Origin of the sequence: Paenibacillus sp. FSL H8-0537 (genome assembly GCF_038051995.1) — a bacterium.
In the GTDB taxonomy this organism is placed as follows: domain Bacteria; phylum Bacillota; class Bacilli; order Paenibacillales; family Paenibacillaceae; genus Pristimantibacillus.
In genome coordinates this window covers 5,157,007-5,214,677 of sequence record NZ_CP150290.1, presented here as the reverse complement: position 1 = coordinate 5,214,677, position 57,671 = coordinate 5,157,007, and the positions used below count along the sequence as shown (strand labels likewise).

Genomic DNA, 57,671 nt, shown 5'->3' with positions numbered 1-57,671 from the left:
TACCGTTACGGCACAAGGGAAAACGACATCCTACAGCTACGATGAGAACGGGAACCGTACGTCCATTGCTTACGCGGGTGGCGTGAAGGAAAGCTACACGTTCGACCGCAACAGCCAGCTGTTGAAGTTGGTCAATACGAAAGCGGACGGTGCTGTATTATCTGAATACAGCTACACGTATGACTTATCGGGCAACCAGCTAACGAAAACGGACAGCTACGGAGCGACGAATTATGGGTATGATGAGGTTGGCCGTATCGTAAAAGCGGAAGCGCCGGGCAAAACGACGGTCTTCACGTATGACCGCAGCGGGAATCGGGAGTCGATGCTGGAGACGTATACGTCGGAGCAGCCGACTGGCTATACCGATCCGATCAGCAAAACCGAGCTGACGTATATCGTGAAGCGCAGCGAATATCTATATTCGAATGCGAATGAGCTGCTGCAGCTGACAGAGCAAATGAAGAATGCAGCAGGAGAAGAAGTGCTGGAGAAGAAGGTCATTTCCCTATTCGACAACAACGGGAATGAAGTGCGCCAGCAGACGAGCTATTTGCGTCCGCACAGCCGAGGGATGAATCAGGTAACGGGAGCGAATCCCTACGGAGATGAACAGACCGAAGAAATTAGCAGCCTGCTAGAAAAAGTGAACAACACCTTTGACGGCTTCAACCGTCTGACACAAGCGATTAATGTGCAGGGCGGAGAGCGCTCGACCGTTGAATACGCGTATGACGGGGACGATCTTCGGACGCAGAAAACGGTACGCAGCTTAGCCGACGGCTACGCAGAGCAAGTAACGAACTACTTGTATGACCGTCAATACGTCATTCTGGAGACGGACAAAGCGGACGCGGTCAGTGTGCGCTATGTGAAGGGCATTAACTATATTGCCCGAATTGACCAGGCGGACAAGCTGTCGTATTTCCTATTCAACGGCCATGGTGACGTTGTGCAGACAGTAGATGAGCAGGGAACGATTGAGAACCAGTATGACTATGATGTATTTGGTAGTCCGACGCTGACGATTGAGCTGTATGAAAGCACGATTCGCTACTCGGGAGAGTTTTACGATGCGGAAGTAGGCTTGTACTACCTGCGGGCGCGTTATTACGATCCGTATGTAGGGCGGTTTATATCTGAGGATACGTATAAAGGGCGAGCGAATGAGCCGTTGTCGCTGAATCGGTATACGTATGTGCTTAATAATCCGTTGATTTATTTAGACCCAACAGGGATGGTTGAAGTGGCTTTACGGGACTTGGTGAAGGCGACGGATGCCCAGTTATCGTATGATTCCAAAACAGGGATAACGACAGTTAGATTGGTGACAGGTATCTCTATTCAATTAGATACCAAGAACGCAGACAAGTCGAAAGAGAAGGCGAAGGGCTATTCCGTTGTAAACGGAAGAATTATGGTTGATAACGAGACTTACGATAAATGGATGACACAGTCCATATCGAAAAGTGTAAGTTCTGTAACGGGCGGACCAGTAAGGACCACAGCTACGGTTAAAACATTCGTGGGAGACGGAATAATCGGAGCGTCTGTCTATATTGAGAAAACATATGGAAGTCAACAACCGCAAGTAATAAGAAACAAAGTGTCTGTACTGGATTTATCTACAGATAAGAGAGATAGTATTAATTTATTGACGGGTAAAGGAATGACTGGAAAAGATGAGCTCTTTGTCAAGAATTTAGATACCCAAATGGGATCAGCGATGAGTGAATCTGATGCAGCAATGGCTTTATTGATTAATCGAAGGGAAGACAGTTCATTTAATATCGATGATGATTATTATTTCTATTACAACACGCGTAGAGAAGGCGCACTAGCGGCAGATATGTATTCCAGCGAAGTGATGACAAGAGGAGCTGGAGCTTTAACGAAGCAAGAGACTGACTCGTTAAGAAAAGTATATATGAGCACCTATAAGGGAGCGACAGAAGCAGATTTTCAGGCCTATTTGCAGACAATTGGCAATACAGGAGGCTTGCAGCAAGGGATAGAGGCATTTTTCTCAAGGGAAGCATTACTATACGCAGATATAGAAAACCATGGGAATATAGCGGCAACAGCAAATATATCCATGGAAATCATGGAATCCAGTATGCCGGGAATGGGAATGGCGATATCCAAAGGAAAAGCAAAATTCAAGCCGGGGAGAACCAATGCAGGAGGCTGTAATTGCTTTACAGCAGGAACAAAGGTGTTAACAGACGAAGGAGAGAAGAATATCGAAGACATTGAAGTCGGAGATAAGGTTCTTTCGAAGAATGAAGAGACTGGTGAGGTAGCGTACAGAGAGGTCACCGCTACGTTCAATCATGAGACGGATGAGATTTATAAGATTCATGTGGGCGGACAGACGATTGAATCTACCTTTAACCACCCGTTCTATGTGGAGGGTAAAGGATGGACGTTTGTTAAAGACCTCAAGGTTGGAGACTTGCTTGTTCAGAGCGATGGTATTACACTCAAAATAGACAGCATCGAACTGTTGCACAAGCAGGTAACTGTTTACAACATGACGGTCGATGAATTCCATACCTACTTCGTCAGTGACCTTGGGATTTGGGTGCATAATACCAATTTTTGTTTTAGTGCGAATTTCGATACAAAACTGAAAAAGCACGCTCAAGATATCTATGAAACTTCAAGAGATTTAGGTACTCCAGTTAAAAAAGGAGACAAAGAAGGAATGAAAAATTTCATTGTTTCAATTGTAGAACCACAAAATCTCGCTAATTCGAAGCCTTTTACATGGAATACAATCGAATCTGTAGATGCTTATGTTAAGGGAGATGCAGTTGTTCTTGTTAATAGGGCTACAAACGAAATATTGACCTTCTTAAACAAAAAAGGCGGTCGTTTATCAAGTAAGTTACAATCAGAATTAGATTTAATTAAATAGTGAGGGTGACCATGAATAATTATATTTTATCGATGACAAAAAAGTTTGATTATTTTTTTCAACAAGAAGAAATTTCGAATATTATTTATTTGCATGATGAGGAGGATAATGAAAGATTAGATCATGTTATTTTTCTTGAAAAGATTAATGGTGATGTAACAGGTATCTTTATAAGAGGCATGAATCCGTTAATTACACCGAATAGAATTTTTGATTTGGATGATTTCAATTTATTTGCTAGTTATGATGGATTGATCGAACGCAAAGATAATATACTAATCAAAGTAGAGCATTTATGTTTGTTTTTTAGTGCTGAATACAATGAACTTTTAGGTGTATATTTATCGGATGTTGATGATTTGACCTCCTTATTTATTTTATTTCTACATGATCAAATTGATGTGAAAAAGGGATGTAATATGTCAGATGTAACTAAGATAATTACAGATATTCATTCGAATAATAGTTTTATAACATACGAAAAAAAGAGCGGGGGGTGGAGAGAAATAAAAATGGAAGACGGACAATAGACTGCCTAAAGTGTCTATTATGTAGTCTTGATTTTTTGATGGAGCAACCGAACTCTTTATAATATAATTTAAAAAAAGAAAAGAGTTTTATGAGGTTTATGGTCAAGCACCCATTTAGTAGACATTGAAAAAGCACCTAAACAAGCTGGCTCCGGTAAGCAACTGGAGTCAGCTTGTTTACTTGTACTGCTTTTTATTCAGTAACGAGTGATAATGATTTATAGACTTATTGTAGGCGGTGAACCCATCTCCGATTAACAAAGCGATGACGTATATCGTGAAGCGCAGCGAATATCTATTCGAATTCGATCGAGCTGCTGCAGCTGACGGAGCAAATGAAGGATGCAGCGGGCGAAGAGGTGCTGGAGAAGAAGGTCATTTCGCTGTTTGACAACAACGGGAATGAAGTGCGCCAGCAGACCAGCTATTTGCGTCCGAATAGCCAAGGGATGAATCAGGTAACGGGAGCGAATCCATATGGAGATGCGCAGACCGAGGAAATAAGCAGCCTGCTGGAGAAGGTGAACAATACCTTTGACGGGTTCAACCGTCTGACGCAAGCGATTAATGTTCAGGGCGGAGAGCGCTCGACGGTGGAATACACCTATGACGGGGACGATCTTCGGACGCAGAAAACGGTTCGCAGCTCGGCCGACGGCTACTCAGAGCAGGTAACGAACTACTTGTATGACCGTCAATACGTCATTTTGGAGACGGATAAAGCGGATGCGGTCAGTGTGCGCTATGTGAAGGGCATAAACTATATCGCCCGAATCGACCAAGCGGACAAGCTGTCGTATTTCCTGTTCAACGGCCATGGGGACGTTGTGCAGACAGTGGATGAGCAGGGAACGATCGAGAACCAATATGACTACGATGTATTCGGCAGTCCGACGCTGACGATTGAGTTGTATGAAAGCACCATTCGCTACTCGGGAGAGTTTTACGATGCGGAAGTAGGCTTGTATTACCTGCGGGCGCGTTATTATGATCCGTATGTAGGACGGTTTATATCTGAGGATACGTATAAAGGGCGGGCGAATGAGCCGTTGTCGCTGAATCGGTATACGTATGTGCTTAATAATCCGTTGATTTATTGGGACCCGACGGGTCAGTATGTTGCCACTGATGCTACTCTCAATGTAGTAGCACAGGGACAAATTATAGCATTAACGAATCAGTATTATGCCACTACATCAAAAGAAGAAAAGAAAGCCATTACAGATGAAGCAGAGCGAATTAGAAGACTTCCCGTTTCGAGCGATAAAACGGTGATAAGTCCCTTAGCATTTCAAAGTAGTGCTATTTCAACGGTTCTTTCAGCAGCAGCAGAAAGTGCTAAAGGTAAAACAGGACTAGGGGGAATGAGCGCCACGCAGTGGGCCACTCTCATTAATAGTGTGGGGATTACAGCAGGCAAACCAAGCACCGTTGCAATTACAAATATGGATAGCGGGACAAAGACGAGTGTCACAACAACGATTGGTCGGACGGAAATTACGACCTCTATAACCAAATCTATAACGAAAAATGGTCATAAATCGTCGATAACAGTCTTTACTCCATCAAGTAATCAATTTTCTTACAAGCTCTCAGAGCAAGAATCAATCGTCGTACAAGATATAATTAAAAATAGTGGAGAGCCAACAAGTAAAAATGCAAAGGATAGGCCATACACGACAACAGAAGCTATTTTCATATTGGATACCATGTATAAGAATCAAGCTGATGAAGAAAAAGGGTATCTCTTGAGCAAAGCGGATTTGAAGAAAATTGACAGTTCACACTATGTAACTGATAGTATGGTAGCTGTTTTTCAAATCTCGTTCCAATCTAGTAAATTAAATATGTCAGTTTCTGACGCGAATGCTCAATATAATGCAGAGCATGATCCGATAGCAGCAGCAATAAGTTTGATTACAATTGGAGGAACCAAAATCGGAGTAACTAAAACCTCTCCGATATATGTAAATAAGAAAGGAGAAATCGTACAAAAAGGCAAGATCTGCAACTGCTTCACAGCGGGGACGAAGGTTTTGACAGACGAAGGGGAGAAGAATATTGAAGACATTGAAGTTGGAGATATGGTTCTTTCTAAGAATGAAGAGACAGGTGAACAAGTTTATAAGGAAGTCTTGAACCTGTTTAGGAACCAACGGGATGAGATTTATAAGTTGTCAGTTAGCGGTCAAATTATTGAAACGACATTCAATCATCCGTTTTGGGTAGAAGGAAAGGGTTGGGTGCTTGCAGAAGATCTAGAGGAAGGAGACAAGCTTCAAAAAAGTAATGGAGACCTTTTAACCATTGATAACATTGAAATTGTTAGTTTGAAGGAAAAGGTAACCGTATATAATTTTGAAGTAGAAGATTTCCATACCTACTTTGTTAGTGATCTTGGTATTTGGGTGCATAATACAAATACGGATAAATGTAAGTCTGAGGGGACGGGTAAATTTAATGAAGTTGAAGTTGTCGGTCCCAACAATAAGTTAACGGAATTAGATGAAATTGATTTAAATAGTAAGACTATTTTTGAGGATAAGAATGCTTCTGGTTTATACATGTCGAATCCGACGGTTCCACAAACAGAACAACAATGGGCTAAAAAACAGATTTATAATAAAACGGTGAATAGAATTGATACCATTCAGAACGCTTCTTCAACAAGACCTACAACAAATGGGAGTAAAAGTGTCCCATCGGTCAGCGATATTCAGAGCATAAATAACTATGTTTTTAGGATAAATGCTGATACTCCTGCTTTAAGAAAAGCGGTTCAAAATGAGATCGATCAATTAAAAATCAAATATCCGAGCTATAATTTTACAGCTCAGTTTGGAGGCTCATAATGTCTGTTAGTGTGTTTAGAATGAATCAAGAGGATGATTCATTTGAACTAGGTTTTGAAATTCCAATATCCCGTGAAGAATTCTTTACAAAGTTTTGGCAACCTGCTATTGAGGAGTTGGGTATTTTTTGGATTCAGAACGGAATAGAATTAAGAAAAGAGCAGTTGGAGCCAACACTTCTGGAGCTAGAAAAGTTGAGAGTATGGGCTCAATCTAATCTTCAGAATAATGATTTAGAGTATATGGTCTCTAGGATTAATTTGCTTATTAAAGAATTGCCTGTAGCATTTAAAACAGATGATACCGTTTTATGGTTAGGGTAGCTTTGTATTTAAGTGTAAAACCTTGATTGGCCTTGTGCCTTTCAAGGTTTCTTTTTTCGGTAAGGGGCTACCCAGTGCCGAATTAGTTCATCATTCAACCAATGACACAAATAACGTATATAGCGGATTAACCCCTTAAATTTGGACACATGGTCTCTCTATCTCTTTCTTTCATAGCTTTTCAAACTACAATCTGACGGATTTAATTGGAATGGGTTGAATCAGGTTCTGCTTGTAAAAATCAGCAGGAGCCCGATCTTTAATACTCGAATGAATTCTTCGTTCATTATAGAAGATCATGAATTTGGTAACCGCCTCATAGGCCTCCGAAACGAATTGTGACTCATTATCTGAGCGCACGACTGGCTTTTGTAGGCGCATCAAATAGCTGCCGTTTCAGCAGAGCTTGCTGCAGCGTCCGAACCACATCTTTAGCCACACAGCTGCGCCCAATATGATAGGAAACAATGGAACGATCGTACACATCGATGAAAGACTGAATGAAGAAAAAGCGATCTTCACCTGCGATAATGATCTACTGCAAAGGTTGGAGATGGTGGAACTGCTGCTATACTTACAAAGGAGTTTTACGAGGGTTCTTCAAAACATCTACAAAAAGCTCAGAACCAGTTAAGTGGATTAAATAAGCTATCGAAATCCGGGAAACTTAGCCTTAATGACTTAGATATACTTGATGCTTTAGCAGATGATTTAGAAATGGCAATAAGACTGTTTAAATAGAGGAGTTGGTGGATATGAGTAAAAAATCGGAAGAATTCTTTAGAATAATGTTAAATTTCTTACCGTCGGCTGAAGATGAGTATAGAGAATCAATCGAGTATTACGGTGAGGTACTAGAAACTATCATAATTGAGAGAGTATTCATGCCGAAAATAATTAAATTATTAAGCGAGGAAAGGAACGTCAATCTGCTAGAAAGTATATTTAATTATTTTGAAGAAGTATCTAATAGCGAAGATACTCAATTAAAGAACAATTTTTCAGTCACGGTGTTGGAAATACTCGGAAATGACAGATCGATTCTAGAGACTGCACGTAAATACATGGGATCTAAAACGATACAACTTCAAATAGAAGCTGATAGAGCACTAGGTAGGAGCGTCTAGTCAGCACAGACCCATAAGATATTGACGGTTTTCCATACCTTGGGAGATCATGCTATAGCTTATTGATTGTGAGGAGCAGTATAAAATGGGATGGAAACATATTGTTATTGAGGCGAACTGTTTCTATGAAGACAACGATGAACATATTGATACAAAATGTTGTAAGGGAAACATAGGTATGCATTGTTTAACCTACAACCAAGAAGGCAATCAAATTTGTCCCAATTTAGTTTTTGGAAAAAGTAGGACATCTGTAATTGCTACAGACAAAGATGGTCATGCAATTGATTCCTCGGTATTCTGGACCGATGAAAAATTAGGCCCGGAAGAATGGGTGAAGAGAGAAGAAGCGTGGTTGCATGAACAGAGAAGGCTAATGAATATGAATAATAATTAGCATTGGTTAAGTCCTTGAGAATGTGAAAGCCTGCTACTAACTCTTCTAAGTGGAATTGCAAATACTACACAATAAGCTGGCTTCGGTAATTAACGGGAGTCAGCTTGTTTGCTTCGACTGCTTTTTATACCGTAACGAGTGAAAATGATTTACAAACTTACTGTAGGCGGTAAACTCAACGTAAGTGACCTGAAAGAAATATATGAAAATGGGGCTGAAAATGCTTATATTAATGTTACTGGTGCAAAAAATACACACATAGACTTACCAGAGGAGATGATGTGGTGTTTGTAATGAATTTAGAGGATGTTAATTTAGAAGTGGAAAAGATTAATGCGTATTTAAAGCGATGTTTATGGATGGACTTTGAGTTTTGTATGATGAGTGCAGGGCAAATTGTTTTATCAGGAAGTATAGATCAAAGTAATGAGTATGCGATTGATATTGTATTTGACCAACCCTATTTTGTTTCTACTTTATTTTTATGGCACACGGATACGTCCAAAGTGTTTATTGAATTAGCAAGTAAAGATGAAGAAATAGAAGTTAACAAAAAATACAGAACAGAAATTGGAAATTATATTTTCAAAATAAATGTTGAGTATTTTGATAGCCCACCTATTTTCATAGCAGCAAAAAAAATATCATGCATCATCTTGGATGAAAATCCTTTTCAAAAAAAGTAGAGTTATCTTTTGATGAGCTTAATCATGTAGGGCAGTTACGGTTGGAGAAGGCCCGCAAGTAATGTAAAAGGGACTTCATTTCTGAATCAGGAGAAAAGCTTATTGTAGATAAAGTATGTATCTTTTTATAAAATGTAATAGTATTACAGGTTCATATATCATTCTATAGTAGCAGAAAGGTGATCAAATGAATAATTATCCTTGGAGTCACTCCTGAGGCAAGACTTAAACTTATTGAAAAATTTGATTTATCAGATACTCATCACATTGATTGGGAATATATAATTGCAGATCACTCTAGGCTTCAAGAATTTATTCAAAGCTATAAATCATTTAACTGGAATGTAGATGAAAAATACGCTCTTATGGCTATTATTGTGGCTTCATACGAAGATGAGCTTCAAGTATGTAAGGAAGAAGAAACGATTTGGAATGAGATTCGAAGTATTCTTATAACTGATCTGGAAATTCATGTGGACACCATAATTTATTGGTCATCAAAGGAGACTGATTTAACGGCAGAAGAAATTGAGGAAGACGGCTTTTTGATAACAAAAAGAATGATAGAAGTTTATGAATTTTGTAATATTCTAAATCTTGTAGGGGAAGATCGATGGGAGTCATATAACCGTTAGTTAAGAAATGATTTATGTGTCACATATTGAAACGTGAAGAAGCAATTCTCCATATTATCAAAAATACGATTTAAACTATGAACAATACAATGAGGTATGAAGTATTGTTAAACTGGTGGGGAATAGCTCAAGAAGAAGCTATTTTCAATCATTTACCAGATTCGCTTAAGCATGAAATATTGAATTCTGATGAACCGCCTGAGTATGTAATGGATGACAAATACAATGTACTTATTATGAAAACATAGATCCACAATACTATAGTTCACCGAACGGCATGACCCTTGTCCAAGCCCGTGAGAATTTTATTTATTTTGGTGCAGTTGACAAATCGTCGGTACAATTCCTTGAAGCGAATAGACTTGAGTTGTATAGCAAACCGAATGAATCAAGCGGATAAGTTCAACCAATTTGTGACGGTCAAAGAAACGTACAGCACCATTTTTAAGAGTAATATAATAATTGCAATATCAAATTCAAAGGAGGTAAGTAATGGAATTCGAAATAAAGTATGTTAAGTTAATACTTAATAGAGAAACGGAAACTACTGAAGAATTAATGTTATATGAAGAAGCGCCTGATGATGAGGATATGGTCCTCGTTAAGATGAAAATTAATGGTCGTATAGTTAACATTAAAGGTGAAAATTTCTTTTCCGCACTTTTAGCACTAAGAGAAGTTTTAGAAATAGAAAACATTCAAATCGTATGCAATGGTGCTGCTAAAAATGTTTATCCATCAACAATGCAGTTTTCCATGGGATATGGAAGAAAAGCCTATAAGTTAATTTGGGGTCAAAAAGCTAAAATTGCAGATGTAGTCGATATTTTTGACTGTGAAGAGGAATTGGAGTTTGTTGGTATAGAAGCACAGTCAAAATACTATTCTGACTGGTTGAGAAGTGTAATGGGGTAGGAGAGAATACAAAAAATCTATTAAACGTATGCTTAGTTATGATAATTGGGTTTTTAGGGAAATATGTCAATTTGAATACTCGAATAAAGGAGTACTACATTGAAATTAAAAATTGAACTGGAGCATTCAGAAGAAATTCAAAAGTTTTTATGTATATTAAATCTTGGTATGCTTAATTCCTTGATTGAAGGTGCATTAACGTTTGAAGATGCATATGCCTATCTTTACCGACCATATGTAGCAGAACTTCTAAAACAAAATGATGCGAACAAGACGATAACTGAGTTATTCGAGGAATGCTGTATGTTGGAAGATATACGAGATGTAGCTCCCGGAAAGCTGAAAGAAGCAATTAAACTGAAAAAGAAAGAAACATTAGACTTACTTAAATCCATGACTAGTACAGAGAAACCGATGTATTGGCTCAATAAATTTGACGAATAATGCAATTACTATGGGAATGGTATGCTGCTCATGATGAAGCTTGAAGTAAAGCAAATTAATAATCTTATCGTTGGTAATAGCCTTGCTGACGTGGAGGGGATATCTATGGCTTCAGAAAAACAGGCGTTAGAACAATTTATAAGTCTATCGAAGGCCCTATTTTCTGCTGAAGAGTTAGAAGCTGTGAAACATTATTTTGAGCATGATGAATATGAAATGGCCTTTGAAGGCTTAGTTATTGAACTTTATTCGTCGGGAAAATATCCAGAGGAATTTAATTTTGCAAAGTGGAAAGAGCTAGGTATAGCATTTGGGCTGGACAAGGAAACTATTTTTGATGAGAAGTTTTGGGTAAAGTTTAATGAATGGGGACAGGCGCATCGTAACGATGTAAACATAATTGCATTTTTAGAAGCAATCCATTTAGAGAATGACAATGAAGATGATCAATTAATCGGAACGATTAATCTATTACTTGCAAAAATGGATCTAGATGAGCAGCTTGAGCTTCATGGAAGGCTTTCACCTAAAGCCTTGAGTAACATTTACAATGCTAGGGATAAGGTTGAAATGCATCCTCAAGTGAAGGAGCATATTGTTTTCGCCTTTTTTGGTGGAAAAATAGTGGAGCAGGGGCAAATAGCTAAGCCGCTTTTTAATGAAATGCTGTATGAATATAAAGCGAATGGGTTCATTAGCTTAGAGAGTATTCTAATTACTGCGATGAAAAAAGACAGCTTAAGTCTGGCTCAAGTGATGGAACTGGAGCAATTTTTAAGCGGGAGTGCTTTTCTTAAAGAAGCAGAAGCTTTCAAATGTAGAGGAAAGGTGAGGTCTGGGGAGAAGCTGGACGCCGATCAAGTCGTGAATCTACTCCATTTACGAGCATACCATGCTTTAGATTTTGCACTGGATCATGGAGCAATATCTGAAAATGGGCTAAAGGCACTCGAAGAGCCTACGGCATCTGAAAGTGACAGAAAAATAAAGCTAGCCCTATTTCAGAAAGCAAGAGCAATGAGCTAACGGTTTGCTTATATGAAAAAAACTAGTGGCCAGTGTGTTAGTGAGGCTAATTTTTTTGGAAAGGATGGGTAGGATGTCCATATACATAACGGGTGATATTCACGGATCAATCAGCGTTGGAAAACGTTTTAACTCTAAAAATTTTCCTGTTGGAAAAACACTGACCAAAAACGATTATGTCATTATAGCTGGCGATTTTGGTTTGCTATGGGCGGGGGATCGGGAAGACAGGTATTGGCTCAATTGGCTAACGAATAAACCTTGGACTACTTTATTTATCGATGGGAACCACGAAAATTTCAATCTTCTTGAAGCCTATCCGGTCGAGGAGTGGAAGGGCGGCAAGATTCATAAAATTACGCCAAGCATTATTCATTTAATGAGAGGACAGATTTTTGAGCTCGAAGAGAAAAAGCTTTTTACATTTGGCGGAGCAGCTTCCCATGACAAACCATATCGCAAGGTTGACATCTCTTGGTGGCCGAGAGAAATGCCATCTTTTGCAGAATATGAAGAGGGGCTCCATAACCTGGAGCAATGCTCATGGAAGGTGGACTATGTTATTACCCATACATGTTCAGCTGATGCTTTGAAGTGGCTATCCTTGAACTTCGAGAAGTTAAATCACGTAGACAAGGATCAGATGCATGACTATTTCAATGAAATCAAAGGTAAGCTTGAGTATGAAAAATGGTTTTTTGGTCATTTTCATCATAATCAAGAGCTGCCAGAGCATCAACATTTGTTGTATGACGATATGATTAAATTAACGTAGTTTGACACAATTGATGTGGAATAGGATTGATGATTGGATGATAAATTATCGAATTTCAAAGTATGATCCAAAGCTAAGGGATCGTGCAGGAAGGTATATGCCAGAGGACTGGATTGCAATTAGTGATATAGGGAAAGCGTTTAATGGTGAAATTTTAACTAATGAACGTTACACGTCAGTGGAAGATAGTTACGTGAATGCCGTACTGATGATCATGGACTATACACAAATACCGTACCTTACAGTTAATAATATTAGGAAAAATTTTAATGATAATGTCTTTGAACATACGGCAAACAGATTTAGTAAGCATTATAGCAGTAAAGATATTAAAGACGTCTATTATAATTTAAAAAACGGAAAGAAGTATACGGCTCAACAAATTGAATCTATTATTAGACTTTTGTTGAGGGAAGATGTAGGTATGGAAGTTTTTTATGAGAATGAACTCAAAGTATTTATTGGATATGATTTTTTAATGGGAGTTCACACATTAAAATCGATAGAATCCATTATTCCCTCAATTGAAAATATGGGTTTGTTTGTAGAGGTGAAATGATAATAATATCTCTACCCATAAAGGAGACAAATTAAATCAAGAGAACGAAGCTGCTTTTTGATATTTCATTCGTATTTAGTCAGGAATGAATGTTAAGATATAATAATTATTTTTCAGAGTTTAGTTATAAATAAAAGGGGTATATACCATGGGGAATCAAGAGATATTTATGAAGGGGTATCTAAATCGAGGTATAAAAATAACTTTTCTCGATAACTTATATGTAATAGGGATATATCTTAATTATTATTACTTTAACAATGTCTTAGTCATATTACCTTCTGACGCTGAAGATGATACAAGGTTATTAATTCCATTGAGTGCAGTAAAAACGATAGAGCCTTGGGATTTAGAAGAACGTGATAGACTGGATGGAGTAGGATATTTAATAGACAAATAATTAAATATATAGGTGGAAGTCCTAGGACAGGGAATTTGCGTGTGTAACAACTCCATACGTTTAGCCCATTTACTTTTTTAAATGTCATTTCCCTCAAATTTGGATAGGTCAATTTATCTGCTGCTAGGTTCTCTGTGTCTAAGGCTTTGGTGAAGGAGAGTAGATAAAACTTTGAACAAGTATCATTTTCAGCTCTCAATTAATGCTGAACAGTACTGTGATGAAGTAACTAATGAAATGGTAAAACTATTTAACAATTCATATAATGAGGCCTTGGGTCGGGTAAATAGACATTGGTTCGGGAATAGTTTTGATGATGAGAGCTTGTTGTTTCATATGCTGCCTGAAGAATGGGCAAATGATATTTATTATGGGGTAACTCATTTTGGTGGAAAAAAGAGAAGAAGGACTTGATACCGCTGCCATTTAGTGAAGAGATATAATTTTAAGTTGTTCAATCAAGCAAATATGAGTTTTAAAACACTCAAGGAGGATCAGAAATATTAATGAGCTAGAAAAGAGATAAGACGAAGGCTTGCCTTCAGTAGCAGAATTCAAGGAAATTGAGGAGAGATTGAACAGGATATGTTGCGATTGAAAATATTATTTGGTTTATTTTTAATTATACTTTCAATGGGGTGTTCATCATCTAATGAAACTTATAAAAACGAAATTACTTTTCTCGACGATGTATATCAATTAATTAAAGCAGAGAATTTTCACACTGCTGAAATCAGCGATCATCTAGTTATATTAGAGGATTCTGATTTCAAGACTATTAAAGAGCTTGAATTAGAAACGAATAATAAAACAGTGAAAATTAAATCAATATTAAAGGAAGATGATCACATTTTTTTTATGCTTGGTGGAAGTGTAGATGATCATTATGGAATTTTGTACACATCATCTAATTCGGTAAACATGGAAGGTATATCAGTATTAAAAAGACTATCAGGAAATGCATACTATTACTCAACATCATTTGAATGATTCAGAGTTAGAATGCTATTATTACGGTTTAATTTTCATAGAGGTTGAGTGTCTACAAGCAAGAGATAAAATAAGAGGTGAGGCTTGTTGCAACTGCATAACTTGCATCCATTTATTACAGAGGCAGAAATAGAAGAGGCTATTCCATTCATAGAGCATATAGGCGCAACAAAAAATAGGGCGTATTTGCCCGTATTGTTAAAACAGTTAGAGCAAACAGAGAGCAATAAATTAAGAAATGTCATTGCGATTGCCCTTTCAGATATTGCTGATAATGTGGCTGTTAAACCTCTAATTGAAATGCTACAGCATCCTAAAACGATAAAGAGTAGAGGAACACTCCTTTATGCATTAGAAAACCTTGATTATCGTCCATATATTGAAGTCATTACGGGGCTCCTAGACAGTCCTGCCATAGAAGTTAGATTTCAATCCTTCACGCTATTAGAATCTATAGCCGATAGCCTTACCGAAAGCGAGAAAAAGGCATGCAGCAGCATCATAATCCAAAAGCTAGAAGCGAATCAGGACGAAATTCTTATTGAAGCACAGCAGTTGTTCAATATGTAGAGGTGAACCAGTTGGATAGATTTTTTAAAGAAATATATGATTTTTTCCTCAATATCCTGCTATCAATTACACTAATTTAGATGAATATAACTGTATTCAATTCAAAATATTAATTTCGAAAAATCAAAATATACTTGATGATGATATCATTTTAATAAAATCTTTAGGGGGTAAAAGAATTGATTTGGACCTATATGTGAGTGCGTTGACAGAAGTTTATTTTTGCTGTTTTCGTGAAACGAGTATAGTCGATGGTAAATGGATTTTTTCTAACGAAGTTATAAAAATGGAAGAGATGGTTTATGTAGAAAGCATACTTGATGGTCTGATGAAAAGGCTAAACAAAAAGAAGCTTTCGCATGAACTTTGCAATAGAATTGTTCCAGATGTTGAAACCGAATTATTGCCGTTTGGCCAAGCCAAGTTATTTAATTGTTTGTTTACAGAGCTAGAGACGATTTGAATTAATATGTGATTCATTCGTATAATACCATTTTCGATGGAAGATTTAGGGTGATAAATCAATGAACTATCGAAGCTCTATTGTACTTTTACTTGTTTGTTTGTTGACATCCTGTGGAAGAGCAAATTATCAATTAAATTCAGAGTTACCGGGGGGATTAAACACCGCCTTCCAATTGAAAAATTACTCTGATTCTCAAATTATTACACTAGGCGAAAACTATCAAGTGGGTAAAATATTCATGATATTAGACAAAAATATGGTTGGTGAAGTCAACTTAACATACTCTAATAGAGAAACAGGTGATGATCCTACTGTTGCACAAATTCAGATTAATACAAAAGAGAAAAAAATAAAGGATATGAGGGTTTTAGGAGATGACAGTAAGCTAGATCCCGGAGAGCTTGACATAGATAGTTGGACAGTAGATAGTAATGTCGCTATCGATAACGCCTTGAAAGCTGGTAATAATATTAAGAATTTAAATTATGATACAATTATTTGCCAAACTTATAATTTCTATTTAGGTAAGTACCAAGTTTGGAGTGTCCAATTCATTGATTCAAGTAATAATAAAAAATACTGGGCAATAGTTGATCCTAAGACTGGTGAAATTATAGATAACGGTAATAAAAATTGAACTAAGGAATTGCCACATGTGAATGTGCACTCTATTAAGTAATAGAAAGGATAAGGTAAGGTAAATGCAGAAGAATATTTTTAGCATAATTACGTTAGCAGTATTGTTGATTTTTTCATTTTCGAGTATTACCTCATGTTCAGAATATAAGGAACAGACCCAGGAAAGTACAGGGATAGGGACTCCCAAATTTAATGATACTGCATATAAATTATTTTATGGTGAATGGGAAATTCGTAAAGTTGCAGCTACAAATGAAAGATTTCCTCCTGACCTAGATGTGGTACAACAAGAGGTTGGAAAAAAAATAATTTATTCCGAGGATAAAGTAATATTAGATGGTAAGGAAATAATAGAAAATCCTAATTACTCAATAGCCATTATTCCGATTCGCGATCCTAGTATGCAATACATCGCATATATGCCGCCACTAAACGAAATAGGGATAAACGGCGATTATTTTGTCTTTGTTCACGTTCTAAATAGCGTCGGTAATTATGTTACAGATATTGGAACATTGTTTTATATAAAAGATGATAATACTTTAATCATGTATGATGATGGTGGAACATTGTTTTATATAAAAGATGATAATACTTTAATCATGTATGATGATGGTGGAACATATTTCGAAATGAAGAGGATAGCCCATATAAAAGATGCTGAGCTGGGTGAAAGGTATTTTTGATATTTAATTGAATTTGTTTCACCACATGCGAGTGTAACAATTTATTTGATAAAAGCGTTTTATTATCCTTAAATTTAGTAGAGCCAAGCACGCCTTTGTATTATCTCTAAGGAGCGAATAAATGACAGATCGAATAGTTATGAGTATATTTTTTTTGTTGGTATTTGGTGGGTTTGGTGTGCTAAATATACTTTATACTGAGTTTATGATTAGAACAACATCAAGTTTCAAGAATCAAAAGAAAGCAACAAAAGCAATGATAAAGCGATTTAAAATAAGCGGATATATGACAGTAGTATTTTCTATAATAATGGTAATAATTACGTTGATAGGAGGACTTAAAGGAATCTAAAACATATAATGATACTACTTGTGGGTGTGAAAACTCCAAGTGGTTTCTTTTTGTGTAGAAAGCTTTTTCTAAGGATTGGGGATACCCTGAAGCTGCAAGTGGAGCGGAATTGTTGAAGTTTACAAGATAAGGATGATGTAAATGATGCTGAATAAGGTTGGTAGTGTGAAGAAAATAGTAATCTCTTTTTCGTTATTTGTAGTAATAACTCCAATGTTGCTGAACTTTATTCCTATAAAATTTGCGGTTAAACTCGTCGAAGCACAACAAAAGCTAAACCAAGGAGAATATATTTCTGTTACGGAATCTAAATATGTACTTGATACAGGTTGGATTGCAAAAACAAACATTAATTCACATTTAGAAGAGAACCTTGCTATGAGAGTGTCTAGGAATAGCCCAAACAAATTTTTATCCGAAAAGGAGTTTGATTTTAGATGGTATGAATTAGAAAATAGATTTTTATTAATAGGTAACGTCGAAAGTTTTGAAAAAGATAAGGAAACCAAAGTTCGATATGCCAATCTAAATGTAGATGAATGGGAAATCGTATATCCTCTAAAAAGAGCATCCTTTAGAAAATACTTTACGCCCAAAAGCTATTTCAATATTTATGATTATGACTTGATAAAAGTAATCACTAGTGTTGCATAAATCTTCGGACACATTTAGTTGGAAAATACAAAAATTATTTTTTGTTTCGAATTCAAAAGATTGAACAGTCCTTTCAGTATCCATATAATGATTGCTAAACCAGATAAAATCATGTGGAGGGAATGTATAATTCATGAAAATTTCAGACTTTAATCTGAGACAAGCTGCATTTCGCTATTTACAATCATTTCATTTAGCACGGAATTTCAATGTGGGTAAGGACGAAGAGGATATTTTGATAATTACTTTATGTGACTACCCATTTTACGAGGGTGATCAAAAGTTAGTAATTACTTTTACTAATATAAAGGATTTAAAAGTAGGTGATGTTTGGGGGATAGTTGATTTAGAAATAAATATACTTGATATTTCGGATCATCAATTAGAAGGTTTAAAATACAGAGTAAAAGAAGAAGAATATGAATTATTTTCGTTTCACTGTAAATCCTTTGATTTTGAAATTCTTTAGTATTGATTAAATATTTTTAAAGTGTCCATCTTACGGGTTACAGTTCAGAATATACATGTGGTTTCTTGCTTACTTCGGAGACTTAAACTAGCTTCATTTAAGAAAGGAGATCCATGAAAAAATTAAGATTGAAATGGATGAGAATCTTAGTTTTCTGCGTTGTTATCATTATGATTAGTATAATCTTTCTAATGTACGATAGATTTGAGCGAAATATCATGAGTTTCAAGATAGCAACTCACTTTGTGGGCTGCTATATATTATTTTTTGAACTTTTTTTTGCAATGTGGAAAGAGATTAAATCTAACTTAATTAAACTGAGAAATATAATATTTGTTGGAATTTACGTCTGTGGATTTTGGTTTGGATTACTAACTGCTATACAATTTTCTAATCTTTTTGTAGATTCGTTTATAATTGGTTATCAAAGTAAAGAAATCGTAATTTTAAGTAGTGAAAAAATTTATAATGATAGTGATAGGATACTAGTGATAATGGATGAAGAAAGAAAAGTATTTTCTTTAGCTCCAGGATATGTACAAATAGAGGACAACTCAAAATATCTCGTCCATGTATTTGTAAAAAGTAAAATAGTTATTCCTATAGAAGTGTCAAGCTAAGTACGATGCCTCAACCATAAAAGCTTCGCGTGCGGTTTTCCATCCTAGACACTTTCGAGGACAGTTTAATTCACGAGGCTTATTAAAATTAGAACTTAACTAAGGTAGGGTATATATGAGATATTTCAAAGACAGCTTATGGACAGCGATTAATTCAGGTAATATCGAAGCAAAAAAACTTGCGAAAATAGAGTGGAAAGACAACACTAGACAGTATCTTTTTGAATACATGAAACTAGAAAAAAGACTGCCTAGGGAAGTGTTTGAGCATTTTCTAACCATTGATTTTCATGACTATAGGTTGAAAGAGTATAAAATCATTCACAATCATTATGGAGATCCCAATCCCATTCAATTATTTATTACCGTAACAAAAGATACTGAACTATGGACCATTGAATATAATCAAATTAAGAAATTGAATATAGATGTTGTTGTAGAGGAAATCGGAAATAGAGGCATGGATGACTGGGGATACCACGAGTTGCTCATTGTGGATGAAAAGACAATATCTCATGAAATTTTATTTGCTTCGGGCTCAACCATCCTCATTTATTTCTTAGATAATGGAATTTCGGTTAGAAAAGAACCTTAAAAATAAAGGTCCTACATGATCGTGAGGCTACTAAAGCCTGGGAGATCAGAAAAATTTGGTGAATACGGCGTTCCTGCTTTTTACGACTTTTCTCAAGTCTGCTGACCATACGTTTAGCCCATTTACTTTTTTAAATGTCGTTTCCCTCAAATTTGGTTAGGTCAATTTATCTGCTGCTAGGTTCTCTGTGTCTAAGGCTTTGGTGAAGGAGAGTGGATAGAACTTTGAACAAGTATCATTTTCAGGTTTCAAATAATGCTGAACAGTACTGTGATGAAGTCATTAATGAAATGGTAAAACTATTTAATATTTCATATAATGAGGCCTTGGGTCGGGTAAATAGACATTGGGTAGGGAATAGGTTCGATGATGATAGCTTGTTGTTTCATATGCTGCCTGAAGAATGGGCGAATGATATTTATTATGGGGTAAACTCATTTTGGTGGAAAAAAGAGAAGAAGGACTTGATACCTCTGCCATTTAGTGAAGAGATATAATTTGAAGTTGTTCAATCAACCACTATATGAGGTTTGGAAATGGACCTAGGTACACACTCTTAGAGGATGAACGTTTGCAAAATCGACTGCGTAAGGATTTAAGCCGTTTTGGCAAAAGATTTGGTCCTGCTATTTATTTGCCATCCGATTGTAAAGTTGAACCTTTATATAATATGAGGATGGAACGAACTTGGGAGGAAACGGTGAATAAATTGAATCATGAATTGGGCAGCCCGAAAAATCGCTGAAAGAGTTATTAGCATGTGTTGAAGGAAGAAGGGAACGCTGCGGTTATTACGTCGAGTTATTCTAATATGAAGTTATGAGCCGATTTTAGAAGTGAATCTTTATAATTGAGGGGTTAGCTATGGCTCTTCTGTTCCTTGACGTTTGAGCTTGCGGGATAGGTTGGAGTGATGACGCCCAAGCTTACGTGTAATCGCTCTAGCGAACCATCCCAATTGATGGAGTACTTCTAGCTGACTTCTCTCTCTTGTAGTAAAATATTGGTAACTCATGGCTGATTCTCCTGTGTAGGAGGAGTGTGGAACTTCATTTTACACTCGAATCGGTCATGGGCCATTTTTATGTGTCGCACTTCATATAACAATCCGTCATCTACCTATGTAGCTATAATAATTTATTAGAAAGTTGGGGACTTTTCGCATTAACTCTTAAATCATTTAATAATATTGTGTAATTAAATTGTTTTTTTGTTTTAGTTGACAATATAGGTCAATAATCGACAAATAAACTTATTAATCGACAAAATACCACCGTTTCAAAAGATGAGATGGTGACTTATGATTGTTGAGGAAGTTATTGTTTCCATAAGTTAGGGCGCTTATATATGGCACCCCAAAGAGTTTGAAATTCAAAACAGTAATAATGTGGTATCTGCTAATTGTCCTCAGATTACCTAAATAACCTCAGGAGTGTGAACGTATTGAAAAGAACTAAAATACTAATTTATTTGCTACAGACCGTTTTTTTTATTTTTATGCTTAGTATTAGTCATAGTAAAGCATTTGCAGCAGAAAATATTATCACGCCTAAAGAAACATTCGAAAGTGGGGCTTATGCTGGCACCAGCTACATTCCGATTAATGGAACGATTACCAGTGACCCACAAAAAGTAGTGAATGGAAGATATTCAGCGTTATTAAGTTCTCCTCCGTCAGAAGTCTGGAAAGAATTTAATTATACAAATTCCGGTAAAATTAAATTTGAAAAGAATACAGCCTATTCTGTTACTTTCTCCTATAAATCAATCGAGATGAACCCCTCCGATGCTAATCGCTTTTTCTACTTTCTAGCTCGAAGCACTGATAATGATACTCAGGAGGACAAAGGATATATCGCTTGGACGGATGAAGTCGGGAATAGCGGGATCAGAACGATGACTTTTACAACAGGAAATAAAGAGAATTACTATTTAATATGGGGGATCCACGCTGGAGGAGCAATTTCCATTGATGATATTCAGATTGTAAAAACCACTTCTGCCGGCAGTGAATCTTTCGAAAACGGTTCTTTTGCCTCCACTAATTTTTTGGCAGGCGATGGTGTGATTACAAATGATCCAGCCCAAGTAGTGAGTGGACAATACTCAGCGTATCTCAGTTCAAAGCGGACGGAAGACTGGAAGGAGTTCTCATACACAGACACGAATAAAGTCAAATTTGAAAAAAACACTAAATATACAATCACCTTTTCTTATAAGTCGATTGATATGGAGGCAACAGGAGCAGAGCGCAGTTTTTATTTTCTGGCAAGGAGTACGGATAATAAAGAAGATAAGGGATGGACAACATGGAACGAAGTCAGTGGGAATAAGGGGAGTAAAACAGTAACGTTTACCACGGGAAACAAAGAAAATTACTATTTAATTTGGGGTATTTATAGAGGAGGAGCACTTTCACTAGATGATATAGAGATTACTAAGATGAATGAATCTTTTGAAAGCGGTACTTATACTAATACAATTTTTACTGCGGGTCATGGCGGCATCATTACAAATGATCCAGCGAAAGTGATTACAGGTCAATATTCCGCTTATCTTGAATCCCAGACAGGTGAGGTATGGAAAGAATTCTCCTATACTGATTCTGATAAATTCAAGTTTGAAGGAAATACAACGTATACAGTGACATTTTCCTATAAGTCTATAGATATGAATGCTTCGGATAACGATCGTTTTTTCTACTTTCTGGCTAGAAGCACCGATAATTTGGAAGATAAGGGATGGATGACTTGGAAGGATTCTACGGGAAACAAAGGTAAGAAGACGGTTACGTTCACAACAGGCAGTAAAGCAAACTACTATTTAATCTGGGGGATACATCAGGGCGGGGCTCTATCGTTGGATGATATCAAAATTGAAAAAGTTAGTGAATCCTTTGAGCAAGAAGCTTACAGCGCAACTAACTTTTTTCCGGTTTCCGGAATAATTACTAGCGATCCTGCAAAAGTAGTCAGCGGGTCATACTCCGCCTTCTTAAGTAATTCTACAGCCCAAGGAGGAAAAGACTTCGCAAGTACAGATACTAACAAAGTGAAATTTCAGCGCAATACGACCTACACCGTGAGCTTTGCTTATAAAGCAGTAGATATGCAGCCTAATGATAATAATCGTTATTTTTATTTTAGTGGCCGGGGAATGGATAATACTGAAATGAAAGGCTGGACTATATGGAATGATGTCACAGGCACCAAAGGAATGAAAACGGTAACCTTCACAACGGGGGATCAAGATAATTACTATTTGTTTTGGGGAATTCATGGGATGGGTGCACTCTCCATAGATGATATAATCATTCAACAATTAACAACTTATCAATATGATGATAATGGAAGATTAGTTCAAATTAGATTGGCGGATAATCAAGTGATTAGATACTATTATGACGAGAACGGAAATTTAATAACTACCAAGGTAGAGTGAAACATTTGAAAAATTACGAATTTTAGAATGTAGGAGAAAAATGATGCTAAGAAAATCAGCCTTTTTGTTTATTTGCGTAATAATAGTTTTTATATTAGTTCTTCCAGTTGTAGGAGCGAAATCAGGAACAAATTATATTTATAACAAAAATGGACAGCTAGTTGAATTAACTGATTCGAACGGTACAATTGAGATGAAATACGATAAAAATGGGAATTTACTGAGTAAATCTATGATCGATAATCTATTATCTAATTCTGGGTTTGAGAATTATTCGGGTTCCGAGAATGCAGCAGATGGCTGGGATCGATATATGGCGTCAGGGGTCACGGGAACTTATGAAATCATCACTGCAGGGGTAGCCGAAGGACGACAAGCCCAGAAACTAACGGTAACCTCATTTCCTAATACTGGAGATGGTGCGAATGTCTCACAGGTGATGTTTATGAAAGGCAATCAAAGTTATAACGTAAAAGGGATGCTGAAGCTGTCTAACATGAAGGATGCGAAATTTTCCGTGATAGCGTTCTTCTATGATGAGAATAATCAGTTGATTGAGGGACAAACGCCTGTCGAGAATAGGCAAAACACTGCAGACTGGGCAACGTTTTCAGGAAATATCACGGCCCCGGCAAATGCAACATCAGCACGGGTACATTTTCACCTTAGCGCAACGGCAAGCAATGCCCAAGGCACGGTATATCTGGATGGAGTAACTGCGACCTTACAAGAAGAGGCTAATCAAGTGTTCAATGATGGCTTTGAATCAAATAAAAGAGCAGATAGGGGAGCAGATGGCTGGGATCGATATAAGGCGTCAGGGGTCACTGGAACTTATGGAATCATTACTGCAGGGGTAGTTGAAAGACGACAAGCCCAAAAACTAGCTTTTCCAATACTGGAGATAGTGCGAATGTCTCACAGGTGATGTTTATGAAAGGCAGTCAAAGTTAAAACGTAAGAGGGATGCTGAAGTTGACTAACTTTTATTATAATCATAGTTTTGAAGACGATAGAAATCAAAATAATCTACCTGACTTTTGGGAGGTTAATTGGCGAAATGGTAGTAGTGAAGGAAGTATAGCTGTAATTGCTCCTTATGTGCCTACAGAAGGGAAAAGTATTTATCGTCTTTATAATGGAATGGGAGATGTGGCATCTTATCAATATGTGGATTCAGAATGGATACCGGTAAGAGGGATACAAAATTATACAGTCCTTGCTGATATGAGGTATGGATTTAATACGAATGGTAATAGATAATGTTGAGTTAATACAAAAGAAAATACCGTAAAAAACAGATTGAAAGATGTTTAATTAACTTGTTGCTAGCCCATGGCTGATTTTGTGTAGGGGTAACTGATTTCCTCCTGCATAAGAATTGGCTCTGGGCTTTTTTTAATTTGCAGTTTATTGCACTCTCATTAAAAGTTGAAGAATACATCTCAAGTTCCATCAATATCAGTGTTAATAACCTTTTATTTCTACTTATACGACATTTAAATCTAAAATTCGACAAAATGTCTTAATGAAATATAGGAATAGAGAATGGTATATTTGTTGTTGGGTCTTTTAGGGGGATGAAGGGATTCTTTATTGCATTGTTTTCAATTGATAAAATGTAACAAGACTAATATAAAAGGAGTAGAGTAGTGAAAAATTCATATGGCTACAAAATAATAATAAGTATATGTATATTTGCGATGTTAGGTCAGTACCATTCGGTTGGAAGTATTTATGCTTCTACAATTAATCTTCAGGCTTCCCAAGGTCAGCCTGCTATTAAATCAGGAATTAAATATATATATGGTAATAATGGTTTACTTGATTATATTCATTTACCAACAGGACAGTTTATGAAACATAACTATGATGGGAATGGAAATTTGCTTCAAAAGAAGAATGTTGCAATGAGTCCTACCAATAGTCTTGCATATAATGGGAATCAAGTGCTAGAACTCTCAAGTAACGGTGTCAATACAGCAGCAGGTGGAAAAAATACCGTCGAATTTTGGATGTACTGGGATGGTACAGACGCTGCGATGCCGTTTGCTTGGTATCCAGGATATGATTTATATATAGCGGGGGGTATGTTCGGATTTAATATTTTTAATGGAGATATTATGGGAGTGCCGTCGGCAACATTGAAAAACCGATGGGTGCATGTAGCAGCGGTTTTTTATAACGGAGAAATAAACCCAACCAATGTCGAGCTTTACATAGATGGAGTGAAACAAACTTTAAAGGATTTTGCAGCAACCTCAAGCAGGCGTCCTGTAAGTGTAGGCAATAAAGTGAATATTGGCGGGTATGCAGAAGGCGGAGCGAATCACTACACGTTTAAAGGCAAGCTGTCCAATATGCGAATATGGAATACAGGGCTCTCTGCTGAGCAAATACAATTTAACATGTATCGCAAGCTAGCAGGAAACGAGCAGGGACTTGTGGGAGAATGGGTCTTGTTCGAAAGCCCTATAGAATCAAAGCAATTTAATGGAAATCAAGTGCTGGAGCTCTCAAGTAATGGCGTAAATACAGCAGCTGGTGGAAAAAACACCGTCGAATTTTGGATGTACTGGGATGGTACAGAAGCTGCGATGCCGTTTGCTTGGTATCCAGGATATGATTTGTATCTAGCATCGGGCATGTTTGGATTTAATATTTTCAACGGAGATATTATGGGAATACCATCAGCATCGTTGAAAAACCGATGGGTACATGTAGCAGCGGTATTTTATAACGGAGAAATAAACCCAACCAATGTCGAACTCTACATAGATGGAGTGAAACAAACTTTAAGGGATTTTGCGCCAGCGTCGAGCAGACGACCTGTAAGTGTGGGCAATAAAGTAAATATTGGAGGGTATGCAGAAGGCGCAACGAATCTCTACACATTTAAAGGCAAACTGTCCAATATACGAATATGGAATACGGGGTTGTCTGCTGGTCAAATTCAATCCAGTATGTATCGCAAGCTAGCAGGAAATGAGCAGGGGCTTGTGGGAGAATGGGTCTTGTCCGATAGTCCGTTAGAATCAAAGCCATTCATTGGGGATCAAGTAATGGAACTTTCAAGTAATGGTGTCAATACAGCAGCAGGCGGGAAAAATACCGTCGAATTTTGGATGTACTGGGATGGTACAGACGTTGCGATGCCGTTTGCTTGGTATCCAGGATATGATTTATATATAGCGGGAGGTATGTTCGGATTTAATATTTTCAACGGAGATATTATGGGAGTACCGTCGGTATCATTGAAAAACCGATGGGTACATATAGCGGCGGTATTTTATAACGGAGAAATAACCCCGACCAATGTCGAACTGTATATAGACGGTGTAAAACAAACTTTAAGGGATTTTGCAGCAACGTCTAGCAAACGCCCTGTAAGTGTGGGGAATAAAGTAAATATTGGCGGGTATGTAGAAGGCGGAGCGAACCACTACACGTTTAAAGGCAAGCTGTCTGATTTGCGAATATGGAATACAGGGTTGTCTCAAAGCCAAATTAAGTTCAATATTTTCAAAAAACTATATGGTAATGAAACGGGTTTAGTCATGAATTGGAAAGTTATTGATTATGGATATATACTGACTGAAGCTTAATTCTGCTTCAATACGGCTCATGCCTGAATATTCCGTGTAGGGGAATTGATAAGTTTGAACTACACGGGATACAGTCATGGGCTATTACTATTTGTCGAATTAATGAATTTTACGACTATAAATTCATTTGAAGTATAAGAAAAAATATTTTCAACTTAAATTTCGACATATTAAAACAAATTTCTACAAAATCTCCTGATGAATATAATAATGTAATCATGTTATATTAATCTCTGGGTCTTTTAGAGGGAGAGAAATATTTACCATGTTATAGAACTTGATAGGTGTAGAAATATTTTTCTAATACTGTAGGTGGGGGTTCATATGTCTAAAAATTCTTTTTTTACACGGTTAATGATGGCTTTTTTAATGTCGCTTGTAATCGTAACAACAATTCCTACAGGAGTTTTTGCTAATCAACAGAGTAAAGTAAATGAAGTTTTATTAACACGCAATAATGAGAACTTACTTGTCAATTCGGACTTTGAGGTAACAGGAATAAATGGAATATCTAAAAACTGGGAGAGCTATGGCTCTGCAAATTTTAGTTTAGTCAGTAATCCTGTATCGAGTGGAGTGCAAGCTCAAAAGATAACCGTATCCAATTTATCAACAGGTGATTTTGTTTCTGTCAATCAGGCTTTAGAGGTTGTTCCTGGTACTCCGTTTGTATTGAGCGGAAGGTTTAATATAGAAGCTTTATCCCATGCAAAAGTTCAACTCCAAGCTGATTTTTATAATCACGAATCCTATCTTTCATCAACTGTTCTTGATTTGTCTCAAACGAACACAGGTGGCTATGTAACGCTATCTGGTCATGATATCATTCCTGAAAAAGCCTCTATTGTACGTGTACATGCCCTAATTCGATCAACGGGAAGCAATGGAGCAGGTACCATCTATGTAGACTCTATTAAACTCGCTTACACAAGCGAGGAGAATTTAGTTGCAAATTCTGATTTTAAACAGTCAGGAGCTAGCAATTCATTAGCAGATGCATGGGCAAGCGTGTATTCAGCCACCTCTCAATTATCTTTAGTAACAGACCCCTTATTAAATGGAAAAAAGGTTCAAAAAATAGCTGTAACTCAGTTGCCTAAAAATGAGTTCGTGAGCGTTTATCAAAAGATGAAGGTAACGCCTAAACAGTCATTTAATATAAGCAGCAGAATTTCCGTGGAATCTTTGACAAATGCTAAGGTGCAGCTTTATGCAGATTTTATGGATGGCAGCCGTTATGTAGGTAGCAAAACGATGGATTTGGATGTGAAAACTTCAGGAACTTACTGGACATTATCTGGTTTTGGTGAGGTTCCCGCAGACGCATCAACCGTGACCCTTCATGTTCTAATAAGAGGGCTGGATAATAACGCTGCAGGTGCCATTTATATCGACAATGTTAGTTTTGAATACGCAGTTGAGGAAAATCAATTGAAAAATGGAAGCTTCGAATTACTGGACTCAGGAAATATGAATACTGGAATGAATGCTTCTAGCTGGTCCTACACTTGGGGAACTCAATCTTCCTTTGAGTTGGTCACAGCATCCAATCAAGTAACGGATCAACTTCGAGCTCAGAAAATAACGGTTTCCCAATTACCTAATAATGAATTTATCGGAATTCACCAATCGCTAAAAGTAACGCCGGGCCAATCTTATTCAGTAAGCGGTCGTTTTAAAATTGATGCTCTTCAGCATGCCAAAGTACAGCTGTTTTTGGATTTTTCAAGTGTTAATTCGTATGTATCTACCGATATCGTAGATGTTCCTACAACAACTTTAGGTGAATACATTCATGTTTCAACGATGGGAGTAGTTCCGCAAAATGCGGCGTTTGTTCGTGTCTACGCCATTATTCGTTCGCAAGGCACCAATGGAGCAGGCACATTTTTCGTAGATGACATGAGATTTAGTCAGGAATCGAACCTCTTGCGAAATGCAAATTTTGAACGGGAAAAATTAGGGGGAAATGTTGCTCAGGATTGGAAGCTCGTGAAGCCTGTAAGCTCGATTGAGGTTAATCAGGTAATTAAAAATCAGTTCCAGCCTGATGGGCAAATGAATGTTTATTCCAGTTCAGGCTTACTTACTTATTCAACCCAAGCTAAAAATGAAAAACGATTAAATACCTTCTATAAATATGATTTAAATGGAAACTTGATTAAAAAGCTGAGCCTGTTAGCAAATAATAGCCGCACTCTAATTTATCAAGGGAGTACGTCGCAAAAGGTGGCGGGCTCTTGGATTCCTAAAAATGAATTTTATAGCATCTCTCAAACCTTCATAGTTAAACCGAATCTATCCTATAAAGTTTCAGGTCATGTAAATGTGGAAATGCTTCATAACTCAAAGCTGCAATTGTATATTGATTTTTATGATTTTTCCGGGAATTATGTTTCCAGCAATATAACCGATGCTGTACTAACGAATGGGCAGTATATATTACTAGAAAATCAAGGTCAAACGCCTAACCAAGCTAGTTTTGCAAAGCTGCATTTCTTACTAAGAGCCAATGAAGCAGATGCTGCGGGAATTTTTTATGTGGATAAAGCAGCGTTTTATTACAGCTAGCTCAAAAGGATGATTTATACAGAAATATAAATGGTGGGGATTAGAAATGAGTTCAGGAACATCACGTATTTACTTAAAAATTTTGTTTATTGTTTTAGTGTTAATGACTGTTACTAATCTAGCTTATGCTAGCTCTTCCTATCTTTATGATAGCAATGGAAGACTTATTTCTGAAGTGAGAGACAATGGTGAAAAAGTAGATTATGTTTACGATCAGAATGGGAATCTAATTTTAAAGGAATACACAGGCAGAAATTTAGACTATGCATTTACCAAAGAGCAGGGACTAAACGATTGGTATTATCAGATTTGGAATGGAACAAGCTTTGAGGATATGACTTGGAACACTAGTCTTTCGAGATGGGAGGGCAAGACCGCTTGGGAAGTTATTGGGAAAGATTGGATTCATCCAGGCGTGAATGATATCGCACTTACTTGGCAAGTACCTCAAAGCGGTGCCATACATATAGGTGGAAAAATCAAGAAGCACCAAATTAATTTGCTTGGCGATGGTATCAATCTTAAAGTGCTGAAAAATAATACTCAAATATGGCCAACAACGGGATGGAAGCATCTTGCTGGAGACGATGCAATAGGCATTGATTTAAATCTGGATATGAACGTAGTAGCGGGGGATAATGTCTCATTTATATTAAATAAAAATGGAAATCTCAATTACGATGGTACAGTGTGGAAGCCAACAATCAAGTATGTTGAGAAAGCATCGGAAGGATTTAGTTCCGAACAAGGTAAAAATAACTGGTCTTACCAAATTGCCACTGCAGATGGCTATAAAGATATGGCATGGGACACAACGGCTTCCTTGTGGAGAGGAGATAACCGTTGGGAAATTATATCACAAGAATGGATGCATCCCCATATAAATGATGCTGCTCTCAAATGGAAGGCGCCACAAACTGGCATTATACACATTTCAGGAAATATAAGAAAACATCCCATTAACTTAGAGGGGGATGGAGTCGATTTTAAAATTATGAAAAATGATACGCAAATATGGCCCGTATCAGGGTGGACTCATCTCGAAGGCAATGATGGGATTGGGAAAAATTTGAACTTAGACGTAAAGGTTAATAAAGATGAAAAGATCTATTTTGTTTTAAATAAATATGGAAATTTGGTTTCCGATGCTACTATCGTTAATCCTAAAATTACGTATGTAGAAAAAGCTTCAGCCGCATATGGATCAGAACAGGGCAAACACAATTGGTATTACCAAACATGGGATGGAACCGTATATAAAAATATGGTATGGGATAGCACGTTGTTCAGATGGAAGGGAGATCATGCTTGGAGCTTAATTACTAAAGATTGGATTCATCCTCATACTAATGATACGGTCTTCAAGTGGGTGGCTCCAAATACAGGAACGATTAGAATCAAAAGCAATGTGAAAAAACACCCTATCAACCTTATAGGAGACGGTGTGAATACTAAAATTTTGAAAAACAACACGCAAATTTGGCCAGACTCAGGTTGGAAACGTATTGAGGGTAATGATGGCAAGGGAGCCTCAGTTATTAAAGAGCTGGAAGTCACTCAAGGAGACTCCATCTATTTCAGGCTTAATCAGAATGGAGATTTCTCAAATGACGGTACAATATGGGATCCGGTTATTGCTTACTTGTCTACTAAGGCTGAAGATCCGCCAGTCGTTACTCCTACTGAGCCTGCAGAAAATTTGTATCTAGATTTTGAGGATGGAACCGTTCAAAACTGGATTGGTCAGGGAGAAGGAGTAGTACTTTCCAACACACAAGAGTTGGCATACGGTGGAGCAAGCAGCTTGAAGGTTTCTAATCGAACGTTAGGCTGGCACGGGCCAATGTTAAATATAACGAACCATATTGTTCCTCAGCAGAGTTATCAAATTAAAGCATTTGTTAGATTGCCGCAAGGAACCCCAGCAGCACAAGTCATGATGACGATTCGCCGGACGCTGCCAGATGGAAACAGCTATTACGACAATATTAGCACCAAAATGGTTACTTCAAGCGGATGGGCGACTTTTGAAGGGATATACCAGTTGAATGAACCAGCTACAAGTATGTATTTATACTTAGAGAGTGCAAGTCCTACTGCTTCTTTCTTATTGGATAATGTAAGCATTGAAGCATATTCGGCTGAGCCAGCTCCGCTTGTTCACGACTTTGAAGATGGGACAACACACGGCTGGTATGCTCAAGGCGAAGGTGTACTGGTTGCCAACACACAAGAGGCGGCAAGTAGTGGAAGCCATAGTTTGAAAATTAGTAATCGATCGGCTGAGTGGCAAGGCCCTGCTTTGGACTTAACCAGCTATATGAAGAAAGGGCAGACCTATACCCTATCGGGCAAGCTGCGTTTGCCTCAAGGCGTAACGGCCTCTGACATATTATTGACTATGAATCGAACGGATGAAAATGGCTTGCATTATTACGACAATGTGAGTGCTAGTCATGTAACAGTAGATGGCTGGGTGGACTTCGAAGGCGTCTATACTTTTACTGGAACAGTGGCCGGTTTAAATATTTACATGGAGAGTCCTAATGCGACTGCTAGCTTTTACTTAGATGATTTCAAAGTGGAGAAATATGTAGAAGCTGCGCCTGTGGTGAGTCATGATTTTGAGGATGAAACGCTGCAAGGGTGGGTCGCACAGGGAGAAAGTGTTGTGCTTCAGAACACAGGCGAAACGGCAAATGGCGGTCAGCGAAGCTTGAAAGTATCTGATCGGACAGCAGAATGGCAAGGGCCGCTGCTTGATTTGACAAGTCTGCTGAAGCCCAACACGAAGTATCGAATCAAGGCAGCAGTCAGGTTGCCGCAAGGCACGGCTGCCTCAGATCTCTTATTTACCATTCATCGTGAAGCTCAAGATGGAACCCATTCCTATGATAATGTTAGCGCAAGCTCAGTAACGGCTAACGAGTGGACGATGATTAATGGGACCTATGAATATAACGGTGCAGCAGCAAAAAATCTGTCCCTATATGTAGAAAGCAACAACGCAACGAGCAGCTTTTATATCGATGATTTTATCATTTTACTAGATAAATAGAGGAGATCGGTCAACTTGAAGAAGGTCATAAGTTATTTTTTAATCATTAGCTTGTTATTATCTATTTTCGCAGAAATGGGGAGCCCTGTTGCATATGCTAAATTGGAAAATAATATATCAGCCCTTACTGTAGAAGGATCCGTTTACGTCCCCGGAAAAAATCCGTTAGTGGATGGAGAGTTATCTGTCGACGAGTCGGTATATGAGAAAAAATGGGGTATTTTTTCAGAGGAGCAAGTGGAGATCATTACCCAGCAGTATACGCTGGAAATGAAGAAACTCGCGGTGTATTTCTATTCGGAGTTAACACCTCTGCTAGAGACTGAGCAGTTTTTTGAAGTATTAGATTGGACTGGAAAAGAGTTTCCAGCGCTGATTAAAAAGCTTACAGAGGAACAGCGTGTCCTACTAAGAGAACTCACTCCCTTAACGATGCAGCAATACGATTATGATTACAATCGTGAGGAAGTACTAGCTTTACAAAACACACCTGTGGAAGTGACCACGATTGATCTAGAGGGCAATCTGGTAGAACCGAACGAGAGTGTGACAGAGTCTACTTATACCGGCATTGCTCAAGCTAAGGTAAGCGGAAAAGTATCGACTGCAAGTACGGGAAATAGCTATCGTTTTACTGAAAAAAATAGTGATTTTCAATATAAAGCTAGCACGGATGGTAACGTAGATCCGATTTATAAAACAGCCAATCAAAAAGATGTTGATTTATATTTACCGGGTAGGAATGGTTTGGATTTCACTTTGGTTAGAAGTTATAGTTCAATGAGTGCAAAGATTATGCAGCCAAGTTTAGATGGTGACATAGGCTTTCCAGGATGTCATCCAGATAATTCTTGGTTTGGAGATGGAAAGCTTGATTGTTTAGGTAATTTTCCTTATCCAAGCTTTTATGATTATGGCTACGGCGACGATTTAGGCTTTATTGCGACGGGATGGTCACTGAACATTCCTAAAATGACTGAGGGAAGTATTCGCGCTACAATCGGCGCAACGGCAACGAGTGGCAGCTATAATTACTATAATCGTGCTTCTTATTCTTCAACGGATACCATAACTTTTGATCTAGACGATGGATCGTCTTATGAGTTCAGAGATAATATCAAAACGCCATATAATCATCCATATAGTAATGTTACTTATTTCCACAACGGAACGGGTTACAGTTTAGTGGTGGATGATAAAATCACATATTCGTTTAACAGTGATGGTCAAATATTATCAAAAAGCAATCGTTTTGGTGATCAAATTACTTATGACTATCAGCGATCGGCTAATCGAATGATTATTACCGACTCGATTGGACGGAAAATCCAGACCGATGGGCCGTATATTGTTCAACCATTTGGCATTCAAGGATTTACGGTCACGGATTCACAGGGGAATGTGACTCATAAAATAGAATATAATATCAGTTCAGATAATCCTATTATGCAAGCTAGAACATATGTATTTGGAAGTTTTGATCAATATAAAAATGATGAAAAACCAAGAAGTATTTTATTTTATAAACTCAATAGTGTAGTTGACGTGTTAGCGAGCAAAACGTTAAAAACTTATTCCTATCTCGCTCCGGACCTTACGACCAGAGCGGATTTTAACTTTGAAGATGATTATTCTTATTCACTACAAAATGGTCAGCCTGTTCTGGATTATTTAAATGGAGCAGAATCAAGTCTAATCGTGGATCGCGATAGACAGGTTCATGGTGAAATTAACTATTTGTTATTAAATAAGGTTACAGATACTAGTGGGTTAGAAGTCACGTTTAATTATAGACTGTATAATTGGGATTGGTTTATAGAGGAGAATGGTTATAAAAGAGAAGAAAGAAGAGGGACGATGCGATTGTATTTGGATCCATGGAACCTCACATATATTGGATATCACCCCGTTACAAAAGTGCTTTATCGATACACAAATCAAGCTGGGGAGCAAAAGCTGCTTACGCAAAATGTCTCTATAAATGCAGGAGTAGCACAGGAAATATGGACAACACCTAAAACAGGCGGAATTGTAGAAAACACTCGATTGAAGAACAGTAATAACTTCCGCCGTCCAGAAGTAAAAGAGAGCATTTCTTTAGATTTATTAGAATATAGAGAAAGTCGAAGTTACGTTTATCGGCCAATAGGAAAAGGGTTATTCGTACCAATTTCTGAGACAAACGGGTTAGGTGGATATAGTAATTCTTTGTATTTCACTGAGGATGGGACAGCATATGGTGTCTCTTTTCAAGAGATGCAAGCTTATCAATATGATCCAGGAAAAAACAAACCGTATTTAACCAAAGTATTTGGTAATGATAATAAGTCAGATATAGATAAGTTTTTGTGGTCGGGTAACGATCGCACTTTACCTGCCAATCTGGATAAATATGCAACGCTTTATCGCACGGAATATGATGCCTTTGGATATGTGATTTACCAAGAAGATCCATATGGGAACAAGACGGAGACGGCTTATGGCGGACCCTATCATCAAATTAGTTCCAAGAAGCAAACGGCTGCGGATGGCTTAACGAAGATAGAAATAACTTATGCGTATAACGCAGATGGTACGCTCCTTCGTACAACGCAGCTTGGTAGCTATCGCGATCCTGCTACGCCAGCGGTTGTCCGTCAGGATCAAACGGTCACGGACTATTTGAATTATAATAATTCCAAGCAACCTACTCGTATTCGTACGACTAGCTCAGGCAGTCAGTATGATCAACAACCGACAGAAACGATTGTAGACATGGAATATGATGCAAGTAATTTACATGTAATAAAAGAAACAACGAATGTGACTTTAGGTAAGGGGAAGACGCCTACACCGCTGGTTGTTCTTTATGAATATAACAATAAGGATCAGCTTAAAAAACAGACTTTTCCTGATGGTAGTACAGTAACGTATAGCTATGATTCGAGCGGTCGAATGGCTTCGGAAAGCTATACCCCGTCTGCTGCTAATCCTGGTTCTGTAAAAACTACGGGTTATACGTATAATGACGCGCAGCGCCTAGTTGTACAGACGAAAGCCGACGGAGAGAAAGTTAATACGTATTATACGCCTTATGGTGATGTCGAAAAGCAGGAACAAGTAGTTGGAAATACGTTACGTGTGCTCGTAGTGAATAAAACGAATTTGACTGGAAAACTCTTGAAAAGCACATTGCCTTATGACTCTGCAAATAAAGAAGTGAAATATTTATATGATAGTAAAGGACAAGTGAGAAGAATAACGGATCCTATAGGACAAGTGACAAATTATTATTTCTCAAACTCGATGACCAAGCAGGATGGATCTTCCTCTTATTTGCAAAACACGACTAAAGTGGTTGGCCCAGATGGCAAAGAGACTTGGAATTATCAAGATCAAACAGGTAGAACCGTAAAGCAGGTAGAGAAGAGTGGAGAAAAAACGAGAACGATTTTAAATACGTATTCCCCATTGGGTGCATTATCGCAAACGCAAGTTGTTGCTGAAGGTGTTGCGCAAACGACACAGTATGGTTATGATACAGCAGGTAACTTGATTTATTTAAAGGATAACAACAATCAGGTCAATCGTTATGTGTATAATCGCCTAGGTCAATTGATTGCTACGTATACCAATGATAAGCTGCAAAAGCAAAGCGAATATAACGAAGTCGGTTGGCAATTGACGAAGATGAATGCAGAAGGGAAAAAAGAAAGCTTTCAGTATACGAATACGGGACTGTTGGATACACGTACTGACGAAATGATGCAAAAGCATCAATATTCGTACACGCCATATGATGAAGTAAGTCGACTATCAGTAAAAGATACGGCAGGAATAGAAACCTACTGGGAGCAGTATAGCTATGATTCGGCTACACGTCTTCCAACAGCTACAACGACGAAAGAGGGAGAAACGTTAGGTTATCAATACGACCAGTGGAAGCGTCTGAGCAGTCAAACGGTGGCAGGTCGACAATATGAACTGGAATATGATGGATTTGACCGCATGACTGCAGTGAAATATCCAGATAATCAAAAAGTTTCATATACTTATGATGTCTTAGATCGTTTATTGACCGTAACGACACCGGATATGGGCACCGTAGGATATAACTATATGGTAGGTCAAAATGAGCATACGAATACCTTGACGTATCCGAATGGTGTAACGCAGCAAAGAAAAACAAATAGTTTTGGAGAATTGAAATCATACAATCAAACCTTGCAAGGGAACGTATCCAACTGGAATGAAACTTTTGGTTACGATGGCTTTGGGAATATTACCAGTATAAATCGAAATGGCTCAATTCAGGCTTTTAGTTATGATGCATTGAATCGAATTAAAGAGGAAAATACAGCAGAAGGTCAACGGACTTATACGTATGATGATCGTGGCAATCGTTTGACGGTGAGTGGAAGTTCACCTGATTTAACTGAGGAAACAACGACGTATAGTTATAATGCCTTGAATATGCTTAAAACGTACTCCTCTTCAAATGGTACACAAGCTACCTATTCGTATTACGGTGATGGTCTTCGTGCAACGAAGATAGTAGATGGAAAAACAACTCGATACGTGTATCTAAATGGTCATATCATTGAAGAGCTCGATGAGAATGGAAATACAAAGGCTCGAAATGTTTGGGGCAACGAATTGCTGTATCGACATGACTATGTAACAGGAAAAGAAGGATACTATTCTTATAATGGTCATGGGGACGTAGTGAGGATTACGAATGATAGTGGCATTGCAATTAATTCTTACGATTATGATATATGGGGAAATCTACTTTCGCAGACGGAAGGTATGTCTAATCCGTTTAAGTATACGGGCGAAGTATATGATGAGGAAAGTGGATTGTACTATCTTCGGGCAAGATATTATGATCCGAGTATAGGACGGTTTATTAATGAGGATACGTATGAGGGAGAAGTTGCAAATCCGCAAAGTTTGAATTTCTTTACTTATGTTTATAACAACCCATTGAGATATACTGATCCTAGTGGTAATGTAGCATTAGATCCAATAGTGTTTGAGTACAATGTACTGATTAACCAAGAAAAGATTAATTGGGCAGTAGCGAATGAAAAAGGTGATAAATTAGGTATGCAAGCTGCTTCAAAAGAAGCTGAGCGTCTTCGAAAAGAGTTTATGAATCTTACTGCTGACGCACTTGAACTAAGGACCGGGTTAATTAAAAGAGATGATAAAGCACTACTCCAATATACTGTTACTAATCAAGATTCTACAAAAGCAACAATTATATTAGTTGATAATAATGGAGTTGTGTATTATGAAGCTGATAGGAATTATAATTACTGGGAACAATCTCATACTTATTCAAAGACTGAAGAATATCATGCTAGAGCAGGAAAGGCGTTTATTGGTTACGTAGGAGGGGGAGTAGCTACTTTTGGAAAAACAATCGTGACTATGGCAGGTACAGGTACAGTGGCTACTGGTTTATTGGAGTTTTTTGCGCCTATACCTCAGGCTAATGCTACAAAAACAATGATCTACCGCACAAATATAAAAACGGGAGTAGTGGAAAATATGATAATTGACACAGATGGAGCTTTTATAGTTAATGCTAGATATTGGAGAATATATAATTAATGAAAAAAATATACAATTATTTTTTTTATGCATTGTTTTTATCCGTTTTTATATTGATTGTTTTTTCTTCATCAACTGAAAAGAAGTATGGATTTATTTTTATGTCATATCTTTTTGTTGTATTCATTATTACTAGATTTAAAAAAATGAAAGAGATATTTCTTATTATGATAATTTTAGTTGTTAGTTTAATATTTTTTTTAATTATGTTTTTAACAAAAGGGGGACTCTGGATTTAATAACTAATTTTAAGAAAATATTGTCAAAAGGTCAAGACAGTATGCATAGTAAGCTGACGTCGATTTTCACTTGCGTCAGCTTATTTTATTTCCAATGTAATATAATAGTGGGAAAATTACCACAACCGACAGAGTGATCTCTAATAGATATAGAATATCAACGGCGGTTCCTTATTGTTTTGATATATTAAAAAAGTTACTACGTAGCACCTTCATAGCAAGTTTCTCTTAGTTATATATTGATTTTAGCATGTACCTCATTCTTTCATGTTAAATCCTTTAAAAGTTATAAGAGTGTATTAAAGAGAAGCATGTGTTAATTTTGGTTATCTATTTTTTCAAAAAAAGTAATTGAGATATTTATGAATTATTCTTAAATGGAACATGCTGTAATTATTATTTTATGAATTTATTGATGCAAAATCAAATATTAATTTAAATATAATTCCACTTAAATTTTGCGATGATCTAGTTTTTTGGATGAATATATATAAATTAATATGCTTAATTTTCACCTTTGAAATCATTCATAACGCCTAATCTTCCAATCCCCATTCCAATAGACAACCAACAACAGAAAATGGTACCATGAGAGTATCTGTTTGGCTAGGTTCCGCCTTTCTTTTGGTGTCTCTATCATTTGCGGACGGGACTCAATCTATCATTAAAAACGCCCCAGGTAATCGACAAAAATTTGGAGGAAATACATACGTGAAAACAAAACTAGCAAAAACACTGCTAGCCCCGTTGCTCGTTACTGGCTTGCTGCTGTCGCCGCTGGCTGGAACGACTTCGACGGCTTCTGCTGCAAGCGCTGTTACGACAGCAGCGTCCACGACGCAGGCTATTAAAGTCTATATTGACGGTAGCAAGCTTTCGCTACCAGCAGCTCCTTATGTAAAAAACGGCGTGACGTTCGTGCCGATGCGTCAGATTTTCACAGCGCTGGGCGCTTCCATCACTTGGGTGGAGAAAACGCAGACGATTATCGTACGCAAAAACACAACGACGGTATCGCTGACCGTAGGCAAGAAAGAAGCGGTTGTTGACGGTAACACCGTTAAGCTTGATGCAGCCCCTGCCGTGAAAAATGGCACCACCTTCGTACCGACCCGTTTCGTGGCCGAGGCGCTTGGCGCCAAAGTGAAATGGGATAACGCGGCGCAAGCCGTTCGCATTACTTCCATAGAACAGCAATGGGCAGAAACTTACGAGGAGTACGAGGAGACGCCTGAGGATGACCGTACAAAGCTGACGCCTAAGGAAATCGTTGAGCAATACGACGAAAGCGTCGTTTTGATTACTACGAATAAAGCGCTTGGCAGCGGCGTCGTTATCGGCGATCGTTGGATTCTGACTAACAATCACGTCATTGAAGATGCGAGCTCGGCAACGATTACGTCGATCTATGGCGATGAATACAAGGTTCAAGGCGTCGTTGTCAGCCGACCAAGCTCAGATCTTGCGATCATTCAGACGGATGAGTCGCTGTATTTGGAGCCAGTGAGCGTAGGCTATACGGTTCCAGAGAAAGGCGATAAAGTCGTAGCCATCGGCAGTCCGCTTGGTATCCAGAACACGGTATCTGATGGTCTGGTAAGTAACATTTCATACGAAGATGGCCTCACTAATATTCAGACAAGTGCGCCAATTGACCACGGCAGCTCCGGAGGAGCGCTGTTTGATGAATACGGCGATCTGGTCGGCATTACAACCGCTGGCTACACTTCGCAGGCCGACCTAAACTTTGCTGTATCTGTTGCCCACGCGAGCCTGCTGATGGGCTTGCTGCCGGAAAGCCCGCAGGAGGATGTGGCGTTCCTGCCAGCGATTTTGCCGGATACGCTGAAAGGCGCTTCGATGGAAACGATCACGGCGCTAATGAAGAAAGAATTTGGCTCCGTATCGACAGGCGATGGCACAGCAGACTTCAGTAATTGGGAAGTGAAGCGGGATTCGCAGGGCTGGATCGTGCTGACGGCAGATATTGATCCGCGCTTTTACACGTATTATGGCGGTTCTTCCGCTAACGATATTCGCAGCTGGGCCATTAACCTAGGTCATGAGCTGAACCGCATGCTTCCGGGCGAGACGATTCAAGTTATCATTTCCTTCGACCGTACATTCGGGTTCCAGCCGCGTGGCTTTGCGGAAAATGAAGTGACGGCGCTTGGCGACAATAAGTGGAAGGTTCGCTTCCCGGTTCTCGACATGCAGCTGAAAGACCAGCTTTATATTAGCATGAAAGACTAGCACTTATTACCTAAATCATTCTTCTTAATCTTTTGGTTAAATCATCAGGCTGTTGGCGGGAGCGTAAGCGACCACCAGCAGCCTTTTCTTTTGTGCGGGAGCCCTCATTTGTAGTACAATGATAGACAATAGTGACAAAACAATGAGCGAGGTAACGAGATGAAGGTAGTACTTTCCACATTAAACGCAAAATTTATTCACACATCGCTTGCGCTGCGCTGCCTGAAAGCCTACAGCGGCGAGCAATTCGATATCGATATTGCCGAATACACGATTAAAGATCCCGTGATGAACATTGTGTCGGATATTTACTCACGCCAGCCTGATGTAGTCGGCTTCTCCTGCTACATTTGGAACATTGAAGAGACAATCACGGTTATCAACATGCTGCGCAAGGTCAGCCCACAGGTGAAAATCATACTCGGCGGACCGGAAGTAAGCTACGACACCGATCATTGGATGGAGCGCATTCCCGAGGTTGATTTTATCGTCGTTGGTGAAGGCGAGGAGACATTCCATCATCTGCTGACCGAGATCGAGGGCGCGGGCAAGTACCATATGGTGTTTGGGCTCGCTTATCGCAAGCAGCGCGAGGGCTATATTGAGGCACTGGTTAATCCGGGTCGTCCGAAGCTGGATCTGGCCACGCTGCCGTCGCCGCATCGATTTGCCGAGGATGTGCCGCATTTAGCCAGCCGCGTCGTTTATTTTGAGACGAGCCGGGGCTGCCCGTTCAGCTGCCAGTTCTGCCTCTCCAGCATCGAGGTGGGCGTTCGTTATTTTGACAAGGAGCGGACGAAGGCGGATATTTTGTATTTGATTGATGCCGGAGCGAAGCTGATTAAATTCGTCGATCGCACGTTTAATATTAAGCGGGATTATGCGCTGGAGATTTTTCAATTTTTGATCGAAAATCATAATGGCTGCGTCTTCCAATTTGAAATTACGGCAGACATTATGCGCCCCGAGGTGCTCGACTATTTGGCTGAGCATGCGCCTCCAGGCGTGTTTCGCTTCGAAATTGGCGTGCAGTCAACGAACGACCCGACGAATGAGGCGGTTCAGCGCAGACAGAACTGGTCTAAGCTCGTGCGGACGGTGACGAAGGTGAAGGAATCGGGCAAAATCGACCAGCATCTCGACTTAATCGCTGGATTGCCGCTCGAAAACTACGATACGTTCAAAGGCACCTTCAACGATGTGTTTGCGCTCGGGCCTGAAGAAATGCAGCTTGGCTTTCTGAAAATGCTGCGCGGCACAGGTCTGCGCAACGACGCTGACAAATGGGGCTACATCTACATGGACCGTGCACCTTACGAAATGCTCGGCAATGACCTGATGCCGTTCGGCGACATTGTGCGCATGAAGCGAGTCGAGGACGTGCTGGAGAAATATTGGAATGCACACCGGATGGACCGCACGCTTATGTATTTGGTCGAGCAGGTTTTCCCGTCGCCGTTCGATTTCTTCCAGGACTTTGGCGACTATTGGGAGGAGCGGGGCTGGCAGAAAATCGGTCATCAGCTGGAGGATTTATTTTCCCGGCTGTGGTCGTTCCTGAACAGCTACAAGCATGAGCAGCAAGCGGCTGGCGAAGCTGGTCCGGATATGGACGTCATTATGGGGCTGATGAAATACGATTATTTCCTCAACCATAAATATAAGCCGCGCAAAACGTGGTGGGAGTTCACGATGGACAAAGCGGTATGGGGAAGCCATATGCGCAGTCTCGTCGAACGCCCGGAGAAGGTGTCTGAATCATTCGCGGCGCTTGGCATGTCGGAGAAGGAGCTGCATAAGCATGCCGTTATCGAACGGCTGCCATTTGATCTGGAGGCGTATTTGGCGGACGGCTCGATTCAGAAAAATACGCATACGCTGCTCGTCGTTCTGTATGCGATGGAGGCTGGCAGCAGCAAGCCAACGCCTAAGCCTTATATGTTGAAGCTGCATCATGATGCGGTAACCGCGTAAAAATGCAGTTCATGTCACTTAAAGTGACGTGGACTGCATTTTTTTATTGACAAACAAAATGTTGCCACCTATATTAATCGTAAAGCGATGATTTCATGTCAGGTTTTTGACGGAAAAGCAATCAGACTGTTAAATGAGGGATACGATTGGTTCAATCTATTGATCGCGCGATGCAAATTATTCAGCTTCTCATGTCTGATCACAGCCGCACTGGGTGGGCGATATCTGATATTTCGGAACGGGTGGACTTGCCGCTAAGTACGACGCACAGACTAATTAGTACGCTGGTGAAGCATGAGCTGATTGTCCAGCTTCCCGAGACGAAGCGCTATCGGCTGGGGCCTAAGTGGATGGAGGTGGGCTTGCAGCAGCTGGAGCAGCTTGATTTGCGCACGGCCGCACGGCCGATCATGGAACGTCTGGCGGATGAATTGAAAGAAGCGGTTTTCCTAAGCATCCCCTATGGCATGTTTTCAATAGTGGTCGATAAAGTAGACAGTAAGGTGAAGCTCCGGGTTGTAGAAAGCTTGGGAGAGCGGATTGCGATGCATATCGGCGCAACGAACAAAGTGATGTTGGCCAATATGAAGCTGGCTGAGGCGGAAGCGATCTTGATTCGGCTGATGGATGACCCAGAGAAGCGCAAGCAGCTGCTATTGACTTTGCCCGGTATTAAGAAGGCGGGATATGCGGTCAGCTACGGCGAGCTTACGGAAGGCACGGCGGCGATTGCTGCCCCGATTATCGGCTTTGGGCGAAAGGTAGTAGGAGCACTTGGGGTTGGCGTCACGGCATCCCAGCTGACAGAGGAGCGTCTGGATTTTCTCAGCAAGCAGGTTATACAGGCTGCTCATGAAATTACGACAACGATTGGCGGTTAAGTCCGCTGGTTCGTTATTTTAGGGGGAGGCGTTTGATCGCCGGTTTCCTGGCCCTCTTTTTCCAATTGTCAAAAGTAAAGTAAATGAAGGATTAAACTGAAAAATAAAGTGTAGACTCGGCGCAGCGATTGGAAGCCGGTCTATACAGGGCGCAAAAAACGCCGGTGACCTTAAGCGGGTGACCGGCGTTTCTCGATTAGCTTTTCGGCATTTTGCTCTCATCCATATACAGCAGGTTCCAGCGGTGACCGTCCAGGTCGGCAAAGGCTGCGCCGTACATCCAGCCGTCATTTTCACTCGGCTTGCTAAAGATGCTTCCTCCAGCAAGCTCCACTTTTTGAATAAAAGCATCCACTTCTTCTCTGCTTGCAGCACTAATAGAAAATATGACTTCTGCGCTATGGGAAGTATCTGCTTTTTTTGAACCTGTAAATTTCTCAAACACCGCATCCGGGAATAGCAAAATCGTTGTTTGGCCTATGGCAAGCTTGGCTCTCTCGGTACCAACGCTCGCCGCATGGAATCCAATCTCATTGAAAAAGGCAGTTGACCTCTCAACATCTTTGACCGGCAGGTTAATCCAAATCTCCTGTGACATGAGTGTAGCCTCCAGTAATATATTTTTAACCACTCCTACTATACTCTATCTCTGGCAGCAGAAGCGAATCAAGGCTACCTCTCGTTGTCCCTCCTCATAAGCGATTGGGCTGGATGCCCATAAGTGGACGAAGCGCCCCAATATTCATCAAGCTTTTGCTGTGAGGATGGATTTAGTGCCTGTCTGCATTCATATCTTATTTCATAAGCACATTTCGGCTATGCCACAGTCGGAGCCTGCTGCCATTCAAGAAAGAAGCGGCAGGACATTGCCTAGAAGGAGGGAATCGCATGGCGGTCATGCGTGATATGCTGCTCTATTTGTCCAAAAACCGTATAGCTAATCGGATGGCGTTGCGCTTTGGGCTTCGCCTTGGGGCGGAACGTTTTGTAGCGGGTGAGACGCTTGCAGCTGCAATGAACAAGGTAGCGGCGCTTAACGAAAGCGGACTTCTCGTTACGCTCGATCATTTGGGCGAATTTACCCGAAGCGAGCCGGAGGCGAAGGAAGCCGCCGAGGAGGTTGTGAGAGGGCTGCAAGCCATTGCCAGCGCGGGTGCTTCCGCCAACGTATCGGTGAAGCTGACGCAGCTGGGGCTGGATATTTCCTATCCGCTATGCCTCAGCCATATGCGAATGATCGTGTCGGAGGCGAAGCGCTTGAACAGCTTTGTGCGCATCGATATGGAGGATTATGCCCGCAATGAGCCGTCGATCCAAATGTATGAGCAGCTGCGCGCTGAGTTCGGCCATCATATCGGCATTGCCTTGCAGGCTTATTTATTCAAAACCGAAGCGGACATGGAGCGGCTGCGCGTGCTGAAGCCAAACTACCGCTTGGTAAAAGGAGCCTACAAGGAGCCGCCGGAGGTCGCCTTCCCTGACAAAGCGGATGTGGATCGCCATTTTATCCATATCATTAAAAAGCAGCTGGACAACGGACATTATGCCGCTGTTGCAACCCATGATGATGCGATTATTGGATGGGTGAAGGGCTACGTCAAGGAGCAGGCGATCAAGGTGGAGCGATTTGAATTTCAAATGCTGTATGGCATTCGCACGGCACTCCAGCAGCAGCTCGCGGAGGAGGGCTACAAGGTGCGTACCTATGTGCCGTACGGAACAGATTGGTACGGCTATTTTATGCGGCGGCTGGCCGAACGGCCGGAAAATGTCTCTTTTGTGCTCAAATCCATGTTCAAACGATAAGCTGGGCTGAAACAGAAATAGCCTTCAGGCTGGAAAGAGGGATGAGGATGAAGGAGAAGGCCAATACGATTGAGCAGACCGAGCGGCTTGGCGCGCATAATTATCACCCGCTGCCGATTGTAATCACCAAGGCGGAGGGCGTGTGGGTCGAGGACCCGCATGGAAAGCGTTACATGGATATGCTTAGCGGGTATTCGGCACTTAATCAAGGGCATCGGCATCCGCGCATTATTGAAGCTTTGAAGAAGCAAGCAGATCTGGTCACGCTGACGTCGCGAGCTTTTTATAATGAGCCGCTTGGGGAATTGCTTGCGCTGCTGACGGAATTGACGGGCAAAAATATGCTGCTTCCGATGAATACAGGAGTAGAAGCGGTAGAGACGGCGGTGAAGGCAGCCCGCAGATACGGCTACCGGGTAAAAGGCATTCCGGCGGGCCAAGCGGATATTATTGTGTGCGCCGGCAATTTTCACGGTCGGACGCTGACCGTTACGTCTTTCTCCTCCGAGCCCTCGTATCGGGAAGATTTTGGCCCGTTTACGCCGGGCTTCACCCTCATTCCCTATGGAGATATTGCGGCACTGGAAGCGGCGATATCTCCGAATACGGCCGCCTTTCTCGTCGAGCCGATTCAAGGGGAGGCGGGCATCGTCATCCCGCCAGACGGATATTTGCGTCAGGCTGCCGCTTTGTGCAAGCAGCATCAGGTGCTGCTGATGGCCGATGAGATACAGACAGGCTTTGGCCGCACGGGCAAGCGCTTCGCCTGTGATTGGGAAGAGGTCACGCCAGATGTTTACATTTTGGGCAAAGCGCTTGGCGGCGGCGTGCTGCCTGTGTCAGCGGTGGCGGCGGACAGCAGCGTCCTGGGAGTGTTTGAGCCGGGCTCGCATGGCTCGACGTTTGGCGGCAATCCGCTGGCGAGCGCCGTAGCTGTCGCATCGCTCCGTGTAACCGAGGACGAGCGCCTAGCGGACAGATCGCTAACGCTGGGCGAGGAGCTGCTCAGCAAGCTGAGCTTGATCAAGCATCCAGATATCGTGGAGGTGCGCGGCAGGGGGCTGTTTATTGCGATCGAGCTGAGAGGAGCGGCGCGTCCATACTGTGAGAAGCTCAAGGAAGCGGGCTTGCTATGCAAGGAGACGCATGAAAAAGTAATTCGGCTCGCGCCGCCGCTTATCATTTCTGAAGACGAGCTTGCATGGGCGGCCGAGCGAATTGCTGGTGTTTTTCAAGCTCTATAAAATCATCCCGTTTCATTCCGTTCTGTTTCATTCATTTGACTAATAGAAGGGTGGAGCTTTCCTATGATTAGTTATGTACCGGAGCCATTTACCGATTTTGCGATTGAGGCGAACAGCAAGGCGCTTGCAGCAGCAATTAGTCAAGTACAGCAGCAGTTGGATCATGTTTACCCGCTTATTATTGGCGGTAGCAGGGTCATGACAGAGGAAATGCACAGCTCCATTAATCCTTCCAGCACGAGCGAGGTCGTAGGGCGGGTATCAAAGGCGAATGCAAAGCAAGCAGAGCAGGCGATAGCGAGCGCTTATGAAACGTTTAGGTCGTGGTCCAAGGTGCCTGTGGCGCATCGGGCGAGATTGCTGTTTAAATCAGCCGCAATTTTGCGCCGCCGCAAGCAAGAGTTTAACGCATGGCTCATGATTGAGGCGGGCAAAACGCGGGGCGAAGCAGACGCCGATACGGCGGAAGCGATCGATTTTCTCGAATATTATGCCCGGCAAATGCTGGAGATGAGTGAAACGGCAGCGAGGAAGCTGGTCGTTCGGCGCGGCGAAGATAACGATCTGCAATATATTCCGCTTGGCGTCGGTGTCGTCATTCCGCCGTGGAACTTTCCGCTGGCGATTATGGCGGGCATGACGACCGCAGCGGTAGTAGCGGGTAACACTGTTGTGCTTAAACCTGCGAGCACGACGCCTGTCATCGCCTATAAGTTCGTCGAAGTGCTGCAGCAGGCGGGGATGCCGCCGGGTGTCGTCCAGTTTTTGCCGGGTAGCGGGGCGGAAATTGGCGATTTGCTCGTGACACATCCGCTAACGCGCTTCATTTCCTTCACGGGTTCGCGAGAAGTCGGACTTAGAATATTCGAGCTGTCAGCCAAAACATCGCCAGGCCAAATTTGGCTTAAACGCTTTGTCGGCGAGCTGGGCGGCAAAGATGCCATCGTCGTCGATAGCGAAGCAGATCTGGAGGCAGCGGCACAAGCGATTGTCGCTTCGGCATTCAGCTTTTCCGGGCAAAAATGCTCGGCCTGCTCCCGGGCCATCGTCCATGAGGATGTGTATGACGAGGTATTGGAACGCTGCACGGAGCTGACGAAGGCGCTGACAGTCGGCAATACAGTAGACTTTAGCAACTATACGGGGCCGGTCATTGATTTGAACGCTTACCGCAAAATTTTCGAATATATCGAAACGGGCAGCAAGGAAGGGCGGCTTGTGACCGGAGGGAAAAAGGCAGAAGGCGACGGCTATTTCATCCAGCCAACGATTATTGCTGATCTCAAACCCGATGCCGCCTTGATGCAGGAGGAGGTTTTTGGCCCTGTGCTCGGCTTCTGCAAGGCTTCCTCCTATGAGGAGGCGCTTGCCATTGCCAATCATACGGAATACGGACTTACAGGAGCTGTATTTTCGACGAACCGCGCAAAGCTGGAGCTGGCGCGCGAGCAGTTCCATGTCGGCAATCTTTATTTTAATCGAAAATGTACAGGAGCCATCGTAGGTGTCCATCCTTTCGGCGGCTTTAATATGTCGGGAACGGATTCCAAAGCCGGTGGCCCGGATTATTTGCTGCAATTTACACAGCTTAAGCTGATTTCGGAGCAGCTGTAAAAAGCTGAAGCGTATGCGAAGCAAGTCCAGCAGGTAAAGGAGGATGGCTTATGCTGCCTGTTAGCCAAACGGATATTTCAATTATCGGCGTCCCGATTGATCTGGGTGCAGACCGCCGCGGCGTCGATATGGGCCCAAGTGCGATTCGCTGTGCGGGTATTGAACAGAAGCTGGAGCAGCTCGGCTATATCGTGCATGATTTGGGCGATCTGGCTGTGCGCCGCCCAGCATCCCGTCCTGAGCCGGGCGAGAAGCTGAAATACGTAGATGAGCTCGTAAGGGTCAATAGCAAGCTGGCGGATAAAACAGCGGAGGAGCTGGGGAAAGGGCGTTTTCCGCTTGTTTTGGGCGGCGACCACAGCATTGCCATTGGCACGATAAAAGGGGTGCAGCGCCATGTCCCGCGCCTGGGCGTATTATGGTTCGACGCCCACTGTGATGCCAATACAGCGGATACAACGCCGTCGGGCAATATTCACGGGATGTCGCTGGCGGTTAGTTTAGGCTATGGCAGCCGTCGCTTGCTTGGAGTAGGAGGCGGCAGACGCGATCCGATCCGGCCGGAGGATGTCGTCATTATCGGAGCGCGCTCGATTGATCCGGGTGAGAAGGCTTTGCTGCGCGAGCTTGGCGTTCGTGTCTATACGATGCAGGATATTGATCGGCGAGGCATGGACCAGGTGATGGAGGAAGCGCTTGGCCGACTTGCGGCGGCAGACGGCGTTCATTTGAGCTTTGATTTGGACGGCCTTGATCCAAACGATGCCCCTGGTGTCGGAACGCCTGTAATCGGCGGGGTGAGTTATCGGGAAAGCCATCTCGCGATGGAGATGCTGGCCGAATCCAAACGGCTAGTATCCGCGGAGTTTGTTGAGGTGAATCCGGTGCTAGATAATCGCAACAGAACGGCCCATACAGCCGTTGAGCTGATCGGTTCTGTTTTCGGCGAGCAGATTATGTAGCGAGGCGGTTTGCCAATTTAACTGGAAATTATGTGCTGAACCGTCCATAATGAAAGGAATGGATTATATCTTTTATAGGATTAAAGCGATAGATATGGATGCTGATGCTCGGCTATGCCGCGTTGCTGGTCCGGGCATCGGCGTCTGATCAGTAAACAGGAGGGAAGCATAGTGGTGGCGGGTTCAATTAAATCGATCAACATTGGGATGCCGCAGCAGGTACCCTATTTGAAGAAAGAGATTCTAACAGGCATTCATAAGCAACCTGTGCAGGAGGCAATCAAGCTGACAGCTGTCTGCTTCGAAGGGGACGGTCAGGCGGACCTGGTCCATCATGGCGGGGAAGATAAGGCGGTGTGCGTATATCCTTTTGAGCATTATGCTTATTGGGAGACGCAGGGGCTGAGGATGGGCTTCGGCGCCTTTGGCGAAAATCTCACGACTCAGGGCATCGTTGAGGAGAATATTCATATTGGCGATACGTTCCAGCTTGGGACGGCAATTGTGCAGGTAAGCCAGCCACGCCAGTCCTGCTTCAAGCTGTCGGTCAAATACGGCTTGCCAGAGCTTCCGCTGCAGGTGCAGCAGACCGGCTATACCGGATTTTATTTTCGCGTGCTGCAGGAAGGTGTCGTTGCGCCTTCGGACTCGCTGATTTGCATGAGCAAGCATCCGGCAGCGTTGTCGATTTCTTACGCCAATCAAATTATGCATGTGGAAAAAACGAATCGGGAGGCCATGGAGCGGCTGCTTGCGGCGCCGGAGTTGTCCAGCAGTTGGAGAGCGACTTTCGTGAAACGTTTGGCCGGACTAGAGACGGATACAGCGGAGCGACTGACGGGCCGAGCAGCGAATAAGGAAGCTGAATAAGCTGTAATCGCAGCGTGATAGGAATACTCAGCTTATATAATAAAGGAATTCTAATACAAGGAGGCACACCCAAATGACAAATTTATTATGGCAGGAAGATAGAGTGACGAGCGCGGAAGAGCTGAAAAGCATGATGACAGAGCCTTCTGAAGCCGTCGTGAAAAAAACGATTTCCATTATTGATTCGCATGCGGCCCATTATTTGGCGATGTCGCCGCTCTTTTTTCTGGCGACCTCGAATGCGTCTGGGGTAGGCGATGTTTCACCACGCGGAGATGAGGCTGGTTTTGTTAAGGTGCTGAATGAGAAGCAAATTGCATTTCCGGATCGTCCGGGCAATAGAAGAATTGACTCGTTGCTGAATGTGATTGAAAACCCGCAAATCGGAATGATTTTTATTATACCAGGGCTGGAGGAAGTGCTGCGTGTGAATGGGCGCGCGAGCCTTACCCGGAATGTTGCGTTTATCAGCAGCATGGAGTGGAAGGGCAAGACGAGCGGCCTTGCCGTTGTCGTTGAAGTCGAGGAATGCTTTATCCACTGCCCACGGGCGTTCAAGCAGGCCGGCTTATGGACGCATGAGCAGTGGCCTTCCAAGGAACAGCTGCCATCCGTTCAAGATTTGTTCAAGGCCCATCTGGAAATCAACGGCTTCCCGATTAATAAATAATCTCAGACTACAAAGGCAGGTACAGTTATGCAATTATCAGAAATGCAAAAGCATGTGAAGGAATTCAGCACTGCTCACGGGTTTGACGAGTCAACGCTCGAGCAAAGGGCGCTTTATCTAGTTACGGAGGTTGGGGAGACGGTGAAGGAGCTGCTGCATCTTTCGTACCACCCCGACCATGAGAAAAAGGAAGAAATCAAAGATCGTCTAGGCCTGGAAATGTACGATATCGTGTGGAATATTTGCGACCTTGCCAATAAGCTGGATATTGACTTGGAGCAGGCTTTTGCGAAAAAGATGGAAATCAACAAAACCCGTACTTGGTAAGGGGAGTCCTGTATGTTTAGGAATTTGGATAAGTCTCCTTAAGAAACTGGACAGACTGGTGAATTAGCGCCTTTAAGACTTCTGTATCAATGTCGGCGATCTTATTGATGTAGACGCATGCCTTGCCGGCTGTATGCTTTCCGAGCTGCTGCAGCAGCACCTCTCGCTGCGTGTCGCCTGTGGCAAAATACAGGCTGATCTTGGCTTTTCTTGGCGAAAAGCCAACTAGAGGTGCCTCCCCGGCATGTCCCGATTCATATTTGTAGTGATACGATCCGAAGCCGATAATGCTCGGCCCCCACATTTTTGCGGGAAGCCCCGTTGTTTCTGTAAAGAGGTCGAGCAGCTTATAAGCGTCTTCCCGTTTCTTCATATTTTCGACCTCTTCAATAAATGCGATGACGCTGTTTTCGGTTTCCTTCGTTTTCAGCTCATACATGTTGAAATGCCTCCAATCACTAATCTAGTGGTTATAAATACGTCTATAGGATTCTCTGAATGAGGTCCCATCCCCCTCGAGCACACTAATCAAGTAGTCGCCAAATTCCTCCCGATACTGAAAATGTAAATTAGCCCCCGTATTCAGAAAAGCAATGATCGTATCGTGGTCCTTGCAAATTTCGGTGATCTGCAGATCATTTTGCTGTGCGTAAAGCTTAAAGCTTTCCCAAAAATGAATCTCGCAATTCTTTATGATTTCTTCTTTGCTGCTGTGGGAGCTGCGGTTTATGAATTTAAGATTTTCCCCGATAAGCTCCTGATTATCATCATAAAAAATTTCCAAAAGCCAGTTTTTAAATTCAAAGCCCAAGATGGTGCCGGTTATAGCGCTATGGCTTTCCTTGCTGCTGCATTTCAGCAACAAATCATTGAAATTACTGTTTTTATGGGCCGGTAAATGGAAGAAACCTTGCTGCCTCAAATAATGGAGGATCGTAAAATCCATACGCTCCATCTCCATGTAAGAGGGGGCTGAGAGTACAGCATTGATGATTCGTTTGTTCCTGAATCGGCTTGTTATTTCGCTTATAAGGAAATCGTCATAGGTTTTGGAATAATGGAAAGTTAGCCGCAAGCCGTTGTCGAGTATGGCTTTCCTGCTGTTTTTGGTTTGTGTGCATGAGCGGATAGTCAAATGATGCTGGGCCGCATAATGCTCGAAATCATGCCAAAAATGGATGTCACACTGTTTTGCAATTTTATGAAAGTTCTTGACTCGGGCCGATTTTTTAAAATCGATAAGCGAGCCATAATATTGGCCATGAACATAGATTAAGGATAAGTCGTAGTGGTGAAATTCAAATTCCAATACCGTACCTTGCTCACTTTTAACACTAGCCTGGCAGGCCGTTAACAGCTCGTGAAAGGTGAAATGTGCGTTTTCTTGTATTTCGAGGAATCCGCCATGCTTAATAAAGGCATGCAGCCCAGCGAACCTATCATTATTTTCTCCTAAGTGAATAGGTAACACCTCTCTTATATTTAAGCGAGTCTTCCTATAAATTATACATGATCATAGAAGGTAAACGCATGCTTCGATTTGCCCGGTACAAATAAAACAGGGATGCAAGAAGGTCGCATCCCTGTTTACCATTCATTTATGTTCCTGTCATTTATGTTCCTGCCTCAAAAAAAGCTTTACGCAGGCACTACGCTGCGGATCACGGTCAGGCTGCCGTCCAGCTCATAGCCGCCAAGGCTTGCCGGAAGCAAGTAGGCTTGGCCTGCTGCTAGAGCGAGCTCGCCGTCTGCCCATTTCAGCTTGCCGCTGCCTTCGGCAACGATCAAGATGACGAAGCTTGTCGCAGGCGTTTCATAGGCTGCTGCGGAGCGGATGATTCCTTTTTCGACAATAAAATAAGGAGATGAGGCAATCGTCAGCCACTGGCCATCAGCAACGCCGTCTGTTGTCATGCGGCTTGCGCCTGCGCCGTCATAAGCAATGACGTTCAGGGAGTCCTCGATATGCAGGTCGCGCAGCTCGCCATCAAGACCAAGACGGTCATAATCATAGAGGCGGTAAGTCGTATCGGAATTTTGCTGAATTTCGGCAACGACTACGCCAGCGCACAGCGCATGAACGGTTCCTGCCGGAATGTAGAAGGCATCGCCTGCTTGAACAGGAACCTCCTGCAGCGTATCCATAATGCGGCCTTCGGCGATTGCAGCTTCCATAGCTGCACGGTCAACGCCGTCCTTCAAGCCGTAAATAATCGTAGCGCCTGGCTTGGCATCAAGAATGTACCACATTTCGGTTTTGCCAAGCTCGCCTTCCGGCAAGCCTTCATATGTATCAGTTGGGTGAACCTGAATCGACAGGTCGTCATTGCAATCCAGCAGCTTGATGAGCAGCGGGAAGCGGCCATTTTTCTCGGAAAAGCCTTTCGTGCCGAACCACTCGCGGCCATAAGCTTCGCGAATTTCGTCGAGGCCTTTGCCAGCAAGCTCGCCATTTATAACCTTCGTTGTACCGTTCGGGTGGTCGCCGATCATCCAGCCTTCGCCAATCGAGCCTTCCGGCAGCGTAAGGCCAAACTGCTCAAGCGCACGGCCACCCCAAATACGTTCCTTCATCTCTGGTTGAAATTGCAGTGGGTATGGTTTAGTCATTACAGTATCTCTCCCTAAGTTAAGTAGTTTAAGCTTCTCGTTTGCCTTTTTTCTCTACGCCAAGCAAATACGGTGCGGCCTTCTTGTGCAGCTGCCGGTACAGCATGGTGGCAGCTGCCTCATCTGGCAGTGCTTCAACCCATTGCTGCACGGCTTGCGCTTCCTCCGCGCCGCCCGGATGACCGGGATAGACGACGCATGTAATGACGCCGCCCGGACGAAGCAGGGCAAGCGCAGCTTCCAGCGCAGCAATTGTAGTCGATGGCTGCGTAATAAGCGACTCGTTGCCTCCAGGCAAAAAGCCGAGATTAAACATGACACCGGCTATATGGCCATGCAGCGCGGCTGGAACGCAATCCGCCATCTGCTCGTGGCTCTGGAGGAAAAGCTGCGTATCCGCGAGCTTTTCCTTGCCGCTGGCACGTATTGCGTCCAGCCGCTCCCGCGTCCGCTCAAGCGCCGCCTGCTGGATGTCGAAGGCGAATACGCTGCCCCGTTCACCGACGAGACGGGCGAGGGCAAGCGTGTCAACGCCGCCGCCCGAGGTGGCATCGATGACGGTATCTCCGGGCTGTGCCCGTTCGGCCATCCAGCGATGCGCCATGGTGAGAACCGATAAAAATCCCATGCTAGCTGTTCACCCACAGCTTTCCTTGCCAAGTGCCGCGCTGACGTAGCTCGTCATCGATCGCATTGAGCACTTCCCATTTCTTGAGGCTCCACATCGGGCCGATGAGCAGGTCGCGAGGGGCATCGCCGGTCAGACGGTGGACGATCATCTCTGGCGGCAAAAACTCCAGCGTGTCGCCAATTAGCTTGACGTATTCGTCCTTCTCCAGAAAGCGCAGCAGTCCAGCCTCATATTGGCGGACCATTGGCGTCTTGCGCATCAGATGCAGCAGATGGATTTTGATGCCCTGCACATCCATGGCAGCAACGGCGCGCCCGGTATCGAGCATCATTTCATGCGTTTCCTGCGGCAGCCCGTAAATAATATGGGCGCAGACGCGGATGCCGCGTGCACGCAGTCGCTTTACAGCATCAATATAGCAGGCGGTATCATGCGCCCGGTTAATCAGCTCCGAGGTCGATTCATGCACCGTCTGGAGTCCCATTTCAACCCAGAGGTAGGTGCGCTCATTGAGCTCTGCCAAATAATCGACGACATCGTCCGGCAGACAGTCGGGGCGAGTGGCAATCGACAGGCCGACAACGCCAGGCTGCTGCAAAATCACTTCATAATATTCGCGAAGCTCTTCTACGGGCGCGTAAGTGTTCGTGTAGGCCTGGAAGTAGCCGATATACTGGGCATCCGGCCATTTTTGATGCTGGCGGTCACGGATATTGTTGAACTGGGTAACGAGATCATCCCGCCGGCTCCCGGCGAAGTCGCCTGATCCGCGCGCGCTGCAGAAGGTGCAGCCGCCCTTGGCAATGGAGCCATCACGATTAGGGCAAGTAAAGCCGGCATCGAGCATGACCTTGAATACTTTGCCGCCGAATTGCTCGCGCATCTCGTAGTTCCATGTATGAAATCTTTTATCGCCCCATAGCAGGGGGTCATTGGTCGGTTCTAATGCTGTTGCTTTTAATGAATTCATTCCGTTCTCCTTCTCTTATAAAAAGGGTGGTGAAAAAATCGGGAAGCGGAGCTTTCAAAATATAAGAATGTATAAGTTTCCCCCTTATACATCGCTTATATTTCACCGCGAAACGTTAGCTTTACCGCCAGAGGACGGCTTTCGACCGTTTACGCTTGCGCAGCGCAGATTCTTACTCACCGCTATTTATTCACTCCCTCTATTTTAACGAAAAAGCGGGCGGAAAGCCACGCCCGATTATGGGCAGTTTGTAAACGTTTCCACTATGCGGAAAACTGGAAATTATTTTTAAGAAAACGAAAAATAGGCTTGCTATACCTTACATGATCTGTTATATTAAAAGTGTGAAATGGCAACAAAAAAACCTAACATAGCTGATTCGTAGCGATTGTCATACAATGTCGTTTGTCTGGAAATAATGAGTTATATTAAACGATGAGGTGATGTCTAATGAGCGAGCAAACTAGAATTCCACATGGCGATGAGAAAGTAACAGTAGAATTAACAGTTAAAGAGCTGATGGCGCTGAGCGGTATCAGATTCCACAATAATCATCATGTTGAAGTATCTGCACGCAAGAAGCTGAATGAAGCGCTGGAAGAAACGTATGAAATCGATAAGTCCAGTGCTCCGATTGATTATCGCTTGCTGATCTGAGCTGCTCTATTTTAGTAGAAGAACCGCGGGGGTGGCCACCCTGCGGTTCTTTTTTTGGCTATCAGCTTTACAATAAGGACGATCTTAGGCACAATAAGGACTAGCTTATATGCGGGAGTTGCCTGCGATTAAGGCAGGCCCGCTATTAAATGGAGGATTCAAATACAATGCGATTAAGAGGAAGAAAAGGAATTCGTGAAAGCCTGGAGGCACAGCCGGAGCTTGTTATTCTGGATGCCGCCCCGCTTAAAGGGAAATGGCGCGATTTTTTCGGCAATGATAACCCGATTTATGTGGAGCTTGGCATGGGCAAGGGCCGTTTTATCAGCCATATGAGCGCGCGCAACCCGCATATTAATTTTATTGGCGTAGATATGTATGACGAGCTGATTCGCCGCGCAGGCGAGAAGGCGCATGCGATTTGGGCTGAGCAGGGCGTTAGCCATCCGCCTAATTTGGCGCTGCTGCGTGCGAATATCGAGCAAATCGAGACGATGTTTGAGCCGGGCGAGCTTGAGCGCATTCATCTGAATTTCAGCGATCCTTGGCCGAAAGCTAAGCATGCCCGTCGCAGGCTGACACATCCGCGTTTTCTGGCGAAATATGGCCAGCTGCTGAATGAGCGGGGAGAGATTCATTTTAAGACCGATTCGATGTCGCTGTTTGAGTTCTCGCTTAACAGCTTTACGGAGATGGAGCTTCAGCTTCGGAACATTTCACTGCATTTGCACAAGGATGAGCCGCGTGAGGAGCTTGTATTTACCGAATATGAGATGAAATTTATGGATAAGGGCCAGCCGATCTACCGTCTGGAAGCTGTAATTGGCTCAGCGGCGCTGGCGAAATTTCGCGAAAATAAGCTGGCGAATGCCCAGCGTGAAGCGGAGCAAAGCGAAGAGGATACAGAAACAGAAGACTAGCATCTCAAACGATTAATTAACAATCCCCGTAGTAAAAAAAACGGGCAAAAGCCAAATACAGCTAGGTTACATGGCAGTAACCCAGCTGTATTGTACGGCGAATGCCGTGACCGTGCCTATAAATGCGCCGACAATAACGTCGGAAGGATAATGCAGCCCCAGGTACATCCTCGACCAGCCTACCGAAACGCCTATAATCGCAGCAATTGGAACCGTAATGACCAGCAGGACGCCGCTCGTAAGCACGATTGGGATGAGCCAGGCGAATATCGCTGTCGTATGCCCGGATGGAAATGACGAATCGACAAGCGGTTTGTGGCTCGTGGTCAAGCCTTCAAGCGCTTGATACGGGCGCAGCCTTTTGAACCAGCGTTTGACTACAAAAACGGGGAGGTGGCTAATGACGACGGTTATGAAGCATTGCCAGCCGGTTGCGTTCCATGGTGATGGAGCGATCAAAGCAAATAGCAGAGAACTGGACAGGGTAAACGTCGCGCCTCCCATATGTGTAATGACGCTGAGCCATTTTCCAAGCCAGCGGTGCAGGCGCTTATGTCCACGTCGGCTATTCGCCCAGACAATGAGCTGCTGCTCGCGCACTCTCAGCCATCCTAACAATTGTTTCATTCCAATCCTCCTGTATAAGTGTGGCGGTTTTCCACTCTAAAGATAGTACCATGTTTTGAGCCCCTGTACGCATACAATTTGTAAAAATCCAGATTAATGTTCCGTTCATACTGTGTTGATGCCAAGGTAACATACCTTCCTTACAATAATAGCCGATAGCATTAAAGAGTAAAGGCGAAGGAGGCGTATGAATGAGACTCGCGCTTTTTACCGATACCTATGAGCCGGAACGAAATGGCGTTGCCCGTTCGCTTGGCCGCTGGAAAGCCTTTTTGCAGCGCAGAGGGGTAGAGTGCTTGGTGCTGGCACCGGAGCGCTCGATCTTTGACTCCAAGGCGGCTATGCAGGCAAGCTCTGTAGAGCGCTTTGCCAGCCTGCCGTTTTTTCTCTACCCGGAGTGCCGCTTGGCGCTGCCGAATCCGCTGCATCTTCGCCATGCCCTGCATGAATTTAGCCCCACCCTCATCCATGTAGCTACCCCATTCAACCTTGGCTTATGTGGCATTCATTATG

Annotated in this window: 53 protein-coding genes and 2 pseudogenes (2 of these 55 only partly in view); 49 read left to right on the top strand and 6 right to left on the bottom strand. The window is 41.9% G+C overall.

Annotated elements, in window-relative coordinates; translation table 11 throughout:
* The 38 genes and pseudogenes from MHB80_RS22030 to MHB80_RS21845 form a co-directional block, all read left to right on the top strand.
* Nucleotides 1–1,228, top strand: a pseudogene (locus MHB80_RS22030) (RHS repeat-associated core domain-containing protein) (its annotated part extends 1,085 nt beyond the left edge of the window); the annotation flags it as partial.
* Nucleotides 1,229–2,188: 960 nt separating this feature from the next.
* Nucleotides 2,189–2,599 (top strand): annotated as a pseudogene (locus MHB80_RS22025) (polymorphic toxin-type HINT domain-containing protein); the annotation flags it as partial.
* Between the two features lie 332 nt (nt 2,600–2,931).
* Nucleotides 2,932–3,450 (top strand): hypothetical protein, encoded by a 519-nt coding sequence (locus MHB80_RS22020; RefSeq protein ID WP_341278991.1) that lies wholly within the window; start codon nt 2,932–2,934, stop codon nt 3,448–3,450.
* 335 nt (nt 3,451–3,785) lie between these two features.
* Nucleotides 3,786–6,302, top strand: a complete 2,517-nt coding sequence (locus tag MHB80_RS22015) for a polymorphic toxin-type HINT domain-containing protein (RefSeq protein ID WP_341278990.1) — start codon at nt 3,786–3,788, stop codon at nt 6,300–6,302.
* The gene (locus MHB80_RS22010; protein WP_341278989.1) at nt 6,302–6,625 is read left to right on the top strand and encodes a hypothetical protein; all 324 of its coding nucleotides are present in this window, start codon (nt 6,302–6,304) and stop codon (nt 6,623–6,625) included. The genes MHB80_RS22015 and MHB80_RS22010 overlap by 1 nt, the downstream gene beginning before the upstream one ends.
* Nucleotides 6,626–7,380: 755 nt before the next feature.
* Nucleotides 7,381–7,752, top strand: coding sequence for a resolvase (locus MHB80_RS22005; RefSeq protein WP_341278988.1), 372 nt, complete (start codon nt 7,381–7,383; stop codon nt 7,750–7,752).
* 85 nt (nt 7,753–7,837) lie between these two features.
* Nucleotides 7,838–8,149 (top strand): hypothetical protein, encoded by a 312-nt coding sequence (locus MHB80_RS22000; protein ID WP_341278987.1) that lies wholly within the window; start codon nt 7,838–7,840, stop codon nt 8,147–8,149.
* 284 nt (nt 8,150–8,433) lie between these two features.
* Nucleotides 8,434–8,835: a hypothetical protein gene (locus MHB80_RS21995; RefSeq protein WP_341278986.1), complete on the top strand. Its 402-nt coding sequence runs from the start codon at nt 8,434–8,436 to the stop codon at nt 8,833–8,835.
* A gap of 365 nt (nt 8,836–9,200) precedes the next feature.
* Nucleotides 9,201–9,470, top strand: a complete 270-nt coding sequence (locus MHB80_RS21990; RefSeq protein WP_341278985.1) for a hypothetical protein — start codon at nt 9,201–9,203, stop codon at nt 9,468–9,470.
* A 104-nt stretch (nt 9,471–9,574) separates the two neighbouring features.
* Complete coding sequence (locus MHB80_RS21985) at nt 9,575–9,718, top strand: hypothetical protein (protein WP_341278984.1); 144 nt, start codon at nt 9,575–9,577, stop codon at nt 9,716–9,718.
* 244 nt (nt 9,719–9,962) lie between these two features.
* Nucleotides 9,963–10,385, top strand: coding sequence for a hypothetical protein (locus MHB80_RS21980; RefSeq protein ID WP_341278983.1), 423 nt, complete (start codon nt 9,963–9,965; stop codon nt 10,383–10,385).
* Nucleotides 10,386–10,484: 99 nt separating this feature from the next.
* Entirely contained in the window at nt 10,485–10,829 is a 345-nt protein-coding gene (locus MHB80_RS21975) for a DUF3969 family protein (protein WP_341278982.1), read from the top strand.
* A gap of 30 nt (nt 10,830–10,859) precedes the next feature.
* Nucleotides 10,860–11,855 (top strand): hypothetical protein, encoded by a 996-nt coding sequence (locus MHB80_RS21970; protein ID WP_341278981.1) that lies wholly within the window; start codon nt 10,860–10,862, stop codon nt 11,853–11,855.
* Between the two features lie 64 nt (nt 11,856–11,919).
* The gene (locus MHB80_RS21965; RefSeq protein ID WP_341283047.1) at nt 11,920–12,630 is read left to right on the top strand and encodes a metallophosphoesterase family protein; all 711 of its coding nucleotides are present in this window, start codon (nt 11,920–11,922) and stop codon (nt 12,628–12,630) included.
* A 37-nt stretch (nt 12,631–12,667) separates the two neighbouring features.
* Nucleotides 12,668–13,189, top strand: a complete 522-nt coding sequence (locus tag MHB80_RS21960) for a hypothetical protein (RefSeq protein ID WP_341278980.1) — start codon at nt 12,668–12,670, stop codon at nt 13,187–13,189.
* A gap of 148 nt (nt 13,190–13,337) precedes the next feature.
* A complete protein-coding gene (locus tag MHB80_RS21955) occupies nt 13,338–13,589 on the top strand; it encodes a hypothetical protein (RefSeq protein WP_341278979.1) in 252 nt (83 codons plus the stop codon).
* A 171-nt stretch (nt 13,590–13,760) separates the two neighbouring features.
* On the top strand, nt 13,761–14,003 hold the full coding sequence (locus MHB80_RS21950; RefSeq protein WP_341278978.1) for a hypothetical protein: 243 nt from the start codon (nt 13,761–13,763) through the stop codon (nt 14,001–14,003).
* Nucleotides 14,004–14,183: 180 nt separating this feature from the next.
* Complete coding sequence (locus tag MHB80_RS21945) at nt 14,184–14,579, top strand: hypothetical protein (RefSeq protein WP_341278977.1); 396 nt, start codon at nt 14,184–14,186, stop codon at nt 14,577–14,579.
* An 84-nt stretch (nt 14,580–14,663) separates the two neighbouring features.
* Nucleotides 14,664–15,149: a hypothetical protein gene (locus MHB80_RS21940; RefSeq protein WP_341278976.1), complete on the top strand. Its 486-nt coding sequence runs from the start codon at nt 14,664–14,666 to the stop codon at nt 15,147–15,149.
* A 184-nt stretch (nt 15,150–15,333) separates the two neighbouring features.
* Nucleotides 15,334–15,612 (top strand): hypothetical protein, encoded by a 279-nt coding sequence (locus MHB80_RS21935; RefSeq protein WP_341278975.1) that lies wholly within the window; start codon nt 15,334–15,336, stop codon nt 15,610–15,612.
* A 61-nt stretch (nt 15,613–15,673) separates the two neighbouring features.
* Nucleotides 15,674–16,252 carry a hypothetical protein gene (locus MHB80_RS21930; RefSeq protein ID WP_341278974.1) on the top strand — a complete coding sequence of 193 codons (579 nt, stop codon included), beginning with the start codon at nt 15,674–15,676 and terminating at the stop codon, nt 16,250–16,252.
* 64 nt (nt 16,253–16,316) lie between these two features.
* A complete protein-coding gene (locus MHB80_RS21925) occupies nt 16,317–16,940 on the top strand; it encodes a hypothetical protein (RefSeq protein ID WP_341278973.1) in 624 nt (207 codons plus the stop codon).
* Between the two features lie 121 nt (nt 16,941–17,061).
* The gene (locus MHB80_RS21920) at nt 17,062–17,292 is read left to right on the top strand and encodes a hypothetical protein (protein WP_341278972.1); all 231 of its coding nucleotides are present in this window, start codon (nt 17,062–17,064) and stop codon (nt 17,290–17,292) included.
* Between the two features lie 141 nt (nt 17,293–17,433).
* Nucleotides 17,434–17,946 (top strand): hypothetical protein, encoded by a 513-nt coding sequence (locus MHB80_RS21915; RefSeq protein ID WP_341278971.1) that lies wholly within the window; start codon nt 17,434–17,436, stop codon nt 17,944–17,946.
* Between the two features lie 133 nt (nt 17,947–18,079).
* On the top strand, nt 18,080–18,415 hold the full coding sequence (locus tag MHB80_RS21910) for a hypothetical protein (protein ID WP_341278970.1): 336 nt from the start codon (nt 18,080–18,082) through the stop codon (nt 18,413–18,415).
* 218 nt (nt 18,416–18,633) lie between these two features.
* The gene (locus MHB80_RS21905) at nt 18,634–19,035 is read left to right on the top strand and encodes a hypothetical protein (protein ID WP_341278969.1); all 402 of its coding nucleotides are present in this window, start codon (nt 18,634–18,636) and stop codon (nt 19,033–19,035) included.
* Between the two features lie 115 nt (nt 19,036–19,150).
* Nucleotides 19,151–19,630: a hypothetical protein gene (locus tag MHB80_RS21900; RefSeq protein WP_341278968.1), complete on the top strand. Its 480-nt coding sequence runs from the start codon at nt 19,151–19,153 to the stop codon at nt 19,628–19,630.
* A gap of 224 nt (nt 19,631–19,854) precedes the next feature.
* Complete coding sequence (locus MHB80_RS21895) at nt 19,855–20,127, top strand: hypothetical protein (protein WP_341278967.1); 273 nt, start codon at nt 19,855–19,857, stop codon at nt 20,125–20,127.
* 946 nt (nt 20,128–21,073) lie between these two features.
* A complete protein-coding gene (locus MHB80_RS21890) occupies nt 21,074–23,071 on the top strand; it encodes an RHS repeat domain-containing protein (protein WP_341278966.1) in 1,998 nt (665 codons plus the stop codon).
* Nucleotides 23,072–23,111: 40 nt separating this feature from the next.
* A complete protein-coding gene (locus MHB80_RS21885; RefSeq protein WP_341278965.1) occupies nt 23,112–23,999 on the top strand; it encodes a carbohydrate binding domain-containing protein in 888 nt (295 codons plus the stop codon).
* A 47-nt stretch (nt 24,000–24,046) separates the two neighbouring features.
* Nucleotides 24,047–24,334: a hypothetical protein gene (locus MHB80_RS21880; RefSeq protein WP_341278964.1), complete on the top strand. Its 288-nt coding sequence runs from the start codon at nt 24,047–24,049 to the stop codon at nt 24,332–24,334.
* A gap of 389 nt (nt 24,335–24,723) precedes the next feature.
* Nucleotides 24,724–26,676: a LamG domain-containing protein gene (locus MHB80_RS21875; RefSeq protein ID WP_341278963.1), complete on the top strand. Its 1,953-nt coding sequence runs from the start codon at nt 24,724–24,726 to the stop codon at nt 26,674–26,676.
* A gap of 324 nt (nt 26,677–27,000) precedes the next feature.
* On the top strand, nt 27,001–29,247 hold the full coding sequence (locus tag MHB80_RS21870) for a hypothetical protein (protein ID WP_341278962.1): 2,247 nt from the start codon (nt 27,001–27,003) through the stop codon (nt 29,245–29,247).
* A gap of 46 nt (nt 29,248–29,293) precedes the next feature.
* Nucleotides 29,294–32,305: a carbohydrate binding domain-containing protein gene (locus MHB80_RS21865; RefSeq protein ID WP_341278961.1), complete on the top strand. Its 3,012-nt coding sequence runs from the start codon at nt 29,294–29,296 to the stop codon at nt 32,303–32,305.
* 15 nt (nt 32,306–32,320) lie between these two features.
* A complete protein-coding gene (locus MHB80_RS21860) occupies nt 32,321–37,903 on the top strand; it encodes an RHS repeat-associated core domain-containing protein (RefSeq protein WP_341278960.1) in 5,583 nt (1,860 codons plus the stop codon).
* 950 nt (nt 37,904–38,853) lie between these two features.
* Nucleotides 38,854–40,395, top strand: coding sequence for a stalk domain-containing protein (locus MHB80_RS21855; protein ID WP_341278959.1), 1,542 nt, complete (start codon nt 38,854–38,856; stop codon nt 40,393–40,395).
* Nucleotides 40,396–40,554: 159 nt separating this feature from the next.
* Nucleotides 40,555–42,369 carry a B12-binding domain-containing radical SAM protein gene (locus tag MHB80_RS21850; protein ID WP_341278958.1) on the top strand — a complete coding sequence of 605 codons (1,815 nt, stop codon included), beginning with the start codon at nt 40,555–40,557 and terminating at the stop codon, nt 42,367–42,369.
* 146 nt (nt 42,370–42,515) lie between these two features.
* Nucleotides 42,516–43,250, top strand: coding sequence for an IclR family transcriptional regulator (locus MHB80_RS21845; RefSeq protein ID WP_341278957.1), 735 nt, complete (start codon nt 42,516–42,518; stop codon nt 43,248–43,250).
* A 196-nt stretch (nt 43,251–43,446) separates the two neighbouring features.
* Here MHB80_RS21845 and MHB80_RS21840 read toward each other — a convergent pair whose 3' ends face one another.
* On the bottom strand, nt 43,447–43,848 hold the full coding sequence (locus MHB80_RS21840) for a VOC family protein (RefSeq protein WP_341278956.1): 402 nt from the start codon (nt 43,846–43,848) through the stop codon (nt 43,447–43,449).
* A 290-nt stretch (nt 43,849–44,138) separates the two neighbouring features.
* Between MHB80_RS21840 and MHB80_RS21835 the strand changes: the two genes are divergently transcribed.
* The 7 genes from MHB80_RS21835 to MHB80_RS21805 all read left to right on the top strand — a co-directional run bounded on the left by MHB80_RS21835 (nt 44,139) and on the right by MHB80_RS21805 (nt 50,743).
* The gene (locus MHB80_RS21835; protein ID WP_341278955.1) at nt 44,139–45,056 is read left to right on the top strand and encodes a proline dehydrogenase family protein; all 918 of its coding nucleotides are present in this window, start codon (nt 44,139–44,141) and stop codon (nt 45,054–45,056) included.
* 47 nt (nt 45,057–45,103) lie between these two features.
* Nucleotides 45,104–46,300, top strand: coding sequence for an ornithine--oxo-acid transaminase (locus tag MHB80_RS21830; protein WP_341278954.1), 1,197 nt, complete (start codon nt 45,104–45,106; stop codon nt 46,298–46,300).
* Between the two features lie 63 nt (nt 46,301–46,363).
* Complete coding sequence (pruA, locus tag MHB80_RS21825; RefSeq protein ID WP_341278953.1) at nt 46,364–47,914, top strand: L-glutamate gamma-semialdehyde dehydrogenase; 1,551 nt, start codon at nt 46,364–46,366, stop codon at nt 47,912–47,914.
* Nucleotides 47,915–47,964: 50 nt separating this feature from the next.
* Nucleotides 47,965–48,876 (top strand): arginase, encoded by a 912-nt coding sequence (rocF, locus tag MHB80_RS21820; RefSeq protein WP_341278952.1) that lies wholly within the window; start codon nt 47,965–47,967, stop codon nt 48,874–48,876.
* Nucleotides 48,877–49,047: 171 nt separating this feature from the next.
* Nucleotides 49,048–49,746, top strand: a complete 699-nt coding sequence (locus MHB80_RS21815) for an MOSC domain-containing protein (RefSeq protein ID WP_341278951.1) — start codon at nt 49,048–49,050, stop codon at nt 49,744–49,746.
* A gap of 73 nt (nt 49,747–49,819) precedes the next feature.
* Nucleotides 49,820–50,416, top strand: a complete 597-nt coding sequence (locus MHB80_RS21810) for an MSMEG_1061 family FMN-dependent PPOX-type flavoprotein (RefSeq protein ID WP_341278950.1) — start codon at nt 49,820–49,822, stop codon at nt 50,414–50,416.
* A gap of 27 nt (nt 50,417–50,443) precedes the next feature.
* On the top strand, nt 50,444–50,743 hold the full coding sequence (locus tag MHB80_RS21805; RefSeq protein WP_341278949.1) for a MazG-like family protein: 300 nt from the start codon (nt 50,444–50,446) through the stop codon (nt 50,741–50,743).
* Between the two features lie 16 nt (nt 50,744–50,759).
* Here the strand turns inward: MHB80_RS21805 and MHB80_RS21800 are convergent, their stop codons facing one another.
* Complete coding sequence (locus tag MHB80_RS21800; protein WP_341278948.1) at nt 50,760–51,182, bottom strand: DUF1801 domain-containing protein; 423 nt, start codon at nt 51,180–51,182, stop codon at nt 50,760–50,762.
* Nucleotides 51,183–51,347: 165 nt separating this feature from the next.
* Here MHB80_RS21800 and MHB80_RS21795 point away from each other — a divergent pair, with 165 nt between their 5' ends.
* The gene (locus MHB80_RS21795) at nt 51,348–51,641 is read left to right on the top strand and encodes a hypothetical protein (RefSeq protein ID WP_341278947.1); all 294 of its coding nucleotides are present in this window, start codon (nt 51,348–51,350) and stop codon (nt 51,639–51,641) included.
* 740 nt (nt 51,642–52,381) lie between these two features.
* On the opposite strand, the gene MHB80_RS21790 is transcribed toward MHB80_RS21795, so the two are convergent.
* The 3 genes from MHB80_RS21790 to MHB80_RS21780 are packed head-to-tail and all read right to left on the bottom strand — an operon-like array spanning nt 52,382 to nt 54,954.
* Nucleotides 52,382–53,353 (bottom strand): type I phosphomannose isomerase catalytic subunit, encoded by a 972-nt coding sequence (locus tag MHB80_RS21790; protein ID WP_341278946.1) that lies wholly within the window; start codon nt 53,351–53,353, stop codon nt 52,382–52,384.
* Nucleotides 53,354–53,381: 28 nt separating this feature from the next.
* Nucleotides 53,382–53,981 (bottom strand): class I SAM-dependent methyltransferase, encoded by a 600-nt coding sequence (locus MHB80_RS21785; RefSeq protein ID WP_341278945.1) that lies wholly within the window; start codon nt 53,979–53,981, stop codon nt 53,382–53,384.
* Between the two features lies 1 nt (nt 53,982).
* Nucleotides 53,983–54,954, bottom strand: coding sequence for a TIGR01212 family radical SAM protein (locus MHB80_RS21780; protein ID WP_341278944.1), 972 nt, complete (start codon nt 54,952–54,954; stop codon nt 53,983–53,985).
* Nucleotides 54,955–55,404: 450 nt separating this feature from the next.
* Here MHB80_RS21780 and MHB80_RS21775 point away from each other — a divergent pair, with 450 nt between their 5' ends.
* Both MHB80_RS21775 and trmB read left to right on the top strand, forming a co-directional pair.
* Complete coding sequence (locus MHB80_RS21775) at nt 55,405–55,611, top strand: hypothetical protein (RefSeq protein WP_341278943.1); 207 nt, start codon at nt 55,405–55,407, stop codon at nt 55,609–55,611.
* 167 nt (nt 55,612–55,778) lie between these two features.
* Nucleotides 55,779–56,531: a tRNA (guanosine(46)-N7)-methyltransferase TrmB gene (gene trmB, locus MHB80_RS21770; protein ID WP_341278942.1), complete on the top strand. Its 753-nt coding sequence runs from the start codon at nt 55,779–55,781 to the stop codon at nt 56,529–56,531.
* Between the two features lie 66 nt (nt 56,532–56,597).
* Here trmB and MHB80_RS21765 read toward each other — a convergent pair whose 3' ends face one another.
* A complete protein-coding gene (locus tag MHB80_RS21765; protein WP_341278941.1) occupies nt 56,598–57,158 on the bottom strand; it encodes a phosphatase PAP2 family protein in 561 nt (186 codons plus the stop codon).
* A gap of 191 nt (nt 57,159–57,349) precedes the next feature.
* On the opposite strand from MHB80_RS21765, the gene MHB80_RS21760 reads away from it, so the two are divergent.
* Nucleotides 57,350–57,671: the beginning of a glycosyltransferase family 1 protein gene (locus MHB80_RS21760; RefSeq protein ID WP_341278940.1), read on the top strand. Its footprint extends 860 nt past the window's final position; only the first 322 of its 1,182 coding nucleotides appear in the window; its start codon is at nt 57,350–57,352; the stop codon falls past the right edge of the window.

What these genes read in the sequence shown, in the direction of transcription:
- MHB80_RS21840 (WP_341278956.1), bottom strand. Translation starts at nt 43,848, where the DNA reads ATGTCACAGGAGATTTGGATTAACCTGCCGGTCAAAGATGTTGAGAGG.
- MHB80_RS21955 (WP_341278979.1), top strand. Translation starts at nt 13,338, where the DNA reads ATGGGGAATCAAGAGATATTTATGAAGGGGTATCTAAATCGAGGTATA.
- MHB80_RS22015 (WP_341278990.1), top strand. Translation starts at nt 3,786, where the DNA reads ATGAAGGATGCAGCGGGCGAAGAGGTGCTGGAGAAGAAGGTCATTTCG.
- MHB80_RS21805 (WP_341278949.1), top strand. Translation starts at nt 50,444, where the DNA reads ATGCAATTATCAGAAATGCAAAAGCATGTGAAGGAATTCAGCACTGCT.
- MHB80_RS21970 (WP_341278981.1), top strand. Translation starts at nt 10,860, where the DNA reads ATGATGAAGCTTGAAGTAAAGCAAATTAATAATCTTATCGTTGGTAAT.
- MHB80_RS21850 (WP_341278958.1), top strand. Translation starts at nt 40,555, where the DNA reads ATGAAGGTAGTACTTTCCACATTAAACGCAAAATTTATTCACACATCG.
- MHB80_RS21830 (WP_341278954.1), top strand. Translation starts at nt 45,104, where the DNA reads ATGAAGGAGAAGGCCAATACGATTGAGCAGACCGAGCGGCTTGGCGCG.
- MHB80_RS21765 (WP_341278941.1), bottom strand. Translation starts at nt 57,158, where the DNA reads ATGAAACAATTGTTAGGATGGCTGAGAGTGCGCGAGCAGCAGCTCATT.
- MHB80_RS21785 (WP_341278945.1), bottom strand. Translation starts at nt 53,981, where the DNA reads ATGGGATTTTTATCGGTTCTCACCATGGCGCATCGCTGGATGGCCGAA.
- MHB80_RS21965 (WP_341283047.1), top strand. Translation starts at nt 11,920, where the DNA reads ATGGGTAGGATGTCCATATACATAACGGGTGATATTCACGGATCAATC.
- MHB80_RS21835 (WP_341278955.1), top strand. Translation starts at nt 44,139, where the DNA reads ATGGCGGTCATGCGTGATATGCTGCTCTATTTGTCCAAAAACCGTATA.
- MHB80_RS21905 (WP_341278969.1), top strand. Translation starts at nt 18,634, where the DNA reads ATGAGTTTCAAGATAGCAACTCACTTTGTGGGCTGCTATATATTATTT.
- MHB80_RS21930 (WP_341278974.1), top strand. Translation starts at nt 15,674, where the DNA reads ATGAACTATCGAAGCTCTATTGTACTTTTACTTGTTTGTTTGTTGACA.
- MHB80_RS21920 (WP_341278972.1), top strand. Translation starts at nt 17,062, where the DNA reads ATGACAGATCGAATAGTTATGAGTATATTTTTTTTGTTGGTATTTGGT.
- MHB80_RS21780 (WP_341278944.1), bottom strand. Translation starts at nt 54,954, where the DNA reads ATGAATTCATTAAAAGCAACAGCATTAGAACCGACCAATGACCCCCTG.
- MHB80_RS21910 (WP_341278970.1), top strand. Translation starts at nt 18,080, where the DNA reads ATGAAAATTTCAGACTTTAATCTGAGACAAGCTGCATTTCGCTATTTA.
- pruA (WP_341278953.1), top strand. Translation starts at nt 46,364, where the DNA reads ATGATTAGTTATGTACCGGAGCCATTTACCGATTTTGCGATTGAGGCG.
- MHB80_RS22020 (WP_341278991.1), top strand. Translation starts at nt 2,932, where the DNA reads ATGAATAATTATATTTTATCGATGACAAAAAAGTTTGATTATTTTTTT.
- rocF (WP_341278952.1), top strand. Translation starts at nt 47,965, where the DNA reads ATGCTGCCTGTTAGCCAAACGGATATTTCAATTATCGGCGTCCCGATT.
- trmB (WP_341278942.1), top strand. Translation starts at nt 55,779, where the DNA reads ATGCGATTAAGAGGAAGAAAAGGAATTCGTGAAAGCCTGGAGGCACAG.
- MHB80_RS21925 (WP_341278973.1), top strand. Translation starts at nt 16,317, where the DNA reads ATGCAGAAGAATATTTTTAGCATAATTACGTTAGCAGTATTGTTGATT.
- MHB80_RS21900 (WP_341278968.1), top strand. Translation starts at nt 19,151, where the DNA reads ATGAGATATTTCAAAGACAGCTTATGGACAGCGATTAATTCAGGTAAT.
- MHB80_RS21800 (WP_341278948.1), bottom strand. Translation starts at nt 51,182, where the DNA reads ATGTATGAGCTGAAAACGAAGGAAACCGAAAACAGCGTCATCGCATTT.
- MHB80_RS21960 (WP_341278980.1), top strand. Translation starts at nt 12,668, where the DNA reads ATGATAAATTATCGAATTTCAAAGTATGATCCAAAGCTAAGGGATCGT.
- MHB80_RS21990 (WP_341278985.1), top strand. Translation starts at nt 9,201, where the DNA reads ATGGCTATTATTGTGGCTTCATACGAAGATGAGCTTCAAGTATGTAAG.
- MHB80_RS21865 (WP_341278961.1), top strand. Translation starts at nt 29,294, where the DNA reads ATGAGTTCAGGAACATCACGTATTTACTTAAAAATTTTGTTTATTGTT.
- MHB80_RS21885 (WP_341278965.1), top strand. Translation starts at nt 23,112, where the DNA reads ATGATGCTAAGAAAATCAGCCTTTTTGTTTATTTGCGTAATAATAGTT.
- MHB80_RS22000 (WP_341278987.1), top strand. Translation starts at nt 7,838, where the DNA reads ATGGGATGGAAACATATTGTTATTGAGGCGAACTGTTTCTATGAAGAC.
- MHB80_RS22010 (WP_341278989.1), top strand. Translation starts at nt 6,302, where the DNA reads ATGTCTGTTAGTGTGTTTAGAATGAATCAAGAGGATGATTCATTTGAA.
- MHB80_RS21790 (WP_341278946.1), bottom strand. Translation starts at nt 53,353, where the DNA reads ATGACTAAACCATACCCACTGCAATTTCAACCAGAGATGAAGGAACGT.
- MHB80_RS21980 (WP_341278983.1), top strand. Translation starts at nt 9,963, where the DNA reads ATGGAATTCGAAATAAAGTATGTTAAGTTAATACTTAATAGAGAAACG.
- MHB80_RS21915 (WP_341278971.1), top strand. Translation starts at nt 17,434, where the DNA reads ATGATGCTGAATAAGGTTGGTAGTGTGAAGAAAATAGTAATCTCTTTT.
- MHB80_RS21775 (WP_341278943.1), top strand. Translation starts at nt 55,405, where the DNA reads ATGAGCGAGCAAACTAGAATTCCACATGGCGATGAGAAAGTAACAGTA.
- MHB80_RS21870 (WP_341278962.1), top strand. Translation starts at nt 27,001, where the DNA reads ATGTCTAAAAATTCTTTTTTTACACGGTTAATGATGGCTTTTTTAATG.
- MHB80_RS21810 (WP_341278950.1), top strand. Translation starts at nt 49,820, where the DNA reads ATGACAAATTTATTATGGCAGGAAGATAGAGTGACGAGCGCGGAAGAG.
- MHB80_RS22005 (WP_341278988.1), top strand. Translation starts at nt 7,381, where the DNA reads ATGAGTAAAAAATCGGAAGAATTCTTTAGAATAATGTTAAATTTCTTA.